54 protein-coding genes, 2 tRNA genes and 3 pseudogenes (2 of these 59 running past the window's edge) are annotated in these 57,671 nt (G+C 70.7%); 38 read left to right on the forward strand and 21 right to left on the reverse strand.

Features of this window, described 5'->3' with window-relative positions:
* Nucleotides 1-869: the 3' portion of a citrate synthase gene (locus KY462_02620; protein MBW3576634.1), read on the forward strand. 268 nt of this gene lie to the left of the window's left edge; the window shows 869 of its 1,137 coding nt (coding positions 269-1,137); its start codon lies off the left edge, out of view; it ends in the stop codon at nt 867-869.
* 24 nt (nt 870-893) lie between these two features.
* A complete protein-coding gene (locus KY462_02625) occupies nt 894-1,751 on the forward strand; it encodes an MBL fold metallo-hydrolase (GenBank protein ID MBW3576635.1) in 858 nt (285 codons plus the stop codon).
* Between the two features lie 33 nt (nt 1,752-1,784).
* Here the strand turns inward: KY462_02625 and KY462_02630 are convergent.
* The 3 genes from KY462_02630 to KY462_02640 form a co-directional block, all read right to left on the reverse strand.
* Nucleotides 1,785-1,856, reverse strand: a tRNA-Cys gene (locus KY462_02630).
* A 69-nt stretch (nt 1,857-1,925) separates the two neighbouring features.
* Nucleotides 1,926-2,144, reverse strand: a complete 219-nt coding sequence (locus tag KY462_02635; protein MBW3576636.1) for a hypothetical protein — start codon at nt 2,142-2,144, stop codon at nt 1,926-1,928.
* Entirely contained in the window at nt 2,141-3,130 is a 990-nt protein-coding gene (locus KY462_02640; protein MBW3576637.1) for a pirin family protein, read from the reverse strand. The genes KY462_02635 and KY462_02640 overlap by 4 nt, the downstream gene beginning before the upstream one ends.
* A gap of 178 nt (nt 3,131-3,308) precedes the next feature.
* On the opposite strand from KY462_02640, the gene KY462_02645 reads away from it, so the two are divergent.
* Nucleotides 3,309-3,863 (forward strand): thioredoxin family protein, encoded by a 555-nt coding sequence (locus KY462_02645; GenBank protein ID MBW3576638.1) that lies wholly within the window; start codon nt 3,309-3,311, stop codon nt 3,861-3,863.
* A 76-nt stretch (nt 3,864-3,939) separates the two neighbouring features.
* On the opposite strand, the gene rsgA is transcribed toward KY462_02645, so the two are convergent.
* On the reverse strand, nt 3,940-4,929 hold the full coding sequence (rsgA, locus tag KY462_02650) for a ribosome small subunit-dependent GTPase A (protein MBW3576639.1): 990 nt from the start codon (nt 4,927-4,929) through the stop codon (nt 3,940-3,942).
* A gap of 6 nt (nt 4,930-4,935) precedes the next feature.
* Here rsgA and KY462_02655 point away from each other — a divergent pair, with 6 nt between their 5' ends.
* Entirely contained in the window at nt 4,936-6,486 is a 1,551-nt protein-coding gene (locus KY462_02655; GenBank protein MBW3576640.1) for a TldD/PmbA family protein, read from the forward strand.
* The gene (locus tag KY462_02660; protein MBW3576641.1) at nt 6,483-7,868 is read left to right on the forward strand and encodes a TldD/PmbA family protein; all 1,386 of its coding nucleotides are present in this window, start codon (nt 6,483-6,485) and stop codon (nt 7,866-7,868) included. The genes KY462_02655 and KY462_02660 overlap by 4 nt, the downstream gene beginning before the upstream one ends.
* A 25-nt stretch (nt 7,869-7,893) precedes the next feature.
* Here KY462_02660 and KY462_02665 read toward each other — a convergent pair whose 3' ends face one another.
* Entirely contained in the window at nt 7,894-8,067 is a 174-nt protein-coding gene (locus KY462_02665; GenBank protein MBW3576642.1) for a hypothetical protein, read from the reverse strand.
* A 54-nt stretch (nt 8,068-8,121) separates the two neighbouring features.
* Here KY462_02665 and hutH point away from each other — a divergent pair, with 54 nt between their 5' ends.
* The 4 genes from hutH to KY462_02685 all read left to right on the forward strand — a co-directional run bounded on the left by hutH (nt 8,122) and on the right by KY462_02685 (nt 12,589).
* Nucleotides 8,122-9,657: a histidine ammonia-lyase gene (hutH, locus tag KY462_02670; protein MBW3576643.1), complete on the forward strand. Its 1,536-nt coding sequence runs from the start codon at nt 8,122-8,124 to the stop codon at nt 9,655-9,657.
* A gap of 143 nt (nt 9,658-9,800) precedes the next feature.
* Nucleotides 9,801-11,762 (forward strand): acetate--CoA ligase, encoded by a 1,962-nt coding sequence (acs, locus tag KY462_02675; GenBank protein MBW3576644.1) that lies wholly within the window; start codon nt 9,801-9,803, stop codon nt 11,760-11,762.
* Complete coding sequence (locus KY462_02680; protein MBW3576645.1) at nt 11,759-12,334, forward strand: hypothetical protein; 576 nt, start codon at nt 11,759-11,761, stop codon at nt 12,332-12,334. Before acs ends, KY462_02680 begins: the two co-directional genes overlap by 4 nt.
* A 78-nt stretch (nt 12,335-12,412) precedes the next feature.
* Nucleotides 12,413-12,589, forward strand: coding sequence for a hypothetical protein (locus tag KY462_02685; GenBank protein MBW3576646.1), 177 nt, complete (start codon nt 12,413-12,415; stop codon nt 12,587-12,589).
* A gap of 7 nt (nt 12,590-12,596) precedes the next feature.
* On the opposite strand, the gene KY462_02690 is transcribed toward KY462_02685, so the two are convergent.
* Nucleotides 12,597-13,160, reverse strand: a complete 564-nt coding sequence (locus KY462_02690; GenBank protein MBW3576647.1) for a dTDP-4-dehydrorhamnose 3,5-epimerase family protein — start codon at nt 13,158-13,160, stop codon at nt 12,597-12,599.
* A gap of 78 nt (nt 13,161-13,238) precedes the next feature.
* Nucleotides 13,239-14,147: a mechanosensitive ion channel family protein gene (locus KY462_02695; GenBank protein ID MBW3576648.1), complete on the reverse strand. Its 909-nt coding sequence runs from the start codon at nt 14,145-14,147 to the stop codon at nt 13,239-13,241.
* Between KY462_02695 and KY462_02700 the strand changes: the two genes are divergently transcribed.
* The 5 genes from KY462_02700 (at nt 14,104) to KY462_02720 (ending at nt 20,735) form a co-directional block, all read left to right on the forward strand.
* Entirely contained in the window at nt 14,104-16,278 is a 2,175-nt protein-coding gene (locus tag KY462_02700; protein MBW3576649.1) for a DNA gyrase subunit B, read from the forward strand. The two genes, KY462_02695 and KY462_02700, sit on opposite strands and share 44 nt — an antisense overlap.
* Before the next feature lie 24 nt (nt 16,279-16,302).
* Entirely contained in the window at nt 16,303-18,732 is a 2,430-nt protein-coding gene (locus KY462_02705) for a DNA topoisomerase 4 subunit A (GenBank protein ID MBW3576650.1), read from the forward strand.
* A gap of 410 nt (nt 18,733-19,142) precedes the next feature.
* Nucleotides 19,143-19,571, forward strand: a complete 429-nt coding sequence (locus tag KY462_02710) for a hypothetical protein (protein ID MBW3576651.1) — start codon at nt 19,143-19,145, stop codon at nt 19,569-19,571.
* Nucleotides 19,572-19,791: 220 nt separating this feature from the next.
* Complete coding sequence (locus KY462_02715) at nt 19,792-20,085, forward strand: hypothetical protein (GenBank protein ID MBW3576652.1); 294 nt, start codon at nt 19,792-19,794, stop codon at nt 20,083-20,085.
* Complete coding sequence (locus KY462_02720; protein ID MBW3576653.1) at nt 20,082-20,735, forward strand: hypothetical protein; 654 nt, start codon at nt 20,082-20,084, stop codon at nt 20,733-20,735. Before KY462_02715 ends, KY462_02720 begins: the two co-directional genes overlap by 4 nt.
* A gap of 70 nt (nt 20,736-20,805) precedes the next feature.
* Here the strand turns inward: KY462_02720 and KY462_02725 are convergent, their stop codons facing one another.
* Nucleotides 20,806-22,143, reverse strand: coding sequence for a PQQ-dependent sugar dehydrogenase (locus KY462_02725; protein ID MBW3576654.1), 1,338 nt, complete (start codon nt 22,141-22,143; stop codon nt 20,806-20,808).
* 39 nt (nt 22,144-22,182) lie between these two features.
* Between KY462_02725 and KY462_02730 the strand changes: the two genes are divergently transcribed.
* From KY462_02730 to KY462_02740, 3 genes are all read left to right on the forward strand, one after another.
* Nucleotides 22,183-22,764, forward strand: a complete 582-nt coding sequence (locus KY462_02730; protein ID MBW3576655.1) for a sigma-70 family RNA polymerase sigma factor — start codon at nt 22,183-22,185, stop codon at nt 22,762-22,764.
* Nucleotides 22,761-23,612, forward strand: a complete 852-nt coding sequence (locus KY462_02735; protein ID MBW3576656.1) for a hypothetical protein — start codon at nt 22,761-22,763, stop codon at nt 23,610-23,612. The genes KY462_02730 and KY462_02735 overlap by 4 nt, the downstream gene beginning before the upstream one ends.
* A gap of 236 nt (nt 23,613-23,848) precedes the next feature.
* Nucleotides 23,849-24,235: a VOC family protein gene (locus KY462_02740; protein MBW3576657.1), complete on the forward strand. Its 387-nt coding sequence runs from the start codon at nt 23,849-23,851 to the stop codon at nt 24,233-24,235.
* Between the two features lie 6 nt (nt 24,236-24,241).
* Here the strand turns inward: KY462_02740 and KY462_02745 are convergent, their stop codons facing one another.
* From KY462_02745 to KY462_02765, 5 genes and pseudogenes are all read right to left on the reverse strand, one after another.
* Nucleotides 24,242-25,090: a sulfurtransferase gene (locus KY462_02745; protein ID MBW3576658.1), complete on the reverse strand. Its 849-nt coding sequence runs from the start codon at nt 25,088-25,090 to the stop codon at nt 24,242-24,244.
* 136 nt (nt 25,091-25,226) lie between these two features.
* A pseudogene (locus KY462_02750) lies at nt 25,227-25,346 on the reverse strand (Rho termination factor N-terminal domain-containing protein).
* Between the two features lie 530 nt (nt 25,347-25,876).
* Nucleotides 25,877-26,818 carry a non-homologous end-joining DNA ligase gene (gene ligD, locus KY462_02755; protein ID MBW3576659.1) on the reverse strand — a complete coding sequence of 314 codons (942 nt, stop codon included), beginning with the start codon at nt 26,816-26,818 and terminating at the stop codon, nt 25,877-25,879.
* Complete coding sequence (locus tag KY462_02760) at nt 26,818-27,615, reverse strand: Ku protein (GenBank protein MBW3576660.1); 798 nt, start codon at nt 27,613-27,615, stop codon at nt 26,818-26,820. The genes ligD and KY462_02760 overlap by 1 nt, the downstream gene beginning before the upstream one ends.
* 106 nt (nt 27,616-27,721) lie before the next feature.
* Nucleotides 27,722-28,973 (reverse strand): annotated as a pseudogene (locus tag KY462_02765) (Hsp20 family protein).
* Nucleotides 28,974-29,202: 229 nt separating this feature from the next.
* Between KY462_02765 and KY462_02770 the strand changes: the two are divergent.
* Nucleotides 29,203-30,486, forward strand: a complete 1,284-nt coding sequence (locus KY462_02770; GenBank protein MBW3576661.1) for an ABC transporter substrate-binding protein — start codon at nt 29,203-29,205, stop codon at nt 30,484-30,486.
* A gap of 319 nt (nt 30,487-30,805) precedes the next feature.
* The gene (locus tag KY462_02775; GenBank protein ID MBW3576662.1) at nt 30,806-31,282 is read left to right on the forward strand and encodes a hypothetical protein; all 477 of its coding nucleotides are present in this window, start codon (nt 30,806-30,808) and stop codon (nt 31,280-31,282) included.
* 32 nt (nt 31,283-31,314) lie between these two features.
* Here KY462_02775 and KY462_02780 read toward each other — a convergent pair whose 3' ends face one another.
* From KY462_02780 to KY462_02790, 3 genes are all read right to left on the reverse strand, one after another.
* On the reverse strand, nt 31,315-31,740 hold the full coding sequence (locus KY462_02780; GenBank protein MBW3576663.1) for a DUF3237 domain-containing protein: 426 nt from the start codon (nt 31,738-31,740) through the stop codon (nt 31,315-31,317).
* Nucleotides 31,741-31,775: 35 nt separating this feature from the next.
* Nucleotides 31,776-32,186, reverse strand: coding sequence for a nuclear transport factor 2 family protein (locus KY462_02785; GenBank protein ID MBW3576664.1), 411 nt, complete (start codon nt 32,184-32,186; stop codon nt 31,776-31,778).
* A gap of 78 nt (nt 32,187-32,264) precedes the next feature.
* Nucleotides 32,265-32,633 carry a hypothetical protein gene (locus KY462_02790; GenBank protein MBW3576665.1) on the reverse strand — a complete coding sequence of 123 codons (369 nt, stop codon included), beginning with the start codon at nt 32,631-32,633 and terminating at the stop codon, nt 32,265-32,267.
* A 305-nt stretch (nt 32,634-32,938) separates the two neighbouring features.
* Between KY462_02790 and KY462_02795 the strand changes: the two genes are divergently transcribed.
* The 7 genes from KY462_02795 to KY462_02825 all read left to right on the forward strand — a co-directional run bounded on the left by KY462_02795 (nt 32,939) and on the right by KY462_02825 (nt 39,169).
* Nucleotides 32,939-33,304, forward strand: a complete 366-nt coding sequence (locus KY462_02795; GenBank protein ID MBW3576666.1) for a hypothetical protein — start codon at nt 32,939-32,941, stop codon at nt 33,302-33,304.
* Nucleotides 33,301-33,726: a histidinol dehydrogenase gene (locus KY462_02800; protein MBW3576667.1), complete on the forward strand. Its 426-nt coding sequence runs from the start codon at nt 33,301-33,303 to the stop codon at nt 33,724-33,726. Before KY462_02795 ends, KY462_02800 begins: the two co-directional genes overlap by 4 nt.
* Nucleotides 33,704-34,402 carry a histidinol dehydrogenase gene (locus KY462_02805; protein MBW3576668.1) on the forward strand — a complete coding sequence of 233 codons (699 nt, stop codon included), beginning with the start codon at nt 33,704-33,706 and terminating at the stop codon, nt 34,400-34,402. The genes KY462_02800 and KY462_02805 overlap by 23 nt, the downstream gene beginning before the upstream one ends.
* Nucleotides 34,339-34,533 (forward strand): histidinol dehydrogenase, encoded by a 195-nt coding sequence (locus KY462_02810; protein MBW3576669.1) that lies wholly within the window; start codon nt 34,339-34,341, stop codon nt 34,531-34,533. Before KY462_02805 ends, KY462_02810 begins: the two co-directional genes overlap by 64 nt.
* A gap of 888 nt (nt 34,534-35,421) precedes the next feature.
* A complete protein-coding gene (locus KY462_02815; protein ID MBW3576670.1) occupies nt 35,422-37,881 on the forward strand; it encodes a VWA domain-containing protein in 2,460 nt (819 codons plus the stop codon).
* A complete protein-coding gene (locus KY462_02820; GenBank protein MBW3576671.1) occupies nt 37,878-38,303 on the forward strand; it encodes a hypothetical protein in 426 nt (141 codons plus the stop codon). Before KY462_02815 ends, KY462_02820 begins: the two co-directional genes overlap by 4 nt.
* A 167-nt stretch (nt 38,304-38,470) precedes the next feature.
* On the forward strand, nt 38,471-39,169 hold the full coding sequence (locus KY462_02825; GenBank protein MBW3576672.1) for a YdcF family protein: 699 nt from the start codon (nt 38,471-38,473) through the stop codon (nt 39,167-39,169).
* A 312-nt stretch (nt 39,170-39,481) separates the two neighbouring features.
* On the opposite strand, the gene KY462_02830 is transcribed toward KY462_02825, so the two are convergent.
* Nucleotides 39,482-39,554 (reverse strand) — tRNA-Gly (locus KY462_02830).
* A gap of 245 nt (nt 39,555-39,799) precedes the next feature.
* On the opposite strand from KY462_02830, the pseudogene KY462_02835 reads away from it, so the two are divergent.
* Nucleotides 39,800-41,193: pseudogene (locus tag KY462_02835) on the forward strand (NAD(P)/FAD-dependent oxidoreductase).
* Between the two features lie 90 nt (nt 41,194-41,283).
* On the forward strand, nt 41,284-42,105 hold the full coding sequence (locus KY462_02840) for a DUF427 domain-containing protein (protein ID MBW3576673.1): 822 nt from the start codon (nt 41,284-41,286) through the stop codon (nt 42,103-42,105).
* Here the strand turns inward: KY462_02840 and dut are convergent.
* The gene (gene dut, locus KY462_02845) at nt 42,100-42,645 is read right to left on the reverse strand and encodes a dUTP diphosphatase (GenBank protein MBW3576674.1); all 546 of its coding nucleotides are present in this window, start codon (nt 42,643-42,645) and stop codon (nt 42,100-42,102) included. The genes KY462_02840 and dut overlap by 6 nt on opposite strands.
* 187 nt (nt 42,646-42,832) lie before the next feature.
* Here dut and KY462_02850 point away from each other — a divergent pair, with 187 nt between their 5' ends.
* Nucleotides 42,833-43,759, forward strand: coding sequence for a hypothetical protein (locus KY462_02850; GenBank protein MBW3576675.1), 927 nt, complete (start codon nt 42,833-42,835; stop codon nt 43,757-43,759).
* A gap of 55 nt (nt 43,760-43,814) precedes the next feature.
* Here the strand turns inward: KY462_02850 and KY462_02855 are convergent, their stop codons facing one another.
* Nucleotides 43,815-45,257: a wax ester/triacylglycerol synthase family O-acyltransferase gene (locus tag KY462_02855; GenBank protein ID MBW3576676.1), complete on the reverse strand. Its 1,443-nt coding sequence runs from the start codon at nt 45,255-45,257 to the stop codon at nt 43,815-43,817.
* Between the two features lie 192 nt (nt 45,258-45,449).
* Between KY462_02855 and KY462_02860 the strand changes: the two genes are divergently transcribed.
* The 9 genes from KY462_02860 to KY462_02900 all read left to right on the forward strand — a co-directional run bounded on the left by KY462_02860 (nt 45,450) and on the right by KY462_02900 (nt 56,722).
* Entirely contained in the window at nt 45,450-45,812 is a 363-nt protein-coding gene (locus KY462_02860) for a response regulator (protein ID MBW3576677.1), read from the forward strand.
* Nucleotides 45,805-46,905, forward strand: a complete 1,101-nt coding sequence (locus KY462_02865) for an HD domain-containing protein (protein ID MBW3576678.1) — start codon at nt 45,805-45,807, stop codon at nt 46,903-46,905. The genes KY462_02860 and KY462_02865 overlap by 8 nt, the downstream gene beginning before the upstream one ends.
* A gap of 50 nt (nt 46,906-46,955) precedes the next feature.
* Nucleotides 46,956-51,452 carry a DEAD/DEAH box helicase gene (locus tag KY462_02870; protein ID MBW3576679.1) on the forward strand — a complete coding sequence of 1,499 codons (4,497 nt, stop codon included), beginning with the start codon at nt 46,956-46,958 and terminating at the stop codon, nt 51,450-51,452.
* 78 nt (nt 51,453-51,530) lie between these two features.
* Nucleotides 51,531-51,770, forward strand: a complete 240-nt coding sequence (locus KY462_02875) for a PadR family transcriptional regulator (protein ID MBW3576680.1) — start codon at nt 51,531-51,533, stop codon at nt 51,768-51,770.
* A gap of 5 nt (nt 51,771-51,775) precedes the next feature.
* A complete protein-coding gene (locus KY462_02880; GenBank protein ID MBW3576681.1) occupies nt 51,776-52,270 on the forward strand; it encodes an SRPBCC family protein in 495 nt (164 codons plus the stop codon).
* Between the two features lie 84 nt (nt 52,271-52,354).
* Nucleotides 52,355-53,383 carry a hypothetical protein gene (locus KY462_02885; protein ID MBW3576682.1) on the forward strand — a complete coding sequence of 343 codons (1,029 nt, stop codon included), beginning with the start codon at nt 52,355-52,357 and terminating at the stop codon, nt 53,381-53,383.
* Between the two features lie 94 nt (nt 53,384-53,477).
* Nucleotides 53,478-53,993 carry an inorganic diphosphatase gene (locus KY462_02890; GenBank protein ID MBW3576683.1) on the forward strand — a complete coding sequence of 172 codons (516 nt, stop codon included), beginning with the start codon at nt 53,478-53,480 and terminating at the stop codon, nt 53,991-53,993.
* Between the two features lie 1,026 nt (nt 53,994-55,019).
* The gene (locus KY462_02895) at nt 55,020-55,616 is read left to right on the forward strand and encodes a sensor histidine kinase (protein ID MBW3576684.1); all 597 of its coding nucleotides are present in this window, start codon (nt 55,020-55,022) and stop codon (nt 55,614-55,616) included.
* Nucleotides 55,617-55,729: 113 nt separating this feature from the next.
* Nucleotides 55,730-56,722 carry a cation:proton antiporter gene (locus KY462_02900; protein ID MBW3576685.1) on the forward strand — a complete coding sequence of 331 codons (993 nt, stop codon included), beginning with the start codon at nt 55,730-55,732 and terminating at the stop codon, nt 56,720-56,722.
* A gap of 58 nt (nt 56,723-56,780) precedes the next feature.
* On the opposite strand, the gene KY462_02905 is transcribed toward KY462_02900, so the two are convergent.
* Together KY462_02905 and KY462_02910 are read right to left on the reverse strand one after the other, a co-directional pair.
* Nucleotides 56,781-57,314, reverse strand: coding sequence for a hypothetical protein (locus tag KY462_02905; protein MBW3576686.1), 534 nt, complete (start codon nt 57,312-57,314; stop codon nt 56,781-56,783).
* On the reverse strand, nt 57,311-57,671 hold the end of the coding sequence (locus KY462_02910; protein ID MBW3576687.1) for an NAD(P)-dependent oxidoreductase. The gene runs 524 nt beyond the window's last position; 361 of the gene's 885 nt are visible here — the last part of the coding sequence; the start codon falls outside the window, past its right edge; the stop codon is at nt 57,311-57,313. The genes KY462_02905 and KY462_02910 overlap by 4 nt, the downstream gene beginning before the upstream one ends.

Raw genomic sequence — 57,671 nt, forward strand, 5'->3', positions numbered from 1 at the left:
TGCCGGCCGAGACCACCCCGATGGAAGCGCTCCGCAGCGGCGTGTCGCTGCTCGGGACGGGCCTGCCGACGTTCGAACGGGTCGACATCGGGGCGGTCAGGGACGAGGCCTACGCGATCGTGGCCCGCATCCCCACCGTGATCGGCGCGTTCGAGCGGATCCGCAACGGCCTGGAGCCGCTCGACCCCGATCCTGATCGGTCGGCGGCCCACAACTTCATGGTGGGCATCACGGGGAAGGAACCGGATGACGAGATCGAGCGGGCCATGGACGTGGCCCTCGTGATCCACGCCGAGCACACGCTCAACGCATCGACGTTCGCTGCGCGGCTCAGCGCCTCCACCCTGTCCGACATCTACTCGGCGGTGACCGCGGCGATCGGGGCGCTGCGGGGTCCCCTGCACGGGGGCGCCAACGAACAGGTCGCCCGCATGCTGGACGAGATCGATTCGGTCGCAGCCGTGGCCCCGCACATCGACGCCAAGCTGGCCCGCAAGGAACGCATCATGGGGTTCGGTCACCGCATCTACAAGACCGAGGATCCCCGCGCCCCGCACCTGCGCGACTGGGCCCAGCGCATCGCCGAGAACACCGGCCTGGCCGACACCGTGGCGAAGGCCCTGAAGGTGCAGGAGGTCGTCTTCGACCGCAAGGGCCTGTACGTCAACGTCGATTTTTTCTCCGCGCCGCTGTACACGGCGATGGGGATCCCGCGGGATCTGTTCACCCCGATCTTCGCGGCGTCGCGGTCGGTCGGGTGGACGGCACACGTCCTCGAGCAGCAGTCCGACAACCGGCTGATCCGCCCGTCGTCGGAGTACGTCGGCGACCGCCGCAACGACTGGGTCCCGATCGACCAGCGCGACTGACGGAACACGACCAGAGTGGCGCGCATCGAGGATCGCCATCCCGGGAACGTCGCCGGTCCCTGGTACGTCGACCGGCGCTGCATCGACTGCGACGTGTCCCGCCAGATCGCGCCCGGGCTGTTCGGCCGGGTCGACGGGCAGACCGTCGTGGTCCGTCAACCGCAGGGCGACGAGGAGGTCCAGGCGGCGTGGCGTGCTGCCGTCGCGTGCCCGACCCGCTCGATCGGTGTGGATCCTCCCGACCCGGTCCCGTCAGGCCTGTTCCCACAGCTGATCGTCGACGACGTGTACTACTGCGGGTACGCCTCGGCGAAGTCGTTCGGGGCCAACGCCTTCTTCGCTCGCCGCGCCGCCGGGAACGTCCTGGTGGACTCTCCGCGGTTCGCTCGCGCGATCGTGGAGGGGTTGCAGGAACTGGGCGGGATCGACCACATCCTGCTGACCCACCAGGATGACGTGGCCGATGCCGACCGGTTCGCCGAGCACTTCGCCGCGCGGGTGTGGATCCACGAGGTGGAGCGTCACGCCGCACCGTTCGCGACCGACCTCCTGCGCGGTGTCGACCCCACCGAGATCCAACCCGAGCTGGTCGCGATACCGGTTCCGGGGCACACCCGCGGCAGCGTCGTCTACCTGCTGGAGGAACGGTTCCTGTTCACCGGCGACTCGCTGTTCTGGCACCGACGCCGCGAGGACCTGGCGGCCCACAGGGCGTTCACCTGGTACTCGTGGACGGAGCAGGCCGAGTCGCTGGATCGCCTCGCGCGCGATCATCGGTTCGAGTGGGTGCTGGCCGGCCACGGTGGTCGGGGCCATGCCCCGGCCGACGAGATGCACGACCGGCTGCTGCGCCTCGTGGAGCGGATGCGCACCGGTCGCTGACCGGCTGGGTCGAAGGCCTGGAGACGTCGCGAGAGGCGGGGGCGGGAATCGAACCCGCGTGTGAGCGCTTTGCAGGCGCTTGCCTTACCACTTGGCTACCCCGCCCGGATGGGGCGGTGCCGCGAACCAGCGCAGGGTACCGGACACGGCGAGACGGCGACCACCGTGACGGCGTCACTCGACGTGCGACGCCCGCCAGGCGCGGTACAGCGAGCCGCCGGTCAGGACCGCCCAGAAGGCGAACCCGGCCCACTTCCCGCACCTGGGGAGCGGACGGGCGCGCGCCGGGTCGATCGCGGCGAAGACGCCCCTGCGCGTGATCCGCTCGGCCAGTGGCCTCTCCGGACCCCACCGCGGCGCCTGGACGGGTGCGCCTCCCCGTCCTGCGCTCAAGAGCCGTCCAGGTCGCCGACGTTGCCCCCGGCATGGTGCGCCGGGATCCGGCCGAGCTTGCCCGCCTGGAAGTCGTCGAACGCCTGCTGCAGCTCGGCGCGCGTGTTCATCACGAACGGCCCGTACCAGGCGACCGGCTCGCGGATGGGGCGCCCGCCGAGGACGAGGACGTCCAACGTGGGCGCGCGGCTCTCCTGCGACCGTGTCGCGGCGAACGTGACCACGTCTCCCCGACCGAAGACGGCCAGCTGTCCGGCGCGGATCGGCCGCTGCTCCGCGCCGACCGTTCCCTGCCCGGCCAGGACGTACGCGACAGCGTTGAAGTCGGCCCGCCACGGCAGCCGCACGCGGGCGTCGGGTTCGACGGTCGCATGGATCATCGTGATGGGGGTCCGCGTCGAACCGGGGCCCTGCTGGCCGGCGAGATCACCGGCGATCAGGCGCAGCAGCGCGCCGCCGTCCGGTGAGGTCAGCAGCGTCACGTCACCGCCACGCAGATCCTGGTAGCGGGGCGGACTCCACTTCTGGGCCGCCGGGAGGTTGACCCACAGCTGGAAGCCGTGGAAAAGCCCGCCCCGGACCACGACCTCCTCCGGGGGCGCCTCGATGTGCAGGATCCCGGCCCCGGCGGTCATCCACTGGGTGTCACCATCGCTGATCAGCCCCCCACCGCCGTTGGAGTCCTGGTGCTGGATGATGCCGTCGATCATGTAGGTGACGGTCTCGAACCCGCGGTGAGGGTGCCATGGGGTCCCCTTGGGTTCGCCGGGCGCGTACTCGACCTCTCCCATCTGGTCGAGATGGACGAAGGGGTCGAGATCGGCGAGGTCCACCCCGGCGAATGCCCGCCGGACCGGGAAGCCCTCGCCCTCGAAGCCGCGTGGGGCGGTCGTCACCGACCGCACCGGCCGGTCGGTCGCCGTGGCGACGTCGGGGGCGCTGACCCGCGGGAGGGTCAGCCGGTCGGCAACGGTCACGGCAGGCATGTGGGTGCTTCCTGGTCGCGGTCGGACAGCACGGTGTGTAACGCTGGACGGCGGGAGCGTCTTCCGCGCGGCGCTTCCGCCCCCAGGATGCTGCCCGGCCCGCCCGCCACGTGCCGGCGACGATGACCAGCTGCCCGAGCTCGAACCGGAGGATCCAACCGTGCCAGTCACTTCCAAGATGCTCCCGCTTGGCACCCCCGCGCCGGCGTTCACGCTGCCGGCGATCGACGGGACGACCGTGTCGATCGACGACTTCGACGGCGCTGCTGTCCTGGTGGTCGCGTTCCTGTGCAACCACTGTCCGTACGTGCGCCACGTCGAAGACGCGTTGGCCGCGCTGGCGCGTGAGTACACCGACCAGGGTGTGGCTTTCGTCGGGATCTGCAGCAACGACGCCGAGGCCTATCCCGACGACGCTCCCGCCGGGTTGGCACAGCAGGCTCGCCGCGCCGGGTTCACGTTCCCCTACCTCATCGACGAGTCCCAGGACGTGGCGCACGCCTACCGGGCAGCGTGCACGCCCGACTTCTTCGTCTTCGGGACCGACCGGACGCTTGCCTACCGCGGCGCGATGGACGGCGCACGACCGGGCAACGACGTCCCTGTCACCGGCGAGGAGTTGCGCGGCGCGCTCGACGCGCTCCTGGCGGGCGAGTCACCTCCGGCCGACCAGCGCCCGAGCATGGGCTGTTCGATCAAATGGAAGCCCGGCAACCAGCCCGAGCCGACATAGCCCCGCAGCCGACGTCGCCGCGGCGGCGTCGCGACGCTGCCCAGGAGGTCATGAGCGTCCGCGGCCGAGGCCCCGGCTACCAGCCGCCGTGGTCGCCACGGAGCGCGGCGAGGAAGCGCTGGTAGCTCCCGTAGCGTGCGCGGGACACCGTCCCTGCGAGCAGCGCCGGTACCGCGCATCCCGGCTCGCCATCGTGGAGGCACCCGGGCAGGTCGCACGGCAAGCCACGCAGCTCCGGGAAGGCGAACGCCAGGTCGTCGGGAGCCAGGTGCGCGATCCCGAACGACCGGACACCGGGTGTGTCCACCAGCCAGGCGTTGTCGACTCCGGGCACGCGTAGCGCCCGAGGACTGACCGTCACGTGTCGTCCACCGAAGCGTCCGAGCTCCCCGACCTCACGCTGACTTCCGGGGGCCAGCAGGTTCGACAGAGAGGTCTTCCCGACGCCGGAGTGGCCGGCGAGGACCGACCAGCGGTCGGTCAGCAGCGTGCGTAGGTCCTCCAGGCCCTCCCCGGTGTGGGCGCTGGTCGCCACGACCGGATAGCCCAGCGGGTCGTAGCGGTCCCGGATCCAGCCGACGTCGTCGTTCACGTCGATCTTGTTGACGCAGATGGCACCGTCGAGGCCGCCTGCCTCGGCCGCGACCAGGATGCGGTCGGCGAACCGCGCGCCGATCTCGCCCTCGTCCGCAACGATCACCACGATCGCCAGGTCGACGTTCGCCGCGAGCGGCCTCTCCTCCGCCAGGGTGTCGTCGGCAGTGCGCATCAACACGCTGCCGCGCTCGAGCCGGGTGGTCACACGGGCTGTGTCGGTGTCGTGCCGTGTCAGGCGGACCCGGACGCGGTCTCCCACGACGACGTGTTCCCCGCGCATCGCCCCGCCGTACACGGCCGAGATCTCGTCGCTGTCGACGATGACGTCGACCCAGCCCTTGTGCAACCCGATGACACGCCCGACCGGATGCTCGGTGTGACGGGGACGCGGAGACGGTGGGCGCGTTCGGCGCGGTTCGTCCGCGTCCTCCCACTCGTGGGCGACTGCGTCGAGGTCGATGCGTGACATAGGGGCATGGTGCCCGACGCGACGCCCGACCGCCGCGCTCAACAGACGGTCACCGGTCGCCGACAGGTGCGACAAGGCACCCCGGTAGGGTGCGCCACGACCACCAGGAGGGGCAGATTGTTCGACTACGCCGAGGCGGCCGTGCAGGGCGCCTTGGACGCCGGTGCCACCTACGCCGACGCTCGCGCGCTGCTCAGCCGCGAAGAGGCGGTCTTCGCACGCGACGGGCTGATCGAGTCCTTGCGCACCGACGAACACGCCGGGGTGGGCGTGCGGGCCTTGATGGGCGGGGCGTGGGGCTTTTTCGCGACCAACGACCTGACCGAGGCGTCCGCGCGCAGCGCCGGCCAACAGGCCGCAACGATCGCACGGGCCTCGGCGATGGTGCCCTTCCCGGACGTGTCCCTGACCGACGTGCCGGTGGTGCAGGACAGCTACGAGACCCCCCACGACGAGGACCCGTTCGCCGTCGCGATCTCCGAGAAGGCCGACCTGCTGGTCGGTGTGACCACCGCGATGCGTGAGGTCGACGGGATCGCGGTGGCCCGCGCGACACAGCGGTCGTGGTCGACGGAGAAGTGGTTCGTCTCCAGCCAGGGTCACCGCATCTCGCAGCGCCTCGTCGAGTGCGGCGGGGGGATGGACGCCACTGCGGTCGGCGACAACGAGACCCAGCGCCGTTCGTACCCGCAGGCGTTCGGCCAGTACGCGACCGGCGGGTACGAGATCATCCGCGACTTCGATCTGCCTGCCCACGCCCCGCGCATCGCCGAGGAGGCGGTGGCGCTGCTGTCCGCCGAGGAATGCCCCACCGCGGAGAGCGACCTCGTGCTCGAGTCCAGTCAGCTGGCCCTCCAGATCCACGAGTCGGTGGGACACGCAATCGAGCTCGACCGGATCCTGGGTTGGGAGGCCGCTTTCGCCGGCACGTCGTTCCTGGACCTGGCCAAGCTGGGGTCGCTGCGGTACGGCTCGGAGCTGATGAACATCACCGCGGACGCCACCCTGCCCAGGGCGCTGGGCACGTTCGGTTACGACGACGAGGGCACGCCCGCCCAGCAGGTCGACATCGTGCGTGACGGCACGTGGGTGGGTGTCCTGTCCGGACGCGACTCGGCCCACATCGCGGGGCTGCCCCCCGGTGGGATGGTCCGCGCAGACGGCTACAACCGCTTGCCGATGGTGCGCATGACCAACGTGGGGATCATGCCCGGGGACTCCTCCCTGGACGAGATCATCAGCGAGACCCGCGACGGGGTCTACATGTCCACCAACCGGTCGTGGTCGATCGACGACAAACGCCTCAACTTCCAGTTCGGCTGCGAGATCGCCTGGGAGGTCAAGAACGGACGGCGCGGCCGGATGCTGCGCAACCCGACCTACACCGGCATCACGCCGGTGTTCTGGTCGAAGCTGGACATGCTGGCCGGACCCGACGAGTGGGTGGCGTGGGGCACGCCCAACTGCGGGAAGGGCCAACCGATGCAGGTGGCCCACACCGGCCACCCGGCCACACCAGCCCGCTTCCGCAACGTCCGTGTCGGGGTGAGAGGATGAGCGCGACGGACGGAGCCGGACCGGCAGCGGCCGCTGCCGAGGTCGTCCGACTCGAGCGCCTGTGCGACCAGGTCCTGGCGGGGCTGGGAGCGGGAGCCGGGATCGAAGCGCAGGTGATCGCCACGGCCAGCAGGTGGGGACTGACGCGCTTCGCGAACTCCGGCATCCACCAGCACGTCGGCGAGCACACGGTCACCGTGTCGCTGCAGGCGGCGTTCGATGGGCGCGTCGCCGCGGCGTCGACCAGCCGGACCGACGACGCTGGCCTCTACGAGCTGGTGCAGCGCGTGGAGGGCGCCGCAGCCGTCCGCCCCGTCGACCCCGAATGGCCGGGGGTCACGCCGCCGACCGACGTCGCCGACGTCGACCACGCCGACCCGGCCACGCACGAACCCGCCCCCGCCGCCCGCGCGGCACACGTCGAGGCGTTCGTCGCGGCCGGCGAGAGCACTCGCGCTGCCGGGTACGTCGACGCCGCCGGGACCCGGACGGTGTTCGCCAACTCCGCCGGACACCACGCGACGGGGTCGTGGACCCGAGCCACCATCGACGGCATCCACCAGACGACCACGTCGGCCGGGAAAGGCCACCAGACATCGCGCCGACTGGGCGCGCTCGACGGTGGCGCCACCGGCCGGCGCGCGGCCCGGTTGGCGGCCGACAGCGCCGACGCAGGCGATCTCGAGCCGGGGCGGTACGCGGTCGTGCTGTCGCCCGAGTGCGTCGCGACGATCGCCCAGTTCCTGGCCTTCTACGGCTTCAACGCCAAGGCCCACCTGGAGGGTCAGTCGTTCGTCGAGCTCGGCGAGCAGCAGTTCGACGAGGCGTTCCAGCTGTGGGACGCCGCGCTCGACGATCGGGCGTTGGGGCTGGGGTTCGACGCTGAGGGGTCACCCAAGCGCCGGCTGCAGCTGGTCACCGACGGTGTCACCGGCAACCTGGCACACGACCGGCGAACCGCTGGACGTGCCGGCACCCAGACGACCGGTCACGCGATCGCGGGTGGCGAGGTGTACGGCCCGGTGCCCACCAATCTGTTCGTCGGCGCAGGCGACGCACCCGACGTCGGCGCGCTGGTGGCGCAGGTCGACCGCGGGCTGCTGGTGACGGAGTTGAACTACTGCCGGGTGCTCGATCCCCGCACGCAGGTCGTGACCGGGCTGACCCGCAACGGGACGTTCCTGATCGAGCGGGGCGAGGTGACCAGGCCGGTCACCAACCTGCGGTTCACCCAGTCGTTCGTGGAGGGTCTGGGGCCGGGCCGACTGCTCGCCGCCACCGCCGACACCCGCTTCGCCGACGGCGAGTTCGGACCCGGCATGGTGCACTGCCCCGCGGTGCGGCTGGCCAGCTGGAACATCACCGGAGGCGCTCGCGGATGAGCGGCCGGGGCCGCCAGCCGCCCAGCTACCGCTCGTCGTCGTGGCCCTCGTCACCGTCCTCGGACGCCTCTGGCTCCGCGACCTGCTCACGCTCCTCGATCGAGCCGGCGGCGGGTGCGTCGCCACCCGTGCCGCGCGATCCGCGTGCCACGTCGTCCTGGTCCTCGGGTGGACCGTTGATCTGCTCCGGCTGTGACACGTGAGTTCCTGACTGCGGCGCGTGGACCATGATGCCGGACGCGGGGGTCTCGTGATGCGTACCGTCGAGGTCGACGGTGGTCCCCTCGAACCGGCCGACGTCGTGGCTGTCGCCGACCGCCGCGCGCGCGTCGTGCTCGGTGCCGGCGTGGCCGATCGGATGGCACCGGCGCGGCGGGTGGTCGAAGAGGCGGTCAGCGGCGGCCGCGTCGTCTACGGGGTCACCACGGGGTTCGGGGCGTTGGCGGACACCCACATCTCCCGGGCGCGTCTGCAGAAGCTGCAGTTGGCGATCCTGCGCAGCCACGCCGCAGGGGTGGGTCCTCCCCTGCCCAGACGCATGGTTCGCGCGATGCTGCTGCTGCGCGCCCGGACGCTCGCTCAGGGTCACTCGGGGGTTCGCCCCGCGTTGGTCGAACGACTCGTGGAGTTCCTCGACCGTGATCTGCTCCCGGTCGTGCCCGCACAGGGTTCTGTGGGGGCCTCGGGGGATCTCGCCCCGTTCGCCCACCTGGCGTTGCCGCTCGTCGGCGAAGGACAGCTCGACGACGGGGAGCGCGCCGGTCCGGCCGCCGACCTGCTGCGCGCGCACGGACTCGAACCTTTGACGTTGGGAGCCAAGGAGGGACTGAGCCTGGTCAACGGCACCGAGGGGATGACCGCCTTCGCCGTCCTCAGCCTCGACCTCGCCGATCGCCTCGCGACCGTGGCGGATATCGCGTGCGCCGCGTCGATCGAGGCGTTGCTGGGCAGCGCCCGGCCGTTCCACCCGGCGATCCACCGGCTACGTCCGCACCCGGGTCAGCTGACGTGCGCGCGGAACCTGGCCACGTTGCTGAACGGCTCCGAGATCGTCGCGTCTCACCGCGACAGCACGCACGCGGTTCAAGACGCCTACAGCCTGCGTTGCGCCCCACAGGTGCACGGCGCCTGCCGGGACGTGTTCGCGTTCGCGCGGGCGACGGTCGAACGTGAGCTCGGGGCGGTGGTGGACAACCCGATCGTGCTGCCCGACACCGGCGAGGTCGTCTCGGGCGGGAACTTCCACGGGCAACCGTTGGCGTTCGCCCTGGACTTCGTCACCGCAGCGGTCACCGAGCTCGGCTCGATCTCCGAGCGCCGCACCGACCGCATCCTCGACCCCCAACGATCCGCGGGACTGCCCCCGTTCCTCGCACGCGACTCCGGTGTCAACAGCGGCTACATGCTGGCCCAGTACACCGCCGCGGCGCTCGTGGCCGAGAACCGGGTGCTCAGCCACCCGGCCAGCGTCGAGAGCATCCCCACGTCCGGAAGCCAGGAGGACCACGTCGCCATGGGCTGGGGCGCGGGGCGGAAGCTGCAGGAGGTCCTGACCAACACGCGGCGGGTTCTGGCGGTCGAACTGCTGTGCGCGGTGGAGGGGATCGGCCACCGCGCGCCTCTACGGCCGGCCGCGGCAGTCGCCGCCGTCGTGAACGCCGTACGAGCGCTGGTGCCGCCGTTGGGCGACGACCGCATCGTCGCCACCGACCTGGACCTGGTCTGCCGAGCGATCGAGGACGGCACGGTCACCGCGGTCGTCGCGGCAGCGGTGGGCGAGCTCGGCTAGAGCTCGGCTAGAGCACTGACGGCCCGACCTCGTCGAGCCTCCCGCAACCGTGGCCAGACACATTCCGCAGTGACCGTTCGCACGGCCGTCACCACCGACGCGCCCGTCACTATGGTCGTCTGAAGGGACAAGAAGGAAGAGGCATGGGACAGACGATCGAGGACCTGCTGCGTGAGGAGCGCAGCTTCCCGCCGCCGGAGGACTTCCGGCGTGACGCGCTCGTCTCCGACGCCGAGCTGTACCGTGAGGCTGAGGCGGACCGGCTGGGCTTCTGGGCTGATCAGGCGCGCCAGCTGGACTGGTTCCAGGAGTGGGACAACGTCGTGGACTGGGACCTGCCATACGCCCAGTGGTTCGTTGGCGGGAAGCTGAACGCGTCGTACAACTGCCTCGACCGCCATGTCGAGGCGGGTCGGGGTGACAAGGTCGCGTTGCACTGGGAGGGCGAGCCGGGCGATCGCCGAACCATCACCTACTCCGAGTTGCTCGACGAGGTCCGACGGCTCGCGAACGTCCTGAAGTCGTTGGGGGTCGCCAAGGGCGACCGGGTCGCGATCTACATGCCGATGATCCCCGAACTGCCGGCGGCGCTGCTGGCGTGTGCGCGGATCGGCGCGCCGCACTCGGTCGTCTTCGGCGGGTTCTCCGCACAGTCACTGCGCGAGCGGATCCAGGACGCGGAAGCGAAGGTGCTGATCACGGCCGACGGTGGGTGGCGCCGCGGCGAGGTGGTGGATCTCAAGGCGGCCGCGGACGAGGCGCTCCAGGATGCACCCAGCATCGAGCACGTCGTGGTGGTGCGCCGGACCGAGCACGACGTGCAGATGCGCGACGGCCGCGACCACTGGTACCACGAGCTGATGGCCGAGGCCGACGCCGACTGCCCGCCGGAGCAGGTCGACAGCGAGGGCCTGCTGTACCTGCTGTACACCAGCGGTACCACCGGAAAGCCGAAAGGGATCATGCACACGACCGGCGGGTACCTCACCCACTGCGCCTACACCCACCGCTACGTCTTCGACCTGGACCGCGAGCGTGACGTGTACTGGTGCACCGCCGACATCGGTTGGGTGACCGGGCACAGCTACATCGTCTACGGACCGTTGGCCAACGGCTGCACGTCGGTGATGTACGAGGGCGCCCCCAACCATCCCGACGCCGAACGACTGTGGGAGCTGGTGGAGCGGTACGGGGTCACGATCTTCTACACCGCGCCGACCGCGATCCGTGCGTTCATGAAGTGGGGCGACGAGCACCCACAACGTCACGATCTGTCCTCGCTACGAGTGCTCGGCACGGTCGGGGAACCGATCAACCCGGAAGCGTGGGTGTGGTACTGGAAGGTGATCGGCGGCGAACGCTGCCCGGTCGTGGACACCTGGTGGCAGACCGAGACCGGCGGGATCATGATCAGCCCGCTACCGGGCGTGACCACCCTCAAACCCGGTTCCGCCACCTTCCCCGTCCCGGGGATCACCGCCGAGGTCGTCGACGATGACGGTCAGCCGGTGCAGGCGCCCGGCGGGGGCTACCTGACGCTCACCCAACCGTGGCCGGGGATGCTGCGGGGCATCTGGGGCGACCCCGAGCGCTACAAGGAGACCTACTGGGACCGCTTCGAGGGCCACTACTTCGCCGGTGACGGCGCCAAGGTCGACGAAGACGGCTACATCTGGGTGCTCGGACGCGTGGACGACGTCATGAACGTGTCGGGCCACCGCATCTCCACGGCGGAGGTCGAGTCGGCGCTGGTCAGCCACGACGCCGTGGCCGAGGCGGCGGTGATCGGCCGTGACGACCCGGAGACCGGCCAGGCGATCGTTGCGTTCGTGAGCTTGCGCTCCGGTTACGACGGCGATCAACAGCTGGTGGAGGATCTGCGCGAGCACGTCGCCGATCAGATCGGGAAGATCGCCCGGCCCCGCACCATCCTGATCACCCAGGATCTGCCCAAGACGCGGTCGGGGAAGATCATGCGGCGGCTGCTGAAGGACATCGCCGAGGACGAGGAACTCGGCGACACCACGACCCTGGCCGACGAGAGCGTGGTCGACGAGATCAAGGAGCGCTACCTGGAGAAGTCCTCGGCAGGCGAGGGGCGGTGAAGGAACGCCAGGACAGCACTGGCCGACCCGGCTTGATCCGGGCGCTGCTGCTGTCTCTCTTCCTGTCCTTCGCGGTGGCGCTGGTCAACGAGGTGCTGCGCCGGCGGCGATGGCAGCCCGTCGAGGAAGGGACCGTTGACGGCCCGCAGCGTCAGGCGGCTCTGGCGGCACGGACCACGACCGTGGCCGTGGAGCAGCGGGAGCGCCCACGACCCCGCGACACGGGTGCCGTCGAGGCGCCGCAAGTAGAGGCGCCGCCAGTAGAGGCGCCGCCAGCCGAGGCCGGCCCCAGCGATGCGCCCACAGAGACGGCTGCCGCGCGCGAGGATGCCCCTGGCGCGGCGCCCACACTCCAGGCTGCTGCCGACGCCCGCCACCGTCCCTCGGCGCCCGGGGTGGCCATCGCACCACCCGCCGACGACCGGCCGAGCAGGCGGCTGCGCGAGCCGCTGCCGCCGTCGCCACCCCCGCCGGAACGGGCAAGAACCACCCCGCCGTTGGTGATCGCGCTGCTCGTCGTCGCGGGTGCCTTGTTGGCCGCCGCCGCCGCCGTACTGATCGTCCGGCTGTAACGGCTGACGACGTGGGGTCGGTCGTCGGTGGAGACGTGAAGGACGAACCGACGGTCGGGATCGACGGGAGCAGTGAAGGTGGACCTGAGAGACGTCATCGTCAGCGCGCCGCTGCTGTGGCGGGCGTGGAAGTGGCTACCGGGACCGCTGAAGGTGATCGTGGTTGCGGCGTCGGCGATCGTGTGGCTCAAGCGGCGCTCTGCCGATCGTGAGCGGCCCGCCGGTGCCGGGGCGAGAACCGCGGAGGGTCGGTGACCCCCATTCACCCGGTCAAGCGGGGATGGTCGGGGAACAACCGACGCAGGGTGGGGTTGGTGCGGTCGGCGTCGGACACGATCGGGTGGTCCACCGGCCAGTCCACGCCCAGATCCGAGTCGTCCCACGCCACCGAGCGTTTGTCCAGGTCGTCGCGCCAGTAATCGGAGACGTCGTAGATGTAGTCGACCGGCGACGTGCCGTACGCGCAGAACGAGTTCGCCAAACCTTCGCTGATGAACAGCCGGATGCGCTGGCCCTGCGGCGGGTCACCGAGGTGGAACGTCGCCACCTCGCCGAACGTGGCGCTGTCGGGTCGGATGTCGACGATGGCCGCCATGGCGGTGCCGCGCGCCACGTACACGAGCTTGTCCCACGGCTCGGCGTGGAAGCCGCGCAGCACCCCGGGCTCGCTCCGCGAGTGGTTGCCCTGCACCAGGGTCGGCGTGCGCCCCAACGGACCCTCGAGTTCGCGGATCTGGTACGTCTGGCGGAAGAAGCCACGCTCGTCTTCGAACGTCTCCCAGCGCACGACCAGCAGACCGTCGATCTCCGTGGCTTCGACCGGCACGGCGCTCCTTGTGTCGCCACCGCCGGGAGGCTAACGGTGCCGCCACCCCGGCGCGGTCGGAGGTCGAGCGCGCGGCGCTCACGGTGTCGCAGGCGGCCGCGCCCGCTGCGAGCCGCCCGGGCCCCCGTCGCCGTGGTGCAGCTCCATCGGCGTGTCGAACATCAGCGTCCGGATCGGCCACGGGATGGTCAAACCGGCCTCTTCCAGGGCGGACTTCGCGTCGGACAGCACACGATCCTGCACCCGGCGGACCGTACGGATGTCGGGCAGCGTCCAGTAGCGCAGTTCGAAATCCACGCTGAAGTCGCCGAGTTCCGTCAGCAGCACCTCCGGCATCGGCTCCGCCAACACACCCGGGACCCGCGTCACCGCCTCTGTCAGGACCTGCCGCGCACGGTCGTGGTCGTCGCGGTAGTCCACCCCCACCGTCAGGGTCGTGCGCCGCAAGCCGCGACGGGTCAGGTTGCTCAACGGGTTGCGGAAGACGTCACTGTTGGGGATCAGCACCGTGACCCCGTCGTAGGCCACCAGGCGCGTGACGCGCAGGTCGATCTCCTCGACGGTGCCCTCGAAATCGCCTGTCTCGATCTGGTCACCGGCACGGAACGGTTTGCGGACCAGCAGGATGATGCCCGACACGAAGTTCTCGAGGATGTTCTGCAGCGCGAACGCCAGCGCGAGGCCAGCGATCCCCAACGTTGCCAGCATCGCGCCCACCCGCACGCCGGCGACGGACAGCGCCATCAGAGCCGCGACCACGACCACCAGGAACCGGACGATGCGGCCCGACAGCCCCACCACGACCCGGTCGGCCCGGGTCCGATCGAGGAGCTGCTCGGTCCACCGACCGACCCAGCGGGCCGCCAGCAGACCGGCGACGAACAGGACCAGCCCGACACCGATCAGCGGCAACCGGGTGAAGAACGCCGCCACCATCCCCTCGATGGTGTCGCGGACCACGTCCAGGGCGTCGCGGAGGCTGTCCACGTCCCGTTCGACGATCAGAGGGACCGTCTCGGAAGGGGTCGGCAGCGGCTGCTCGAACGGCTGGGCGTACACCCTGCCGAGGCTAGTCCCAGCCGCCGTGTCGGTCGCGGGTTCCTCGGCTGCCGCTTTGCCATCGCGTACCGTGAATGACCCTGCGACCACCACCACGACCACCAACGAGGCGAACGTGGCGAAGACCTCCCGGCGGGCCCGGGCGAAGACCGACGAGTACTCCGCCGAGCACATCTCCGTGCTGGAAGGTCTCGAAGCGGTCCGTCGCCGCCCCGGCATGTACATCGGGTCCACCGACGCCCGCGGGCTGCATCATCTGCTGTGGGAGGTCGTGGACAACGCCGTCGACGAGCACCTCGCCGGGCACGCCGAGCACATCACGGTGCGGTTGCTGGCCGACGGCGGCTGCGAGGTCACCGATGACGGGCGTGGCATCCCGGTCGACCGCCACGAGAAGGAGGGCCGTCCCGCCGTCGAGGTCGCGCTGACCAAGCTGCACGCCGGCGGGAAGTTCGACCGCCAGGCGTACGCCGTCTCGGGCGGGTTGCACGGCGTGGGCGTGTCGGTGGTCAACGCGCTGTCGTCACGGACCGAGGTGGAGGTCGTCCGCGACGGCTATCGGCACGCCATCGCCTTCGAACGCGGCCCGGTGGCCGAGCCGCTCAGCCGGCGCGGCGAAGCGCGCGGTACCGCCACCACGGTGCGGTTCTGGCCCGACCCGGAGATCTTCGAGACGAACGAGTTCGACCACGCAACCGTGGCCCAGCGGCTGCGCGAGACCGCACTGCTCAACCCCGGCCTGGAGCTGCTCCTGGCCGACGACCGCACCGGCCGGTCGGAGACGTTCCGGTTCCGGGCGGGCTTGGCGGACTTCGTCGCGGAGCTGCTGCACGGCCGCGACCCCATCGATGAGCCGATCGTGATCCACCGCGAGGGTGAGGTCGGCGGCCACCCGATGGCGGTGGACGTGGCCCTGACCTGGAGCGAAGGTTTCCACGACGAGCGGGTCCGCTCGTACGTCAACGTGGTCCGCACGGTCGACGGGGGGACCCACGAGGAAGGGTTCCGCACCGCACTGACCCGGACCCTGAAGAAGTTCGGTCGCGACTCGAACGCGCTCACCAAGAAGGACCCCGACCTGACCGGCGACGACGTCCGCGAGGGTCTGGTGGCGGTGATCTCGCTGAAGATGCCCGACCCGCAGTTCGAAGGCCAGACCAAGGGACGACTGGGATCCAGCATCGCTCGCGGCTACGTCGAGTCGGTCGTGTCCGAGGCGCTGGACGACTGGCTCGCCAAGCATCGCAGCGCCGGGCGGCGGATCGTCAAGCGTTGTGCCATGGCCGCGCGCGCCCGGAAGGCCGCGAAGGCCGCCCGGGAGCTCACCCGCCGCAAGGGCCTGCTCGACACGCAGTCCGCGGGGCTGCCGGGCAAGCTGGCCGACTGCACCAGCCGCGACCCGGCCGAGACGGAGCTGTACATCGTCGAGGGGGACTCGGCGGGCGGGTCGAGCAAGCTGGCGCGCGACCGCCATACCCAGGCGATCCTGCCGCTGCGCGGCAAGGTTCTCAACGTCGAGAAGGCGCAGCTGCGCCGCGTGCTGGAGAACTCCGAGATCCAGGCGCTGATCAAGGCCATCGGGACCGGGATCGAGCCGGATTTCGACTACGACGCGCTGCGCTACGACAAGGTCGTGCTGATGGCCGACGCCGACGTCGACGGCGGGCACATCACCACGCTGCTGCTCACCTTCTTCTACCGGCTGATGCCGGCGCTGATCGGCAAGGGGCACCTGTACCTGGCGCAGCCTCCGCTGTACCAGCTGCGGCGCGGGACGAAGGTGGCGTACGCGATGAGCGACGAGGAACGCGACCGGTTGGTGCGGACGGAGTTCAAGGGGCAGGGCAAGGTCGAGACGCAACGTTTCAAGGGCCTCGGCGAGATGGACCCCGAGCAGCTATGGGCCACCACGATGGATCCGGCGCGGCGGACGCTGCTGCGCGTGACGGTCGAGCACGGCATGGAGGCCGATGAGCTGTTCACCATGCTGATGGGCGACCAGGCGGAACCGCGCCGCGACTGGATCGAGCGCAACGCCAGGTTCGCGCAGCTGGACTGACCGGCGAAGACGAGGGAACGAGCGATGCCCAAGCAGATGGACCTGCTCGGCGGCCATGTCGTCGACGTCCCGATCGAGGACCGCATGCAGCAGGCGTTCCTCGACTACGCCATGTCGGTGATCGTCGACCGCGCCCTGCCCGACGTCCGCGACGGCTTGAAGCCGGTGCAGCGGCGCATCCTGTACTCGATGTGGGAGTCGCGCCTGGTCCCCGACCGCCCCTACCGCAAGTGCGCGTCCACCGTCGGGGAGGTGATGAAGAAGTACCACCCGCACGGTGACGCAGCGATCTACGACGCGTTGGTGCGCATGGCGCAGGACTTCTCCAGCCGTGATCCGCTGATCGACGGGCACGGCAACTTCGGGTCGGTCGACGGCGACCCGCCTGCGGCGATGCGCTACACCGAGGCGCGGCTGTCGGCCCTGGCGATGCAGCTGCTCGCGGGCATCGACGAGGACACGGCCGACTTCCGCCCCAACTACGACGGCTACGAGCAGGAGCCGGAGGTCCTACCGGCACGGTTTCCCAACCTGCTGGTCAACGGCGCCACCGGGATCGCCGTGGGGATGGCGACCAACATCGCACCCCACAACCTCGGCGAGGCGATCGACGCCACCCTGCATCTCCTCGCCCACCCGGACGCGACGCTGGACGACCTCCTCGAGCTCCTCCCGGCTCCCGACTTCCCCACCGGCGCCCGGATCGTGCACACCGACGGGATCCGCGGGGCGTACGCGACCGGCCGCGGCGCCGTGACGATGGAAGCAGTGGCCACGACCGAGGTCCGGACCGGGAACCTGCCGCGCATCGTGGTCACCGAGATCCCGTACCAGGTGAACAAGGCCACGCTGCTGGGGAAGATCGCCGGGCTGGTGCAGGACCGCCGCATCGACGAGATCCGCGACCTGCGCGACGAGTCGTCACGCGACGGCATGCGCATCGTGATCGAGCTGAAGCGCGGGGAGGACCCCGCCCCGGTCCTCGAGAAGCTGTACCGCTCCACCGACCTGCGGTCCAACTTCAACATCAACTGCGTCGCGCTGGTCGACGGCGCGCCCCGCACGCTCGGCTTGAAGGACTGCCTGTCGGAGTACATCTCCCACCAGCGGCAGGTGCTCACCCGCCGCACCACCCACCGCCGCGACCAGGCCGCAGCCCGCGCCCACGTGCTGGAGGGACTGCTCACCGCGCTCGACCACCTCGACGAGGTGGTGGCCCTGATCCGCGCGGCCGACTCGGCCGACGCCGCCCGCACCGGGCTGGTGGCCCGGTACGAGCTGTCCGAGACGCAGGCGAACGCGATCCTGGATATGCAGTTGCGACGGCTCGCCCGGCTGGAGCGCCGCAAGCTCGAGGACGAGTACCGCGAGCTGCTGGCGATGATCGAGCAGCTGGAGGCGGTCCTGGCCGACCCCGGACGCTTGGACGCGCTCCTCGCCAACGAGCTGCGCGACCTCAAACGGGTCCACGCCACCCCGCGTCGCAGCGCCATCGTGGCCGAGGGGATCGCAGCCGAGGACGTGCTGGCCGGGGGGTCGCGGGCCGGATTCGAAGCGCAGGACGTCACGGTGTACGTCACCCGTGGTGGGTCCCTCAAGCCGATCCCCCAGCGCAGGACGAGTCCCGCCCACAAGCACCCCAGCGACCCGGTCGTGGCGGTGCTGCGCTGCACGACCGACCACACCGTGCTGCTGATCGACGAGGAAGGCACCGGGTACCGCGTCGACCTGCCCGACGTCCCGGTCGTGCGGCCGCGGGACCGGGGCACCCACGCCGCCCAGACCCTGGGCGAACCCCCCGCCGCCGCGATCGCCGGCGCGGTGGTGCTGCCGGACCCGGCCGCGGGGGCCGGGACGGGCGAGGGGTCCCCTGACGCTGTGACCGTGGTCACCGCGTCCGCGCAGGGTCAGGTGAAGCGCACGGCGGTTGGCGAGTACGAGACGAGAGCCCGAACGCTGCAGGCTGCGGGCGTCAAGCACGGCGACCGGATCGTGGCGGTGGCGCTGTGCGACGATGACGACGACCTGGTCGTGGCCCACAGCGGCGGGCTGGTGACCCGTTTCCGCGCCCAGGACGTCCGCCCGATGGGGCGGACAGCCACCGGCGTGATCGGCATGGACGTCCCCGACGGCCAGACCGTCGTCAACGTCAGCGTGGTCGAGGGCGGCCGTGATGACGGCGACATGGTCACGATCTCGGCGGACGGAGCCGCCAAGCGCACACCCCTGGAGGAGTACGGCGTGAAGGGTCGGGGCGGCAAAGGCGTCCAGAGCGGTGCGGAGGCGCTGCTGTTCTGTGGCTCCGCAGCGGACCTGCACATCGCCGGAGAACAGCCGGCGGTGATCCGCCCCGTTGAGCTCCCCGACGCGCGGCGCACGGCCCGTGGCACCGACCTGGGCGTGCCCGTCGGGGCGCCGGTCGTCGCCGAGGCATCCCCGGTCGGGGCGCGCTAGGACGATCCAGAGCCTGGTGAGCGACCCATCGATCCGGTGGGAGAGCCCACGACGTCCGTGGGTGTCACAAGCCGTCGTTGCGGGTACCGTCGCGCGCCGCTGAAGCGGCGCCGACTTCACGGCGACGGCCCAACGGAGAGTTCCGCGTGCTCGATGATGCATCGCGGGGGGCGTCAACGACCCGGCGCCCCAGCTCGATAGGTGAGGATCACCGTGGGACCCGACGTCATCGTCGGCACGTTGGTCTTGCCTTCGTGGCCGTCTCCCTCGTCATGACGGCGTGCGCGGCCGCCAAGGCATCGGGTGGCCGTTGAGCGGCGAGCGCCGCAGATCAGCCGTCCGCCATCGGGTTCGTCGCCGACCGCGATGTCATCGGCACCAGAGCGCCGGGGACCCTGGCGACTCACCCGGTGGGTGGGCTGTCGGGTTCGTTGTCCCCGGCGGTGCTCGCCGAGCCCGGTGGCGACCGCATCGTCTACCGGGCGTGGGACGACGCCCGTGTCCTGGATCCGGGCCGGTCCTTGGCCGAGCAGGGCATCCACCGGGACGACCCGCTGGGTACCCCGGTGCTGCGCCTGTTCGACCCGTCGACCGGGTCGGACCGTGTGCTGGTGGAGGGGGTTGACTCTGCGGCCTGGAGGGCCGACGGGGCTCTGGCGTACGCCCAGGGCGTCGACCCGGTCTTCCGTGCCGGCAGGGCGTGGAACGCGGTGGTGACGGTCCGCCCCGATCTCGACGGCGACGCGGTGGTGTGGAGCTCCCAGCCGGGCAGCGTCGTGTTGGCTGGGCCGGGAAGAGCCTCCTGTTCTACGCCGTGGAGGACGGAGTGCCGGTCGTGAAAGTCGCGGACGGCCCTGCGGCGGTGCGCACGCTGGGTCCTGGACACGTGGTGGCGGTCGGCCCCGACGGGACGCGAGCGGTGCTGGCTGACCCGCCTGGGTCGTCGACCCTGCGCCTGATCGAGGTCTCGTCGGGGACGGTGGTGTCACGGTTGGTTCTGGCCGAGTCCGGGCTGGCGGCCGACTACTCGGTGACGCCGGTGACTGGCAGGGAACCTCGGTGGTCGTCGAAGCTGGCTGGGGGCAGCACTCGACGTTGGTGCTGCTCCGCGTGGACGATGACCAGCTACGGCTGGAGTCCACCCTGGCGGTGAGCCTTTCGCGCTACCCGCGCGGGGTCGGCCAGCCTCGGCTGGTTGCGCCCGATCAGGTGGTGGCACAGACGGCCGTGGGCGACGGCCCGGTCGTGTCCTTGACCGTGGTGTGCGACCTGGCCGCGAGGTCCTGCGACACCGATCGCAGCTTCGACACCCCGTATCTGTTTCCCATCCGTGACCCCGGAATCCTGCGATGATCGGCGTCGACGGGCAGCGACCGACGCGCGCGCCGGTCGGATGGGTTCGCCTCGTGGCGGTTGCCGTGTGGGTCGCGGCGTGGGTGGTGGCGGTGCCGGCCACGCCGGTAGCTGGGTGTGAAGCGGACGGTTACTTCGTCTTCGAGAAGATCACGAACGTCGCATCCGAGCTGTCATGGTGGGACCGGGACAGCTGTGCGTCGGCGGCGGCGACGCGGACCTGGCGGGCTGGTTCAGGGCGTTCGACCGACGAGTGCAAGAAGGGGTCGGGGTGGCTGCCCGACGGGGTGTACGACACCCGGGGCCAGTGGCAGGACTTCAACGGCAAGGTGATCGACGGCCGTGTCATCCGTCTGCAGGATCAGCAGTGCTACAACAGGACGTGGCGGACCGGGCTGTTCATCCACAGCGAAGAAGCCAACGCCACCAGTGACGACTGTGAGGGGACCGGCGCCGACCGGCCGTACTGCTGGGACGGCGATGTCGACTACCTCTCCCAAGGCTGCATCAAGCTCGCCAACGACCACGGCGCCGTCCCCGCCGCCGACGACATCGGCGAGGCCGACTTGTACTGGCGCGACCGCGGCGGATCCCCCGTGGAAGGGCCGCAGACCCTGCCCGGCAAGCTGCACGTGCGAACCCGGCGTTGACCGCCGCCGGGGACGGCACTCGTACTCGCCGCCGTTGTCGGCCACAACCCCAAGGACACGTTCGGCGACGTCAGCCGGCGGCGACGATCCGTGACACTGTGCCGCCAGCTTCGGCGATGTAGACCTCACCGGCTGCGTCGCGGCCGAACGACAGCGGGTACCCCAACCGGCCGACCTGATCGGTGAAGTCCACGACGTCCGCGGGTTGACCGGGTGGAGGCAGACGGAACCCGCGGAGGAACCCGCCGCAGTAGTCGCTGAACAGGTACGTCCCGCGTAGATCGACGATGGCGTCACCGCGGTAGACCTCGCCCCCGACGATGGCGCACGCGTCGCCCGCCCGGTGGGCGTACTCGGCGACCGGCAGGACGTAGCGGTCGACGTCGCAGGCGTCGCGTCGGCAGCGGCTGCCCTCCATGGCGGGCCAGCCGAAGTCGAGCCGGGCGACGTCGGCCGCGACGACGTTGATCTCCTCGCGTCCCTTGGCGCCGACGTCGGCGACGATCAGCTGGCAGCGGGGACCGTCGAACGTGAACCGCCACGGGTTGCGCAGCCCGGTTGCCCAGACCTCCGGCGCCCCGCTCACCCCGTCGGCGTGCGGGTTGTCCACCGGTATCGCGTAAGCCTTCCCCGCCGCGGGGGGACCGTCGACGTCGATCCGCAGCAGCGAGCCCAGCAGGTCGTGGGCATCGGCTGCCGGAGCGCCACCGTCCGACTTGTCACCACCATCACCCAGTCCGAGGTAGAGCATCCCGTCGAGGCCGAACGTCAGCGTCCCGCCCTGCTGGATCACCGCGGGCTGGTCCACGGTGAGAAGCGTCCGGCCACTGTCGGGGTCGGCGCGGTTGGGGTCGTCGCCCGACACGCGGTACTCGGCGACCACCGTGTCGGCCTCGACGTCGTCGTAGTGAACGAAGAACCGGCCGTTGTGGGCGTAGCGCGGGTGGAACGCGAGGCCGATCAGACCGCCGTCACCGATCGCCTTCGCGCGGTCGGTGAGATCCAGGAACGGCCGGTCGAGGAGACGTGCGTCGGCGACCACCCGGATGCGTCCGTCCAGCTCCAGGACGAACAGGCGCGGGTCTCCGGGCGGTGCGGTGATCAGCGACGGGTGCACCAACCCGGTCACGATCGGCTCGAGCGCCAGGCGTGGTGTCGTGGTGTCGCCCGCTGGCTGATCCGGCGGAGCGTCGGGACACGACAACCGCTCGGGCGTTGGGGCGCCGGCCGGCGCGGCCGTGGTCGCCGCCGTCGGTCCCGCGGCGGTGGGAGCAACGTCCGCTGGTCCCGGTCGTGTGCACGCGACCACAGTGGCGGCCACGGCCACCAGGCCGGCGATGGCGCGTCGCAGATCAGCGTGCCGGCGTGGGGCTGTGTCGCCGTCCGTATCCTGGCTGGGTTGGGGCACGCTCACCTCCGGGCGGCCCGCGGACCAATGGGAGGGTTCGTGCCGCTCGGCGACCGGTTCGACACGGTCCTCGCCGCGGCACGGGCGGGGGCCGACTGGGCGTGGACGGAGTTGTACCACGACCTGGCGCCGGTGATCCTCGGCTACCTCCGTAGCCGCGGCGCGCACAGCCCCGAGGACGTCGCCAGCGAGGTCTTCCTGCAGGTGGTCCGCGACCTGCACCGCTTCGACGGGGACGAGAGCCGGTTCCGGTCCTGGGTGTTCACGATCGCTCACCACCGCCTGATCGATGCTGGACGCCACCGGCGTCGACGGCCGTCCGACCCGGTCACCGACGAGGCGCTCGAGCGGGCGCTGCCCCCCAGCGAGGGGCAAGAGGGCCTGGAACGCGTTGCCGAAGGCGAGTTGCTGGAGGTCCTCAACGACCTGACCGAGGATCAGCGGGCCGTCCTGCTGCTTCGGCTCTTCGCCGACCTGAGCATCGACGACGTGGCCGAGGTGCTGGGGAAACGTCCCGGCGCGGTGAAGGCGCTGCAACACCGCGCGATCGGGACGCTGCGCCGCCGGCTGCAGCATCACCCGTATCCTGCCGGGCCGCTGGAACGCTCACCGGAACGATGAGCACACGCCGCGACGACATCGACCGTCTCCTGGCCGGCGCAGACCCCGGCCAGGACGACGCGTTGGCGTACCTGGCCACGCTGCGGCGTGCGCTGGTCACATCCCCCCCTGAGGACGTCGCCGAGCGCCACTTGGCCGCGATCACCGCCGCGGCGCAGCAGGCTGCCCACCGTCCGCCTGCGGCTCCCGCCCCGAAACGGCAGGCGCTGCGCGGCTGGACACGGCGTGTGGCCGCAGCTGGGGGCCTCAAGCTCGCCGCCAGCGCCACCGCGGTCCTGGCCGCCACCGGCGGCGGGCTGGCCGCCACGGGCAACCTGCCCGATCCCGCCCAGCGGGCCGTGGCCGAGGTTCTCGACGAGGTCGGCCTCACCGTCCCCAAGCCCCCGGCCGATCGCGTGCCTCAGACCACCGGGACGGAGGAGCCCACAGGCGCGTCCGACCGCGGGCCGTCAGCGCCGCCATCGACGCCTGCGCCGCAGGCGCCGGGACGGCGTGGAGAGGTCCCGCGCTCGGACCCGCAGCGACCGTCGACCGTCACGCAGCGACCCTCGACCGCCACGCAGCCCCCTACGACCGACCCCACCCGCCCGAGCGTGAACCGAGGGACCGACCAGCGGTCCGGCGGGCCCCAGGCCGGTCCGACAGCCGAGGCCACGTCCACCCCGGGCCCCCCCGAGGATGTCGCACCCGACCAGCCGCCTGCCGACGGTTCGTCGAACCGGCCGCAGGCGCCGGCCGGGGCGGGCGGGGTCCAGGACGGCGCGCCGCATCCGACGGGCCATGACAGCGCTCGGTCGGACCTCTCCTCCCCCGGCGGGCCCCGTCCGGAGGGTCCTGGCACCGGCTAGCGACAACGTCCGAGCGGCTCCACTCCCACCAGCCGACGTCGCCGCCAACGGGGCCAGCGACCCGCATCGACCGCACGATCCGCCGGGAGACGTGCCCGCTGGCGACATGGCGGTCGTCGCCGGCGGGCCTGACCCGTCGCCCGAAGAGGGAGGGCACCGCGCGGTCGCGGGGCCGCCTGTTGCGGCGCTCAGCGGAGCGCAGGCACGCTGGCGGTGATCGGTCGGGAGGGGTGACGGTGCAGGTGCTCCAGTCACGCGTGTTGTTGCGTCCGTCCGATCTGGACCGCTCGATCGAGTTCTACGAACACCAGCTCGGTCTGGTGCGTTACCGCGACTGGGGACAGCCACCCAACCGCGGCGTGGTGTACTTCCTCGGCGGTGGCTACCTCGAGCTGACCGAAGGAGGCGGCGGTCCCCCCCCGGGGCCGTGCGTGCGGTTGTGGCTGCAGGTGGCCGACGCCCGGTCGGCGTGCGACCAGCTGGCGGCCCGTGGCGTGACGATCGACGCCGAACCCGAGCCCAAGCCATGGGGCCTGATCGAGAGCCTCGTGCACGACCCCGACGGGCTCCCGATCGTGGTGGTCGAGACTCCCGTCACCCACCCACTGCGGCGACGCCAGTGACGGGGTTCAGCCGCGCTCGACCGGCACGTCCACCAGGGACCCGTACTCGGTCCATGAACCATCGTAGTTGCGCACGTCGTCGTACCCGAGCAGTTCGTGCAAGACGAACCAGCTGTGAGCGCTCCGTTCACCGATCCGGCAGTACGCCACGACCTGCTTGTCGGAGGTGATCCCCTGGGCCTCGTACAGCTCCCGCAGCTGGTCGTCGCCCAGGAACTCCCCGGTCTCCTGGTCGACGGCCTTGCTCCAGGAGATGTTCGTGGCGCCGGGGATGTGGCCGGCGACCTGTGGCCACTCCTGCGGGAGGTTGTCGGGCGCGAGCTTCTCGCCGCGGAACTCCTCCGGCGAGCGCACGTCCACCAGGCCCTTCCCGGCGGGGGCTCCGACGAACTCGTCCAGGACCTGGTCGCGCAACACCCGGATCGAGAAGTCGGGCTCTTTGGCCTCGTACTGGGTCTTCTGGCGGCTGGTCTCGTCCTGGGTCAGGGAGCGATCCTCCTGCTCCCACTTCTTGCGGCCGCCGTCGAGCAGGCTCAGATTCTCCTGACCGTAGAGCTTGAAGTACCAGTAGGCGTACGCCGCGAACCAGTTGTTGTTCCCGCCGTACAGCACGACGTGGTCGTCGTTGCTGATGCCCTTCTCCGACAGCAGCTTCGAGAAGCCCTCCCGGTCCAGGAACCCGCGCCGCACCGGGTGTTGGAAGTCGTCCTTCCAGTGGAAGGCGATCGCCCCGGGGATGTGGCCCGTGGCGTAGAGGGTCGTGTCCTCGTCCACCTCGGCGAAGACCACGCCGGGATCATCGAGATGCTCCACGGCCCACTCGGTGGTGACGAGCGCATCGGGGTTGGCTGGCACGGGCGGCTCCTTGACGCTGTCCGGTCGTCTTGAGCGAAGGGTGGGTGACGTGCCGGGTCAGCGCCAACCCGACGGGGTGCAAAGGGTGCGAACGCGCCGAGCTCAACATCACGGCCGCTGACCGCCGACCGATCTCTCACGAGGCGTCGTACAGCGCCTGGACAAGCTCGTCCTTGTTCATCTGCGAGCGACCCTCGATGTCGAGATCCTGGGCCCGCTCGTACAGCTCCGCCTTGGTCCATTCCTCGTAGGCGGGTGCGACCGCGCGGCTGGCGTCGTCGGCGGTGCGCCGCGCCTCGGTTGTGGCGGTCTCGGCGGTCTCCCGGGTCGTGTCGCGGGCCGTGACGGCCGCTTCGCGGGCTGCGCCCCGCGCGGTCGTGGCGGTCCGCTGCGTCGCCTCACGGGCAGTGGTCACGGTGCGCTGCGTCCCCTCCCGCACGGTCCCGGCGGTCCGTGTCGCCGCATCCCGGGCCGCGCCGGCGGTCCGGCTGGCCGCATCCCGGGCGGTGCCGGCCGTTCGCGTCGCAGCCTCGCGGGCACTGCGGGCCGCTTGCGATGGCGACCTGGCTGGAGCAGGGATCTTGCTGCGGACGCGCTCGACGGTCTCCTCGTCGGGGGTGACCAGGTCCACCACGCGTCTGGCGGTGCCGACCGCAGTGTCGATGAGACGTTCGATCGTCTGTTGTGGCTTCCCGGCCATGACGGTGGTCCTGTCGGTTGCTGATGGGTGGGCAGTTCTCATACCACACATACGGCAGGATCGGAGAACTCGCCACGAACGGACGTTCATGGGCCCAGCGACGGCAGCTCTTGGTGGCGCTCCTCGGCTGCGGCGAAGAGCTCGCCGTGGCGCTCGACACGCTCCACCACGTCACCGAGCTCGAACACCAGCCGGGCAGGCTCGTCAGCGTCGACGGCCTCGGCGATCTCGTCCCAGCGCAGCGGCGTCGAGACGGTGGGACGCTCCCGGGCCCGCAGCGAGTACGCCCCGACCGTGGTCTTGTGCGTACTGTTCTGGCTCCAGTCGACGAAGACCTTCCCGCCACGCACGGCCTTGTTCATGTTGGACGTGACCCGGTCGGGGGTCTGGCGCTCGAGCAGCTGCGCCACCGCCTTCGCGAACGGCGTGGTCCGGTCGTAGGTCACCGGGGTGTTCAGCGGGACGTAGACCTGCAGTCCCTTCCCGCCGGAGGTCTTCGCCACGCACTCCAACCCCAGGCCGGCGAACAGCTCGCGGAGGCGGAGCGCCACTCGGCCGCAGTCGACGATCCCGGCGGGAGCGCCCGGGTCGAGGTCGAACACCACCAGGGTGGGACGGTCGACCGCGTCGGCCCGGTGCAGGTAGGGGTGCAGCTCCAAGGCCGCCAGGTTGGCCACCCACACCAGCGCGGGCAGGTCCTGGATCAGGCAGAACTCGATCGTGGTCGCCCCCGACGACGAACGACCCCAGCGCCCCGAACCGGTGGTCGTGACCGTCACCGTGGGGACCCAGGGGGGCCGGTGCTCCGGGCAGTTCTTCTCGTAGAAGAACCCGCCCGCCACCCCGTCAGGGAACCGTTTCAGGGTGATCGGCCGCCCCGCGAGGTGGCGGAGCATCGCCGGTCCCACCCGGACGTAGTAGTCGATCACGGCGGCCTTGGTCGTCCCCGACGACGGGTACAGCACCTTGTCGAGGTTCGACAGCGACAGCTGCCGGCCACCGACCGAGACGACGGTGCGCTGGGCCACTAGCCAGCCTGCTGGCGTTGCCTGGCAGCCTCCAGGCTGTCCTCCAGGGCGGACATCAGGTCGACCACCTGCGACGGCTCGGCCACCGCCGACGGCACGACGACGTCCTCACCGGCGGCCTTGCGCTCGATCAGCTCCAGCACCCGCATGCGGTACTCGTCCTGGTACTTGTCCGGGTCGAAGACGGTGCTCAGCGACTCCACCAGCTGCGTGGCCATGGCCAGCTCACGTTCGCGGACCTCGACGTCGGTCGCCGGCACGCCGTCGATCTGCTCCACCGGCACGATCTCGTCGGCGTAGTGCATCGTCGACAGCAGCAACACCCCGTCCTTGGCCCGCAGCGCCGCCAGGTACTGCTTGGTGCGCATGACGAACGTCGCGATCGCGACTTTGTTGGTCGCGCCCATCGCCTCGACCAGGAGCCGGTAGGGCTTGGCCGCGCCCTGCCCCGACGGGGCGAGGTAGTAGGGACGGTCGAAGTAGATCGGGTCGATGCGGTCGAGGTCGACGAAGTCCTCGATGTCGATGGTTCGGCTCGCCTCGGGGTCGAGCCCCTCGAGCTCCTCGGGCGTGACCACGACGTACTGGCCGGGTGCAAGCTCGTAGCCCTTGACGATGTTCTCGTAGGCGACCTCGTCCCCGGTGGTGCTCGACACCCGCTTCTGGCGGATGCGGGCGCGGTCCTGGCGGCTGAGCTGGTGAAAGCTCACCGCCTTCGACGACACCGCCGAGAACAGCTTCACGGGAACGTTGACCAGCCCGAAGCTGACCGACCCGCTCCAGATGGCTCTAGCCATGGGGGCTCTCCTGTCGACCCGTCGAAGTCTTGCGTCTGCCGGGTTCTTCGGCGAGCCCGCCAACCATCGACACGTCTGACGCGGCGTCCCAACGCCGGTCGCGGCGTCAGCGTGGCATGCGGGTGGTGCGCGACGGGTCCTGGTCGTCATCGGACAGGTCGATCCGGCGCGTCTCACCGCCGCGGCCGTCACCGCGGCGACCGCGGTCGGCGTCGTCCGCTGCGCGCGTGCGGTCACGACGTTCGCCGACCCCCTCGCGGTCACGCGTGTCGTAATCGCGGACGAACGAGGTGATCGACCGACGCGTCACCACGGGGCTGACCAGGCCCACCAGCGCCGCGATCCCGCCGGTGACCACGTAGAACCAGCCGTGAGCCCGGCCCGCCGCGATCGAGTCCTGGAAGGCGGTCGGCTCGATGACCAGCAGCAGGCCGAACGCGATGGCGGCCACGCCCAGGAAGACCACACCCTGCACCGACCGTGGAGACGCCCCGGTCCCGAGCAGCAGCAATCCGAAGATCACCTCGACGACCCCGAGCAGCGGCGTGTAGGTGAGCCCGGCGACCTGGGCCTGGGGCGCGAAGATGCTGTCGGCCGCTCCCGTCCGCAGCAGCGCCACTCCCCCGAGGACGAGGTAGGTGACCCCCAGGATGATCGCGAAGATCTGGGCCGGCGTCCACGTGGAGATCTCCGGCGTCACGTGGATCATGTGGCGGTCCCGCTGGTCGGCCATCGAACGACCTCCTGGGCGTGGCACGGCGAGCGCGCTTGTCGCAACCAGGGTAAGAAGAGCGCACCCTCCGCGACCGTCCGTTCGGACCCTCGACACGCAGCGTGATGGTGCGTGGCTGGAGGACGGCCCCCACCGCGCGCGACCACGCGACGCCCCGGCGACGTCGCCGGGGGCGCCTGTCGTGGGACAGGTCACGTCGCCGGTGGTCTCGATCTCCTTTTGGCTGTCCGCGCCGGCAGCGATCGGGATCCGACGCGGCTTGGCGGATTCGAGCACGGGAACCGACCGTCAGCACGCCGCTGTCGTAGGTGGCCTTGAGCTTGTCGACGTCGAGGCCGTCGCCGAGGAAAAGCTGACGTGCGAACACTCCCTGTGGCCGCTCGGAGACGACCAGCTGGTCGGATTCCGTGCGGTCGAAGGTCCGCCGTGCGGTCACGGTCAGGACGTTGGACTCGACGGTGAGTCCGATCGAGTCGGACTCGACGCCGGGCAGGTCATAGTGGATCAGCAACGCGTCACCGCGCCGGTACGCGTCGATCGGCATGGTCCGAGGTCCACGAACGTCGCCGAAGGCCTCAGAGGCCAGTCGATCGATCTCGCGCCACGGGTCCCACCGGAGCATTATCCGACAACACTCCCTTCTCCTGCCCGCATCCCGGGCTGGTTGGTTTTGGGCCGGAGCTCGCTGTCTCGCTCCGCTGCAAAGCGCTTCTGGAAGCTTCCTTGTTCCCGGAAGCACCGCTTACTGTGGTTGGTGGACAAGTAGTTGTGGTCCCCGCTCGCCACCGCCGCCCTGGTGAGGCGGACGCGTACCGTCACGGACGTCGGTCACGTACACGACGACAGGAGGGGCCGTGGAGGCACGGCACAGCCCGCCAAGCCGGACGTGGTTCTGCCTCGCGGTGGCGCTGGCGATGCTCGCGACGGCGTGTGGCCCGCGTGGGGTCGATGGTGGTCCATCGCCCGCCACGGACGCGACGGGACAGGTCGATCGACCGCAGCGGGACCCGATCAAGCTGGGCATGGCCACGACCCTGTCCGGCGCGACGGCGCTGTTCAGCGACGCCAACCGGAAGGGCGCCCAGCTCGCCGTTGACGAGCTCAACCGCGCCGGTGGCGTCCTAGGTCGTGCGGTCCAGCTGATCATCGAAGACGACGAGGGTCAGCCGGACGTCGCCGCCGACGTCGCCCGTGAGCTGATCGACGCGCAGGGGGTCAGTGCGCTATTGGGGCCGGTCTCGTCGGCGGTGGCCATGGCGGTCACGGACGTCGCCGAGGAGGAGCAGGTGCCGCTCATCCTCCACACCTCCAACAACGAGGCGCTGACGGTCGAAGCGTTCCACAGGTACGTCGTCTCGGTGGCGCCCAGCACCGGGATGGAGGCGCGCGCCCAGGCCATCAACCTGTCCGGGGAGGACATCACCCGGTGGGCGACCATCGCCCCGAACTACGAGTTCGGCCAACGACAGACGGACACGTTCGTGGAGACGCTGCGCGATGAAGCTGCGCAGGTCCAGATCGTCGCGCAGCAGTGGCCGCCAGTGGACGAGCCACGGTTCGAGCCCTTCATCACCGCGTTGCTGTCAGCCAACCCTGAGGCGGTGTACTCGTCGCTGTTCGGCAGCGACCTGGTGACGTTCACCGGCCAGGCGGCGAGCATGCGGTTGTTCGAGCAGGTGTTGTTCACCGCCCTGTACGACACCAGCGTCCTGCGGGAACTCGGCGACCGCTACGACCTGTCGGCGATCCGGGCCTACTCGCGCTGCCCGTTCAGGATCGAGACCGCGCAGATGCAGGACTTCGTCACGACGTTCGAGCAACGCTACGGGGAGGTGCCCTCCGACTGGGCATGCACCGCCTACGACGCCGTCACGCTGTGGGCGGACGTGGTCGAAGAGGTCGGCGACCTCGACGCCGACGCGTTCGCCGAGACCGTCGCGGGTTTCAGTTTCGCGTCCTTGAGGGGGCAGGTGGAGGTCCGTGTGATCGACCACCAGGCTGCGGTGCCGTCATACGCGGCCGACCTGGAACTCGACGAGCAGCGCGGCTTCTACGTCCACACGAACATCACGGAGATCCCCGCCGAGGACATCTGGCTCCCCGAGGCCGAGGTCACGCAGAAGCGCGAGGCCGGTTGACAGCGCCAGGCTCCCCGACGCCAAGATCGACGCTGACCGTGGCTTGCTCATATCAGGCGCCGACCGCCGCGTCCATGACTTGTCCTGAGTTCCTTCGCTGCGGGTTGTCCACATCCGTTTGGAGGTCATCTGGTGTGCGCGTGTCATCATGTGCACGGACGAGGACACTGGCGCAGCTCGAACAGGATCCAGTCAGTGACGATCGGGTCCTGATCCAGCGGATGTTGGAGCTGACGCCCGAGCAGCGCCTGCTCGGCTTGGTCCGCGCCGCTGCCCTCTTCGCGGCTGCCGTCGTGTCTGACTCGACGCAGGTGCGTTCATGCCTGATGCCGACCAGATCGCGACCCGGGCGACGGTCAGCGCGTCCGTGTCCCGGGAAGGGCAGCCGGACGCTTTGGCTCGCGCGGGTTTCGCGCTGGCCGTGGCTGCGCTGGCCGTCGTCTTCTGGTTCTTCGCCGCCGTTGTGCTGCTCAAGGGGCTGACCGATCGGGTGCCGGAGTGGGTGGCGGCGTCGGGGACGTTCATCGCTTCCGTGGCCACGCTGATCGCGTTATCTCTCGGGCTCGTCTTGGTGGCTGTCGCGAGCCTGAGGGAGGCAAGACTGCCCGTCTGGGCGCGCCCTCTGCCCCTGGTCGCCACCGCGCTGTTGGTGGCGGTACCGGTCTTCACCGCGCTGGTTCCCGAGGGGGGAGCGGAGGGGCAAGTGGCTGCCGTCCTGTCGGCCGCTTCCGGCGTCGCCTGGGCCGCCTACGTCATGGGGATGGGCTCAGCCCTCGAGACCGGATCCGAGCTGTGATCGATCCCATGGCGGTGCTGGATGCGCCATGCTCAAGTCAGCGTCGGTCTGCATCCGTAGAGGCGCCCGTGCGCACGCCCGCCGACGCCGACCGTGTCGAGCACGCCTTCGAGCACCCCGAAGGTCGCGTTCAGCCACGTGTACCGCTCGTCGCCGGTCCGGAACCGGAACGTGGTCACGAACACCCGGGCCTGATCCTCAGCACGCAACGTGGCGACCCCGTCCAGCTCGACCCACACCCGCGCCCCATCGGCGGTGTCCAGCACCCCCCGCAACGTCGGCAGGTTGACGTTGTCGGTGCGACGAGCCGCCAGGTTGGTGAGCCGTAGGGACCCGCTGAGCCGTTCCCCCGTGAGCGAGCCTTCCATGGTCCCGTACAGCTGACCCCCGGCGTCATAGTCCAACGACTCCAGGGTCACGTACGTCAGGTCGACGTCGGACAGTTCCACGAGCTCCATCTGCTTCTCCTCCCCGGCGGGTGCGGTCGAGCCGTTCAGCGGCCCTCCGACGAGCGGCCCGCCATCTTCCTCACGGCCGCATCGATGCTCTCATCGACCACCTCGACCGGCTCGATGTACAGCCGGCCCCAGATCATGCGGCCGTCCCGCACCCCGGCGACGATCACGCCAGCCATGTCCAACGCTTCGCCGTCCGCACGGGTCCCCGTCCATCGCCACTCGGACCACTCCTGCCCGTCTTCCTCGCAGGAGCTCCGCAGCTCCGCCGCGAAGTCGGGCACGCCGGCGAAGATGGTCGACCAGTTCGCCCGGACCTGTTCACGACCACCGAACCCGCGACCGGGATGCACCGGCTGTTCGCTCTGGTAGTCCTCGTGGAAACAGGCCAAGAACGCTTCCAGATCGTGTGCGTTCATCGCATCGCGCAACCGAACCGCCACCGACATCGAGCCCCCTCCCTCCCAACGAAGCCGGGATTGTCGCACGACCTCAACGACACCCGCCGGCAAGACGCCGGAACACGATCAGCCTGTCTGTGACGTCCACCGCTTCCACCCCCAAGCGAACACGAGCGAAAGCGGCAGGTAGCCCACGGCAGCGTGGTATAGGGCATGCCAAGCGTCGGGGACGTCTGCTCCCTCCGACGATCGGGCGCAGAAGCCGGGAGGCTCGGCGCCCGCAAGGTCCGGAAGCGCGCACGGGTTCAGTACGTGGGGGACGATCCCACCGCCGATGAGGACCACCACCGGCCCGGCCGCCGCGAGAACAGCTGGGAACACCATCGTGCGCCCGCGACCTCGCACGGCAGTGGCCAAAGCGAACAGCAGGGATAGCCCAGCCAGCAGCAGGGCGACGCCCAACAGCACGACATGCGCGATGAGGGGCAGGATCAACCACGGCGATGCGCCGCCCAGATCCAAACCGAAACATGGCGGATCCGTACAAGCATCCGCCGGGGCATCTGGAAGGTCCGGTGACCACCTGAGAGCCACGAGACCGCTCGCGACGGCCGCCACGCCAGCCGCCACAACCAAGAGGACGGCCCAACGAGCGAGACGTCCAGCCCACGTTGCCATGCGCCAGTGTACGCCGCACCCGACCCGGAGCGTCATGGGCGCTCTAACTGAACGTCGCCCCCCGCGCAGAACCACGGCGAAGCTGACTGGTGCTGCTTGTCCTGCCAGGGTGAGCGGCCGAGATGTCCGCCATCGGTCTGGGCATCCCTCCGATCGGGAGCGTCCAATGTCTGCCGTCCTACCGTTGCGGTCCGGGTTGCAATCCTCATCAGGGCCCGGCACGTGCCGCGGTCGCTGCCGAACATTTCCCGATCACCGTCGTCAACGGCGAACCCGGCTTCATCAACCTGCTCGACGCCCTGACGTCGTGGCAACTGGCCCGGGAGATCACGGCAGCCACGACGATGGTGGCGTCGACGTCGTTCAAGCACGTCAACCCGGCCGGCGCGGCAATCGTGTCACTCCTCGATGCGACCGACCGGGCAGCGGCGGTTGCCCGGGGCGTCTTTGGTCTCGGGGTCGGGGCTCTACCAAGGAGCCTGCCATGAACACGATCCCGCCGGTTGTCGCTGCCGCTGAACTGCTACGCCGCAGAGACCAGCCGCCACTGTGGGTTGATCCGGCTGTGGCCAGCACGTCGCCGTACGGCGATGAGTTGACCTACTCGCAGATCGCGGACCGGATCGTGCACGACGTCGGGCGAGGTGGCGACAAGGCGATTCGGCGGCTTGCCGCGGCCGCTGGCCAGACGCTTCCGGCCGCGCTGGAAGTGGATGCGGCGACCCTCGCGGCTAGCGCGCGGCTGTGCCCCTCTGAGGTCGTGGAGGCGATCGGGTCAGCCGTCGTACGCATCCGCGAGTTCTACGAGGCGGAGCCGGGCGGGTCATGGCAGTACGAGTGCGACGGTGTAACTCTCGGGCAGCTGGCACGCCCCGTCGAGCGAGTCGGTGTCTATGTCCCCAGGCGGTGAGGCACCGCTCGTGTCGTCGTTGCTGATGGCCGCTGTTCCAGCTCGCGTGGCTGGCGTCGAGCAGCTCGTGGTGTGCACGCCCCCCGCTGCAGCCGGCCCGTTGGCGCCAGTGCTGGCTGCAGGGATCCAGGCGTGTGGTGTCGACCGGGTCTTCACCGTGGCGGCGATGGCGCGCGTAACGGGCTTGGTCGGTGTTGCCAGCCTGCCAGGGCCCACTGAGACGTTGCTGATCGCCGACGAGTCCGCCGACCCAGAGGTGGTGGCTGCCGATCTGCTGGCCCAGGCAGAGCACGCTGCTGACGCATGGCCGATCTTGCTGACCCCCAGCCCCACGCTCGCCGGCCAGGTTCAACGGGCGGTCGGCGAGCAGCTACCCGACTTGGCCCGGCGCCACATCGCTGCAACGTCGCTTGGGGAGCGGGGGGCGATCGTGCTCACGAGCGACGTTGACCAAGCCATCGAACCCGCCAACAGGTTCGCGCCCGAGCACCTGTGCCTGCTGCTGAAAGATCCGTGGCTCTACGTTGAGCGGATCCGTAACGCCGGCGGGATCTTCGTAGGGGAAGCTGCATGTGAAGCGCTCGGCGACTACATCGCCGGGCCGAGCACATCATGCCCACCGGCGGTTCGGCCAGGTGGTCGTCACCGCTCGCGGTACGCGACTTCCTGCGGATGACCACAGTCATCGCCGCTACCCCTGACGCTGCAGCGCGCTTGGCGACAGCTGGCATCTCGCTCGCCGAGGCCGAGGGATTGACCGCCCACGCCGCGTCACTGCGGCGACGGACCGCACACCCGCCAGGGTGACGATGCGGTCGAGTCACCACTCACAGCCGGCGCTACGTCCTGGTTCACGACTACGGCACATACCGCGTTCAAGGCGCCGCGAAGTTCAACTGTTGCGCCAGAGGGCCGTTACGTCGGAACGTCGATGGCCGCGGTCGCAGACCGCTGGGGTCGCGGTCGAGACGATCTACCGCGGGTTTGGGAGCAATGCGGCGCTGTTCGACGCGGTCGTCGAGTCCGACGTGGCTGGAGGTGTGGCACGCGCGGCCCGGCCCGTCGAGGACGCCCCGCGATCCGCGCGGTCATCGAGGAGACTGACCTGCGCCGTCAGATCGAGCGGTACGTCGCTACCCAACCGGAATCCACGCGCGGATGGGGTCTTTGGTGCAGGTACTCAAAGCGGCCGCCGACGCAGAGGACTCGCTCGCCGACGCGTGGGAACGACTCCAAGGCCAGCGCCTGGACGGCCTGGCCCGCTTCGCCCAACTGCTCTCCGACCGAGGAACCCTCAAGCCGGGTCTGTCGACCGGGGAAGCACGCGATGTGCTGTGGACCCTCAACTCGCACGCGGGGTACGAGAAGCTCGTCGAACAGCGCGGATGGACACCCAGCGATACGAGACATGGCTCACCGAGATACGCACGGCCAGCGTCCTGGGTTCGGACTGATCCGAACGTCGGACCCGCTATCGACTCGAAGGAGGCTCGGCCGGCGGTGGGCCGAACGCGCCGGGGTCCGTCTCAACCCCCGCGTCCTGATCACGCGAGCACGCTGACCAGTGCGGGCTGCCGGACGTGGCGCGTCGTTGCGAGGGTTGACCGGGACCATCCTGCGCCCGTAGGGTCCCGCGCCCTTGAGGGTTGGTGGTGAGGGGCGACAGGCATGATTCGTGGTGTACACGTTCGCTGGTTGGCGTTGGCGGTCGTCAGCGGTCTGCTGTTGGCCGGCTTCGGCGTGACGGCGGCACCGGCCCAGACGGTCGGCGGGCCGCTCAAGGTCGTGCTGATCGGCGACTCGTACTCGGCGGGGAACGGGGCAGGCAACTACTACGGGCCCAAGAAGTGCTACCGCAGTTCCACCAACTGGGCGGAGCGCTACGTCTACGTGCTGAAGGCCTCTGGCTACAGCGTGACGTTCGTCAACCGTGCTTGCAGCGGGGCAGTGTCGGACAACGTGCTCAACGACCGCAGCATGGGCACAGAGACGAAGTTGGTGACCCTGTCTGGCGACCGCCCCGCTGATGACCGCGAATTCCGCGCGGAGCTGGGCCGGCGCGGAGATTGCGTCTCGAAGTATCCCGATGAGGAACGCTACGACATACGCATCGAAGACCACTACTACGACTCGCTGACCCACCAGACGACGGTCGCGTTCGCGTGCGAGCGTATCCTGGACGCGCAGATCGATGCGATCGGTCGCGACACCGATCTCGTGCTGTTCACGATGGGCGGCAACGACGTCAACTTCGCCGAGATCGTCGAGCAGTGCTTCGCGGTTGGCCTCCGTGACCCTGGCGACTGCCGCGACAACGTCACCGCGGCGCGCGCGGGCCTTCCGGGCGTCGAGTCCGCGGTCTCCGACATCCTGAGGCGTATCCGGTCGAAGGTCCGCGACGACGCACGCGTGGTGCTGCTGTCCTACCCGTACCTGGAGAAGGATCCCAGCTACACCTTGGTGTCGCTGCTAGGCAGCGACCGGTACCGGGCTGGTGAGGAGGTGCGCGACCTCGGTGACCTTGGCGATATCCATCAGTCCTCGGGTGTCGCCGACGCCAACGCGTCGGCGGGCGAGGACTTCACGTTCTTCCTCGACGAGGTCAAGAGTCACTTCGCCGGGCATGAGCCGGACGGCAGCGCCAGCCGCCGCAACCCGGACCGGTGGCTGCACGAGTTCGATTCGCGCATCGCGGCCGAGTGGTATCACTTCAATCACCAGGGCCACCAGGAGGTCGCGAACCTGCTAGCACCTCACGGGGTCTTCGGTGCGGGCGGGACCGGCGAGATCGGCGGCGACCTCGATCTGGTGTTCGTGATCGATACGACCGGTTCGATGGGTGAGGACATCGCCGCGGTGAAGCAGTTCTCGACCGAGCTCGTCGACCTGCTGTCGGAGCGAACCGCGAGCTTTCGGGTCGGCCTCGTCACCTACAAGGACCACCCCGTCTCTCCGTACGGTGGGTCGAGCGACTACCCTCGCCGCACCGAGCTCGGCTTCACCGATGACACCTCGGCCATCAAGGACGCGATCAACGCGCTGACGGTGAGCGGTGGAGGGAACTTCCCCGAGTCGGTGTGGTCTGGCCTGATTGAGGGCATCGAGCTCCCCTGGCGGCCGGGCGTCAAGAAGGTGATCATCCAGCTGGGCGACGCGCCGCCACACGGGAGCGCGCCCTCGTACACCGAGCCCGTCAGCGGCCTCACCATCGACGACGTCGTGGACGCGTCCATCGCGGTCGACCCCGCTGAGGTATACGTCGTCGACGTTTCGTCGGGCGGTTCCTCGTTCGCCCCACTGCGTGAGGTGGCTGACCGCACCGGCGGTGGGATCTACAGCGCCCCGACGCCCTCCCAGGTCTCCCAGGCTCTCGCCGACGCGCTCGAGGAGGCGCTCACCAAGCCCTTCGCGTGGGCCGGCGGACCCTACGTGACGACGCTGGGTAGCCCCATCGTGCTCGACGCGTCCGGGTCGTTCGACGTCGATGGGGCCATCGTAGGCTACGAGTGGGATCTCAACGGCGACGGCACCTACGACACGCCGCCGAGCGAGCAGCCGACCTATACCCACACGTTCACCGTGCCCTTCGACGGTTCAGTGGCGGTGCGTGTGACCGACGACGACGGCAAGTTCAGCGTCGGAACCGTGCGCGCCCACGCGTCCTCGGACGGTGACGAGGTCCCACCCGACGAGGACAACTGCCCCGACGACCCCAACCACGGGCAGCTCGACTACGACGAGGACGGCATCGGCGACGTGTGTGACGAGGACCCCGGCTACCCCACCGAGGACAAGGAGGGGGTGAGCGAACTCGTGGACCGTGATGGCAACAGCCACCCGTCCACGGTGGAGGAGTTTCGCCAGCCCCATTGGAACCAGGACAGTGACATCATCGACCACGAGGATGTCGATTGGTGGGGGGTGGACACCGACGGCCGCCGCCTGAAGCTCCAGCTGATCGGGATGTCGTCGAACTACGACCTGTACATCCACGACCTCGACGGCAACGAGTTGGGCTCCTCGACGCAACCGGGGTCCCGCAGCGAAGCGATCGACCTTAGGCTCGCGGCGGGGCGGTACCTGGTCCGCATCCAGCCCGCAGCTGGGGCGGTCGGTGGCGAATACCGGCTCAACGTAACGGCCGTGGGTCGGTGACGGGTCGGTGGCTGCTCGCGGTGGCGGTGCTGGGGCTGGCCTTGGTGGGTGCCGCGTGCGGGGAGCCGGCGGACGCCCCTGAGTTGGACGCGCTGCGGGCGGACCCGATGGCCTCCTACCAGGGCCAGGATCTGACGTTGGTCGACCGGAGCCTCTCGGCGGGGGGCCGGACGCTCGGCAAGCCTGTTCGGGCGAGTGTGGTGCAACGTTACGCCATCGCCGACAGCGCCGACCCGGAGGCGGTGCGCGCCGCTGCGATCGCCGCCGCTGAGGCCGCCGGCTGGACGTTCTTCGCGGAAGGTCCCATCGCCAGCGCCAACAAACGCATCGCAGGGTCGCAGGCCACGCTCAGCATCGAGGTTCGTGAGGAGCAGGGCCAGGCCTTCCTCACGGTGGTGCTGCTCGAGGAGGCCGGGGAGTGAGCCCGCGGTGAGCTCGACCGCTTTTCGCCCGCCGGAGGACCGAATTCACTGTGGCGGCGATATGCGGGGTCACATCGGCGCCTTGGTCGCTCTGGTTGCCATACTTCGGCTCCGACGACCGGTCATGGTCGCCGCGTTTACGGTCTCCGGTAACCGGGAGGCGTACCGTGTCGATCGACCCGACCAGCACGACCTGGCAGTGGCACGTGCCGATGCCCGGGCAGGCGATGATCGAGGCGTTGCTGGAAGATCCGGGCCAGGAAGCGGTGACCGCCGCCGTGGACGCCGACAGCCGCGGTGTGGCACCGGCCGACGTTGTGTTCGTGTTCGGCACCCGCCTGCGCGACCCGGTCGGGCCCACGGCAGAGCTGATGGCGTCCGGCCTCGCATCGGCGGTCGTCGTGACCGGCGGGGAGAACCGGGGACGGCCCGGCCACATCGAGGCGGAGCAGCACGCGCGGCTCCTGGGCGAGCACGGCGTCCCGCCCCAGGCGATCCTGGTCGAGAACACCTCGCGCACCACCCTCGAGAACGTGCTCCACGCGCGGCCACTGATCGAGACCCGTCTGGGGCGTCCCGAGTCGGTCATCGCGGTGGTGAAGTGGTTCCACCGGCGCGCGGTCCTGACGCTGCTCAACCACCTGCCGTCCGTGAGACTCGTGCACGCGGTGACCTACGACCCGCACGTGACCGAGGACGGCTCGCCCGTGACACGGACCAACTGGCCGACCGGCCCGCACGCCAGCCGGGTGGCCAAGGAGTACGAGTGCCTACGCCGTCTCGCCAGCACACCGGAGATCGTTCCGATCGAGCGTCGGGACCGTGCGTGGGTCCGCGCCGGCCGAATCGGTGCAGCCGCCGACTGACGCCGACCGACCCCCAACCCGTCCGGGTCTCATCAGCGACGGCTACGACAGCGTGCGCCAGCGCTTCCTGCGGGCCGGACCCGATCGCTCAGTTCCTCAGGAGCCTTCGTCGCCGACCTCAGCTCGCGGCTCCGGCCGACGCGAGGGTCCGGGGAGCACCCCGGCACAACGCTCACCGACCTTGGGCCACGAGTTCAACCTTGCGGCACGGGCCGAGCCCGTAGTCCCACACGTCGCCGGCCACGGTCCCACCCGGGCGGGTCACCGGGCACATCTCGGCGAGGGCTGGCGTGGCGGGGGGGAGGAGACGAGAGCGGACGACGGGATTCGAACCCGCGACCTTCGCGTTGGCAACGCGACGCTCTACCAACTGAGCTACGTCCGCACGGGAAGTCGACACGGGGAGTCGACGGGTGTCCCAGCCAGCTGATGCTGCCCCGACGTCACCGCGTCCGCGCGAACCAGGAGGCTACCGGAGGCCCGAAGGGGCGACAACCATCGGCCGTCCGCACTGCCCGGTGCGGTGACGAGTCGATCCGGTGGGTCATCGGGACGGGCGGCCGACGGACGTTATCGCCACCGCGCCGGGTTCCTTTGCACAGCAGACGCCCGCAGGGAGGCAGTGACGCCATGGTGGAGCAGTACGACGTGATCGTGATCAGCGGTGGGGCCGCCGGTGAGAACGCAGCCTGATACGCGCGTGAGCATGGCCTGTCCGTGGCGCTGGTCGAGCGCGAACTGGTCGGTGGCGAGTGTTCGTACTGGGCCTGCATCCCCAGCAAGGCGCTGCTGCGTCCCGGCGAAGCGCTTGGCGCAGCACGCCGTGTCCCGGCGGTCGCGTCGGCGATCACCGGAGACATCGGCGTCGATGCGGCCCTACGCAGCCGGGACGTGTTCGTCCACGGCTTCGACGATGAAGGACAGGCCGACTGGCTGCAGGGGATCGGGGTCGACCTGATCCGCGGCCATGCCCGGCTCGCCGGCGAGCGGACCGTCGAGGTGGACCGCGACGGCGGGGACACCGTGACCGTCGAAGCGCGGAACGCGGTCGTGTTGGCAACGGGGACGCGCGCGTCGATCCCCCCGATCGAAGGTGTCGGCGACATCGAGATCTGGGACAGCCGTGACGTCACCACCGCCAACAGATCCCGCGTCGCCTGCTGATCCTGGGCGGCGGCGTGGTCGGAGTGGAGATGGCCCAGGTGTACCGGCGCCTCGGCGCGGAGGAGGTCACGGTCGTCGAGATGCAGCAGCCTGCCCACGAGGAGCCGTTCGTGGGCGAGGAGCTGGCGACCGCCTTCGCGGACGAAGCGATCCGGGTCCGCACCGGGGCCGCGGCGAGGAACGCGACCCGCGACCAGCCGGGTGGTCCCGTGACGCTGACGCTCGACGATGGCACCGAGCTCGTCGGCGACGAGCTGCTGGTCGCCGTGGGCCGAACCCCCCGCACCGACGACCTCGGCCTGGACACGGTCGGGGTGGGCAGCGGCGGGTACCTCGACGTGGACGATCAGCTGCGCGTCGCCGGGGTCGACGGCGGCTGGTTGTACGCGGTCGGGACGTCAACGGCCGCGCGTTGTTCACCCACCAGGGCCAAGTACCAGGCACGCGTTGTCGGTGACGTGATCGGCGACGTCGACGCCGCCGCGTGGGCGGACCACCAAGCGGTGCCGCGTGTCGTGTTCACCGACCCGCGGGTGGCTGCCGTCGGTCGGACCGAACAGCAGGCCCGCGACGCCGCGGTGGACGCCAAGGTCGTCCGCGTCCCGTTGAGCAGCGTCGCCGGGACGTCGCTGCTGGGCAAAGGTGTCTCGGGCACCGCTCAGGTGGTCATCGACCGCAGCCGGCGCACGGTGGTGGGGGCGACGTTCACCGGTCCGGAGGTCGGCGAGCTGCTGCACGCCGCCACGATCGCGATCATCGCACAGGTGCCGATCGACGTGCTGTGGCACGCGGTTCCGGCCTTCCCCACCGTCAGCGAGGTGTGGTTGCGGCTGCTGGAGGCCGACCGCGCGGTGTCGTGACGGCTCCGCTGATCGCTTCCGGACCGAGCACGACCGAACCGCCGCAAGCCGCCGTAGCCTGCTCGTACTGCGACTGCGACCGGAGACACCATGACTCTCACGATCGGGACCGGTCCGTTCGGCGACCGGCCGGCGGGCAGGTTCAACTTCGACCCAGGCGCCCCGCGACGGGTGCTGTACCTCGAGGATCGTCCCGAGCGGATCCGTGTCGAGTTCGCCGGCGAGACGGTCGCGGACACCACCCGCGCCAAGATGCTGCACGAGTCCGGTCTGACGCCGGTCTACTACTTCCCGCAAGCCGACGTCCGTACCGACCTGCTACGTGTCAGCGACCGCACCACCCACTGCCCGGCCAAGGGCGACGCGCGCTACTGGGACATCCGGGTGGGTGATCGGGTCGCTGAGGACGCGGTGTGGAGCTACCCCGACCCGATCGATCCGGCCGTGTGGCTCGCTGGCCACCTCGCCTTCGTCTGGGACGCCGTGGACGCCTGGTACCACGAGGACGAACGCATCCACGTCCACCCCATCGACCCGTACCACCGGGTGGACGTGCGCCGCAGCTCCCGCCGGGTCGTGGTCAGGGTCGGTGCCGTGGTCGTCGCCGAGTCGCGCCGGCCGCTGCTGCTGTTCGAGACGGGACTGCCGATCCGCTACTACCTCCCACCCGAAGACGTCCGCCGCGACGTGCTCGTGCCCAGCGCCACCATCACGCGCTGCCCCTACAAGGGCGAGGCGAGCTACCACCACGTCGACGTCGGCGGCGAGCGGCACGAGGACGTGGTGTGGTCCTACCGCGCCCCGCTGCACGATGCCGCCCCGGTGGCCGGTCACCTGTCGTTCTTCAACGAGCGGGTCGACCTCGAGGTCGACGGCGAGCCCCAGGAGCGGCCACGCACCCGCTGGTCATGAGTCGTCCGCTGGCGGCCCGGTCCCCGACGAGCCGAAACCCCCGCTCCCCCTGGACGTGGCCTCCAGGGCGTCGCTCTCGACGATCACCGCACGGCCCACGGGCTGCAGCAGCAGCTGCGCGACGCGGTCGCCGCGCGCGATCTCGGCCGGGGCGTCGGCGAGGTTGACCAGCAGGACCTTCACCTCGCCGCGGTACCCCGCGTCGATCGTGCCGGGCGCGTTCACGACCGTCACACCGTGGTGCAGTGCCATCCCCGAGCGCGGATGGACGAGCCCGACCCACCCACGAGGGATCGCCAGCGCCAAGCCGGTGGGGACGGCGACGCGCTGACCGGGGAGCAGCGTCACGTCGGTTGCGGCGGCGAGGTCCAGGCCGGCGTCGTCCGGGTGGGCGTAGGACGGAAGGACGACGCCGGCCCGCAGCCTGACGACACGCAGCGTCACCTCTTCGGGCCCGGCCACCGCATCCACGGCCCCTCCCTTTGGTGCCGGCGGCCGCACCGCGGGACGGTAGCCTCGGGCCGGTCCCGGTGCGAGCATCCGGTGTACCGTCTGGCGCCGCCCGGGGGTTCGGCGACCCCGGCCGCGAGCGCTCGCTGGTGAACGACGCTGAGTGCGCCGAGTCGAGGCCGCGCCGGGCCGGTCGCGTCGCGATCTGGGAGGCACCGTGCTACGCGCCCCGCCGCAGGCGCCGTCCAGGCGCCCGCCGTCGCCCAGCGCAGGCCCCTTGGCTGTCACGGCCGCGCTCGTCTCCGCCGTGGTGGTGCTGGCCGCCGCTGTCTTCGCATTGTGGTGGTTGGGCCCCGGTGCGGAGCACCGGGCCGAGATGGCCGCGGCGACCGCTGAGGCGCGTGAGGACCTCGCAGTCAGCTACGACGGGATCGCGACGGCGGTCGCAGCCACCGCGGACACCGCCGCTGACCTGCGCCTGACGCTGCAGCAGTACCTCACCGAATCGCAACGGAGCGACGAGGAGATCACCACCGACCGACTCAACCAGCAGGCCGCCCTGGACGACCTGGGCCGCAGGCTGCAGGAGCACGCCGACGCCCCGCCACCCGACCTGCCCGACCGCGCCCGGCGCCGGGCGTTGGCCGCCGAGCTCGAACGGCTCGCGGCCTTCCGGTCGAGCGCCGGCGACCTCGGCGAGCGGGCGGTGACGCTGGCTACCCGCGCCGAGCAGTGGGCGGCGGCGCTGCTGAACCTGCGCGCGGAGCGCGATCGCTACATCGCCTTCGTGGAGGGCCATCCCGACACGCAGAATCCGGCGGAGCTCCGCCAGCAGTGGGAGTCGGAGCGTCCGGTCCTGGCCGACTACCGCTCCGCCGCCGAGGCGGCGATCGACGTCGACGGTCTCGACACCCTGGCCGACGCCTACCTCACCTACGTCGAGCACAACATCGCGTTCGGGGAGGAGGCCATCGCCCTGCTGACCCTGGGCGATCTCGACGAGTACAACACCCGCGTGCGCGAGGTGTTCGGCGCGGAGGATCCTTTCGGGTTCCAAGCCGCCGCCGGGACGGCGCTGCGGCAGTCGCTCGACGCCGGAGTGATCGGCGAGCTCGGCGATCTCAGCGTCGAGGCGGAGAACCTGCGCAGCGACGCACAGCAGGCGGCCAGGCAGGTGGCGTCCGCGTCGGCGTCGCCGGGCTGACGGTCGCCGGGATGGCGGTGGTTGCAGGCTGGCGGTCGTTCGAGGCTGACCGTCGTTACGGGCGACTTCGGCGCGCCAGCTCCGTCCGGGCTCCCGCCGCCTCGGCGTGTTCCAACAGCTCGCCCAGGGACTCGACCAGGCACGCGGTCACGTTCTCCAGGTCAGGCAGCGCGTCCCAGTCCCCGACGAAGCCGAAGTTCAGCCACCCGTCGAGCGACGTCACACCGGCCGCGAACGAGTGGTTCTGCGCGAGCGGCACCGCCGGGAAGGCGCCCAGGAGCCGCATGCCCAGTGAGTACATCGGCGCCTGCGGACCCGGGACGTTCGTCACGACGAAGTTGTACATCCGGGTGCGTGCCGCCAGACGCGCCGCCAGCGCGTGGAGGGTCGGCGGGGCGTAGGCTGTGAGGCCGACCAGGAAGTCGGCCCCCACGACCTGTTGATGATCCTTGATCTCTCGCATCCCGTCGTGGATCTGCTGCAACCGCTCGACGGGATCCATCTCGTCCACAGGCAGACGGACGAACACCGACGAGACCCGGTTGCCGAACAGGTGACGGCCGTCGTCAGCGCGGACGCTCACAGGGACCATCACCTTGAGTGTCAGGCCCCTGGTGTCCTCGTCACGGGCCCGCAGGAAGCGGCCGACCGCGTCGCCGACCATGGCCAGGACCACATCGTTGACCGTGGTGTTGAACGTGTTCTTCACGCGCCGGACGTCGCCGAACGGCACGCGCTGGATCGCGAAGCGACGCGAGATCCCGTTGGGTCGGTTCAGCGGGCTGGGCGGGCCGGGCCGCACCCCCGACCGGGCCATGGATGCCACGCCCTGCGCGATCCTCACCGTCGACGCCATGGCACTCTGCGGCGCCGTGGCGAGCCGCTGCATCCCGGCCACAACCGACCGCGGACCGGTGACCACGTCGCGGACGGCGCCGGCGGCCAGCCTCACGGTGTTCGGGCGGGGCGCCGGATGCCAGACCCGGGGTTGGGCGAGGTCGCCTGGGTCCTGGTCGAAGTCGAGGAGGAGCGTGGCGATGTCGATCCCCGTCACCCCATCGACCATGGCGTGGTGGGTCTTGCCGAGGTAGGCGACGCGGCCGTCCTCGAGGCCCTCCATCACATACAGCTCCCACAGCGGCCGCTTGCGGTCCAGCGGACGGCTGATCAGGCGCCCGACGTACTCCATCAGCTGGTCCATGCGACCCGGGCGTGGCAGGGCCGCGTGACGGACGTGGTAGGACAGGTCGAACTGCTCATCGTCGATCCAGATCGGCGACGTCAGCGGCAGTGGACGGTCGACGACCTTCTGACGGAATCGCGGGACCAGATGCAGGCGCGAACGGATCAGACGGACGAAGCGCGAGAACTCGAACTCACTGTTGTCGGGCGGGTCGAAGATGAACAACCCGGCCGTGTGCATGTGCTCGGTGGGCGTCTCGAGTTCGAGGAAGGTGGCGTCGAGGGTCGACAGCCGATCCCCGTGGCCGATGCCCATGCAGCTCCTTCAGCGCGGTGACCTGGCCGGCCTGACCGCTGACGTCGGGGTCAGCGCCGCCATGGTACGAGACCTCGGTCGGCGCTGGGTTCGACGTGACGGTGCGTGACTTGGGAGTTCACGAGCGTAACCGGACGTTGGTTCGTCCGTTTCGGCGGATGAGACCTAGCATGGGTGCTGGAGGGGCGGCGGGTGAGGGTGCTGATCGCAGAGGACGACGGGGCGCTGCGGTCGTTGATCGCCGCGACCGTGCCGGCGCACTGGGAGGTCCATGAGGCGACCGACGGGGTGGAGACGGTCGCGGCCGCTCGACGGCTCCAGCCTGACGCGATCATCCTCGACCACCAGATGCCGGTCATCACCGGGGTCGAGGTCTGCCGGCTGCTGGCCGCCGAACCCTGGCGTGGCTCGTGCCGGGTGGTGGCTCTCACCGGCGTCCGCGATGCGGAGATCCGGCGTCAGATGGCGGCGGCCGGTGCCGATGCCTTCCTGGAGAAACCGTTCAGCCCGATCGAGCTGATCGAGCTGGTGTCGGTCTGGGAGCGCCGTGCCTGAGCAACGTGTCGACACCGACCTGTTGAGCGTCCTCCACGAACAGCTGCTGCACTACGCGCGGGATCTGCGGGGCGCGCTGGACCGCACGCAGGCGACGGTCGCGGAGCTGTCCCGCACCCACCTCGAGACGGTGGCGGCGCTGGCCGCAGCGATCGACGTCCGAGACGCCGTCACCGGCGGACACGTGTACCGCGTCGCCCACTACGGGATCGTCCTCGCGCGCCATCTCGCCCCGCAGCACGCCGCCGAGCCGCAACTGGTGTACGGCTTCCTCCTGCACGACATCGGCAAGCTCGGGGTCCCTGACGGGATCCTGATGAAGCCCGGTCCGCTGACCGAGGCGGAGGAGACGCTGATGCGCCGCCACGTCACCTACGGGGTCCGGTTCGTCGAGCAGGTCAGCTTCCTGCAGCCGGCCCTGCAGGTGGTGGCCACCCACCACGAGGCCTTCGACGGCAGCGGCTACCCACGCGGGCTGAGCGGGAACGAGATCTCACTGGTCACGCGGATGTTCGGCGTCTGCGACGCCTTCGATGCGATGGTGCACGACCGTCCCTACCGGCCGGCGATGTCAGTCGAGGAGGCAGTCGCGGAGCTGCGGGCCGGGGCGGGCGCCCAGTTCGACCCTGAAGTCGTCGCCGGCTTCCTCGAGATCCTCGATCGCATCGTGGCCGTCGAGGATCGCCCCGACGTGCCCAACGTCAACGTCGAGCCGTTTCCGGCGCGGCGGCGGCCGCTGTGGGCGCAGGCCAACCTGGTCTTCGATGCGCTCGACGACGGGATGCTGCTCGTGTCTCCCGACGGGGTGATCAAAGACGCCAACCGCGCCTGCGTGGAGCTGTTCGGCCTCGCCGCACCACCGGTGGGACTCACCGTCGACGAGCTGATCGACCGCTCGGAGACACCGTTGACGGACGCATCCCTGGCGCGGCTGCGGGCCGCCGCCGCACCCGGGGCCCTCCTCGACGGGCGGTCAGAGCACCGCCTGAACCTGGAGGCCCCCGACCAGGGCCGCGTGCGGCAGACCGCCCACACCTTGCGTGACGAGGACGGGACCGTCACCGGCCGCCTGCTGGTGTTCCGCCGGGTGTGACGGCGGCGCGCGGCCACGCAGCCCCGCCCGCGGGTAGCGTCGCGCCTGCGATGCCCCTGGAGCACTTCTCCCCCGCCGTCCGCACGTGGTTCGCGACGACGTTCCCCGAGCCGACCGCCGCACAGACGGCCGGCTGGCCACCGATCGCGGCCGGGCAGCACACCCTGCTGCTCGCTCCCACCGGCTCCGGGAAGACCCTGGCCGCGTTCCTGACCGCCATCGACCGGCTGGTGACCGCCCCGGTCCCGCCCCGTGACGAACGCACCCGGGTGGTGTACGTCTCCCCGCTGCGGGCCCTGGCCGTCGACGTGGAGAAGAACCTGCGTGCACCGCTGCGCGGCATCGTCCTGGCCGGCGAGCGGATGGGTCTGGAGTTGACGGCACCCACCGTCGCGATCCGTACGGGTGACACGCCCGGCCGTGAGCGTCAGACGATGGTGCGCACCCCGCCCGACATCCTGATCACCACACCGGAGTCGCTGTACCTGCTGCTGACGTCCAAGGCCCGCCAAACGCTGCGCCACGTCCAGCAGGTGATCGTTGACGAGATCCACGCCGTCGCGGGGAACAAGCGCGGGGCGCACCTGGGGTTGTCGCTGGAGCGCCTGGCGGCGTTGACCACCCGCCCACCACAGCGCATCGGGTTGTCGGCCACGCAGCGCCCGCTGGACGAGGTCGCGCGGTTCCTGGGTGGCTTCGACGCCGGCCACCCCCGCCCGGTCACGATCATCGACGCCGGGGCGACCAAGGACCTGCGCGTCGACGTGGTCGTCCCGGTCGAGGACATGGGGCAGCTCGGCTCGGTGGTCGACGACCCGTTCGACGACCCCGCCGCCAGCGGTTCGAGCCGGCGCAGCATCTGGCCGGCGATCCAACCGCGCCTGCTGGACCTCATCCACGCCCACCGCTCGACCCTCATCTTCTGCAACGCGCGCCGGCTCGCCGAGCGGCTCGCGGCCCGCCTCAACGAACTCGAGCGTGACCGCCGCGCCGCCGCCGGGGACCTGGCCGCCGACGCCGAGCCGCCGGTCCTGGTCAAAGCCCACCACGGGTCGTTGTCGCGCGAGCAGCGGACCACGATCGAAGACGAACTCAAGCGTGGGGCGCTCCGCGCGTTGGTCGCCACGTCATCGCTCGAGCTCGGCATCGACATGGGTGCGATCGACCTGGTGGTGCAGGTCGAGTCCCCCGGATCGGTCGCACGTGGGCTGCAACGGATCGGACGGGCCGGCCATCGGGTGGGCGAGCCGTCCCGTGGGACGCTGTTCCCCAAGTACCGCGGTGATCTGCTCGAGGCCGCGGTCGTTGTCCGCCGGATGCGCCAGGCCCTGATCGAGGAGACGCGGTACCCGCGCAACCCCGTCGACGTCCTGTCGCAGCAGATCGTCGCGATGGCCGCGATGGACGACTGGTCGGTCGACGAGCTCGCGGCGCTGGTGCGGCGCGCGGCGAACTTCGCCGGGCTGTCCGACGCGGCCCTGCACGCGGTGCTGGACCTGCTCGCCGGCCGTTACCCGTCGGAGGAGTTCGCCGAGCTGACTCCGCGGATCGTGTGGGACCGGGTCGCCGGCGTCATCCGCGGCCGGGACAGCGCCCAGCGGCTGGCCGTCACCAATCCCGGCACCATCCCCGACCGTGGCCTGTTCGGGGTGTTCCTCCCCGACGGCAGCCGGGTCGGCGAGCTCGACGAGGAGATGGTCTACGAGTGCCGCGCCGGGGAGACGTTCACGCTCGGGGCTTCGACGTGGCGGATCGAGGACATCACGTTCGACCGGGTGATCGTCACGCCCGCTCCGGGCGCCCCGGGGAAGTTGCCGTTCTGGCATGGCGAGGGTCCGGGGCGCCCGGTCGAGGTCGGCCGTGCCGTCGGGGCGTTCGTGCGGGAGCTGCAGACCCGCGGGGACCGCGCCGTCGACGAGCTCGTGGCCGAGGACGGGCTCGACACGCTCGCCGCCCGCAACCTCGTCGACTACCTCGACGAGCAGGTCGCCGCCACCGGGGTGGTCCCCGACGACCGCACCATCGTGGTGGAGCGGTTCCGCGACGAGATCGGCGACTGGCGGATCTGCGTCCTGTCGCCGTTCGGCGGCCGTGTGCATGCCCCGTGGGCGCTGGCCATCCGCCGCCGGCTCCGCGAGCGTGGCGACATCGACGTGGAGGCCATCTGGTCCGACGACGGGATCGTGCTGCGCCTGCCGGAGGCGGTGGATCGCATCCCGGTTGACGACCTGGCCATCGACCCCGACGAGGTCGAGGAGCTGGTGGTCGCCGAGCTGCCCGACAGCGCCCTGTTCGCCAGCCACTTCCGGGAGGCGGCCGGCCGTGCGCTGCTGCTGCCACGGCGCCGTCCCGGCCGGCGCACGCCGCTGTGGCAGCAACGCCAGCGCGCCAGCGACCTGCTGACGGTCGCTGCCCGCTACCCGTCGTTCCCGATCCTGCTGGAGACCACCCGCGAGTGCCTGCGCGACGTGTTCGACGTCCCAGCGCTCAAGGCGGTCCTCGGGGAGGTGCGCTCGCGCCGGATCCGCGTGGTCGCGGTCGACACGCCCCACGCTTCACCGTTCGCGCAGTCGCTGCTGTTCCACTGGATCGCCACCTACATGTACGAGGGCGACTCGCCCGTGGCGGAGCGGCGTGCGGCAGCACTGGCCCTGGATCGAGACCTGCTCCGCGACCTGCTCGGGGCCGAGGAGCTGCGCGACCTGCTCGACGCGGAGGTGCTGTCGGATCTGGAAGACGAACTGCAGCACCTGACCGCCGACCGCCGGGCGCGCTCAGCCGATCAGGTGCACGACCTGCTGCGCCGCGTCGGGGAGCTCACCTTCGGCGAGTTGGAGCGGCGCTGCGCCGGGGACCCGGCGTCCTGGGTGGGTCAGCTCGTCGACGAGCGACGTGCCATCCGGATCCGCGTGGCAGGCGAGGAACGCGTCGCTGCCGCCGAGGACGCGGCGCTGCTGCGCGACGCGCTCGGGGTCGCGCTCCCCGCCGGCCTGCCCACGGCGTTCACCGAACCGCAGCCAGACCCGTTGGTCCGGCTGGTGGGCCGCTACGCCCGGACCCACGGACCCTTCGTCGCTGGGGAGGTCGCCACGCGCCTCGGCGTCCCGACGGACCGCATCCACGCCGCCCTGACTCGTCTCGAGGGCGACGGCCGCGTCGTCCGGGGCGAGTTCCGGCCAACATCGGTGCCCGGTGGTGGCCGACGCGTCCCCGCCGGGCACGCCGGCGAGCGCGAGTGGTGCGACGTTGACGTGCTGCGGCGGCTGCGTCAGCGCACGCTGGCGGCGCTGCGCCGCGAGATCGAGCCCGTCGATGCCGGCGCTCTTGGCCGGTTCGTGCCGCGCTGGCACGGCATCGGCTCCGACCGGCGCGGCGTCGATGCGCTGGTCGACGCGCTGACGCAGCTGCAAGGCGCCCCGATCCCCGCCTCGGTGCTGGAGACCGACGTCCTACCCGCTCGGGTGGACGGCTACCGGACAGCGGACCTCGACGCGCTCCTGGCCGCAGGTGAGGTCGTCTGGGTCGGGGCGGAGGCGATCGGCCCGGCCGACGGCCGGGTGGTCGTGACCTTCCGCGACGACGCACCCTGGCTGGTGCCCGCCGCGCATGACCCGCGACCCGACGGAGCGGTGCACCAGGCGTTGCGCCGCCACCTGGCGGAGCGCGGCGCGTCGTTCTGGCCCGAGCTGGTCGGTGCGGCGGCCGTCGCCGTCGACGATCACCGGCGGCCGACCCACCTCGCGGACCCGGCCGTGGTTCTGGCGGCCCTGTGGGACCTGGTGTGGGCCGGGGAGGTCACCAACGACACGTTCGCGCCGGTCCGGGCGTTCGTGCGTGGCCGGCCGCGCCGCGCTCGTGGTCGGCCACGGCCGGGCCGGCGGTCGCGACTCGGTCCCCCGGCGGGGGCGGGGCGGTGGTCGCTCGTGGATCGACCGCCGGTGGATGCGACCGAGGTGGCCCACGCCCGCGCCGGGCAGTTGCTGGAACGCCACGGGATTGTCACCCGCGAGGCGGTGCTGGCGCAGCGGGTACCGGGTGGGTTCGCCGGCGTGTACGAGGTCTTCAAGGCCATGGAGGCCGCCGGCCAGGTGCGTCGCGGGTACTTCGTCGCAGGGCTGGGGGCGGCACAGTTCGCGCTGCCGGGGGCGGTGGACCGTCTCCGCGACGCCCGGCCGCCAGCCCGGGCCGACGCCCCGCCCGAGGTGGTGGTGCTGGCCGCGACCGACCCGGCGCAGCCGTACGGCGCGGCGCTGGCGTGGCCACCCACCGCTGGCCGTCCCCAGCGCCAGGCCGGCGCGTACGTCGTCCTGGTCGACGGCCACGCCGCCGTCTACCTCGAGCGTGGGGCCCGCAGCCTCGCCACCTTCCCCGCCGCCGCAGGAGCCGCCTGGGTGGACGGCCTCGTCCAGCTGGTCAAGGACGGTCGCGTGCGCCGCATCGAGCTGCAGCGGGTGGACGGCGCCCCGCCAGCAGGATCCGAGTGGCGCGCCGCGCTCCTTGCAGCCGGGTTCGTCGACACCCACCGGGGACTGGCCTTGCATCCTTGAGGCTGCGACGTCGCCCGGTTGGACGCCGCGGGTCCGTCAGCGTTGCTCTACGGTCGGCAACGGCCGACCGGAGTTGACATGGAGATCACCCGCCACGAGCTCGATGTCCTGGAGACGCTACGGGACACCGAGGGCCGTGACGACTCCCGAGCCGATCAGGTACGCCATGTCTCGCAGACCCTGGACCTCGACGAGAGCAACGCCCGCCAGACCGTCGAAGGGTTGGTCGACTCCGGTCACGTCCGAGCGCCCGACGGCCGACCGTACGCCCTCACCGACGCCGGGCAGGAGGCGCTGGCCGCGGGTCCGGAGTCCTAGACCCGGTGGGACGCTTCGAGGTCGAGGGAGCCTGGCGCGTCACCGCGTCTCCGCAGGACGTGTGGGACGTCGTCAGCGACCTCGAACGCTGGCGCGAGTGGTGGCCGGCGATCCGCGAGACCGAGGAGATCGAGTCGGGCGGCGTCGACGGGACGGGGCGCCGGGTCCGCCTGGGGTTCAACAGCCCGATCCCCGGCAGAGGGCTGCACCTCGATGCGGAGGTGACCGACGCTGAACCGCCCCGCCGGTTGGCGATCGCGTCCGCCCGCGGCGGGTTGGAGGGGAGCGGCGAGCTGGTCATCACCGTGGAAGGGGACGGGACCACCCGCGTCGACTACCGCTGGGACGTCCGCACCCGCGCGTGGCTGTGGGCCCTCGACCCGGTGCTGCGCGACGCGACGAGCGCTGCGGGGCACGACACGATGCGCGACGCCGGCGACCGGCTCGCAGAGCTGGCCGGCGGGGAACCGCTCCGCCACGATGTCGCCCCGAGCAGCTGAAGGCCACGTGACGTCGCGAACGTTCGGCGACGTGCGTCGGCCACCGACGCAGGCATCCGACGGCGGGCCAACCACGTGACTGCGGTGCTGGGTGTGCTGGGTGGGGCACTGCTGCTGCTGGCCTTCGGCGACGCCATCGCGACGGCGGTGCGTGTGGGTCGCCGCGGCGGGCCGGTCACACGGCTCGTCGCGGGCCTGCTCTGGCGTGTGCTGAGCCGGGTTCGTCGTCCATCGGTGGGACACGTGCCCTTGTACGTACCGGGCCTGGTCGTGACGCTGGGCATCCTCGTCTTCTGGTTGACGGCGGTCGTGATCGGGTGGTTCCTGATCTTCTCGTCCAGCGCCGGTGCCCTGCACGTGGAGGAAACCGGGCAACCTGCCGGCGGCTGGGACCGCCTGAACTTCGCCGCCGCATCGGTGTTCGGCAGAGCCATGGACCTGCGACCGTCGAACGCTGCCTGGGACGCGTGCGCGTGGGCGGCGTCGGCGTCGGGCCTGATCCTGCTGTCGCTGGCGATCGCGTACCTGATCCCGATCACGGCGGCGGTCTCGGAGAAGCGCCAGCTCGCCCGGGTGATCTCCGCGCTGGGCCGCACTCCGGCCGAGATTGTGGCCAAGGGTTGGCGTGATGGGGACTTCCGGCAGCTGGAGAACTGGCTGATGTCGCTGACCCCCATGATCGCTCGCCTGGCCGAGCACCACCTCGCGTACCCGATGCTGCACTTCTTCCACACCGCTGACCGTGACGCTGCCCTCGGGCCGTCAGTGGCGGTCCTCAACGACGCACTGCTGCTGCTCGACGTCGGGACCGACGACCGGGCCCGTCCGTCACGCCTGGCGATCGACGCACCACGCGCGGCCATCGACGCTCTGCTGTCCACGATGCCGCAGGCGTACGTCACCACCGCTGTCGAGGCGCCCACGGAGCCTGACCTCGACGACCTCGATGTTCACGACATCCCCCACGAGCCCCGTTCGGTGATCCAGGCGGGCTTCGCGTCCGCCGCGGATCAGCGTCGCCGTATCCTGTCGCTCGTCCACCACGAAGGATGGGCGTGGGCGGCCACCACCACGGGGAGCCCCGATCGGGAGGGCGACACGGAGGCGCGGTAGCCGCATCGGTCCCGTCCCCGCCGGGCGGCGACTCCCGGCCGTTCGGGTCCCTCGCCGCCCCCGCGATCCCCAGTCGACACGTACGTTGCTGGGGATGCCGGTCGACCTCGAGAGCCTGCCCATCGGAGCCAACGCTCCGGAGGTCGTCAACGTGGTCGTGGAGGTCCCCGTCGGGAGCCGGAACAAGTACGAGTACCGTTCTGACCTGCAGGTGATCATGCGCGACCGGGTGCTCCCCGGCGCTGTGCGCTATCCGGCCGACTACGGGTTCGTCCCGTCCACCGTCGCGACGGATGGCGAGCCGGTCGACATCATCCTCGCCGCGTACGATCCGGCGTTCCCCGGCTGCGTGCTCCAGGCATATCCCATCGGGGCGCTGCACATGCGCGACGCGTCCGGCGACGATCGCAACGTTCTCGCCGTCCCGGCGGACGACCCTCGCTTCGCTGACATCCGCCGCCACACCGATCTTCCGCGGCAGAACCTGCAGGAGATCGAGGATTTCTTCGAGGTGTACAAGCGCCTGGAGGGCGATCTGGATGTGGAGATCCGTGGGTGGCTCGATGTCGAGGACGCCCACGACCTGATCCAGGCTGCAGCACGCGACTGAGGCCGATGGCCGGCGTTCGTCGTCGATGACCAGGTCCGCCACCCGTTGGGCTTCGCCGGGTGGCGCCGGGCAACCGCCGGTTGCTCGCCGTGGCCCAACTCGCGACGGTCACGATCGGCACCGTCTACACGGTGGTCGTCCTGCTCGAGCCACGTAGCCGCGTCCGGCTCCACGGCCCCGACCTGCGCACCCTCATCGAGGTGGGCGGCTTCTACCTGGTGCTGTTCGCGGCGCTGATGCTGGCGATCCCCGACGACGACGACATCGTGCCGGCCCGCAACGCGTTCATCTCGGCGCTCGCCGTCATCGGCGTCACCAACGCGGTCTTCGCTGTCAGCGCCTCGGTCGGGGCGCAGCGGCTGGTCCTCGACCAGGGGCTCGCCTTCTACCCGTGGGTCGCGGCGCGGTACGTCTCGGGGACGCTGTTCGTGCTCGCCGGACTCGGCCGCCCCCGTTCGTCGCTGCGGCGCTACCTGTGGGCGGCTTTGGGGTCGCTGATCGCGCTCGACGTCACGCTCGTCGCGGTCCAAGCCCGCTTGCCCGCGGTCGTGCAGCTGGTCGCAGCCGATGGACCGCCGGAGCTGGTGGTGCTCGATCCGCTCGCCCACGGGGTCATCCAACTGGTCCCCGCAGCGCTGTTCGCGTTCGGGGCGTGGCTGGCAGGGCTCACGTACGTCCGCAGCGGCGCGCCGGTGTTCTCGCTGCTGTCGCTGGCGTTGCTCGCCCAGAGCTTCACGCAGATCGACGAGGTCCTGCACCCGGCGTTCCTCGGCCCGATCCTGACCTCGGCGGACGTCTTCCGGGCTGCGGCTCTCGTCCTCCTCGCCGTCGGCGCGCTCCTCCAGCTGCGGCGACTCACGTTGGAACGATCGCGGACCGTCCGCGCCCAGCAGGCGGACCTGCGCGCCCAGGACGTGCTCGCCCCGGAGCTCAACGCCCTCCTCGAGCGGGAGCACGACTTCCGCGCGATCGTCTCGCACGAGCTGGCCACCCCCTATCGCGACGATCCGCGCGTTCATCCACGTCGTGGCCTCGGCGACGGACCCGACCGCCACCGACCGCGTCCGCCAGGCCGTCGCCGGGATCCGGTCGGAGACGCGCCGACTGTCCGAGCTCGTGTCCCGCATCGACGAGCTCCGCGACCTCGAGCTCAGCGAGTTCAGCTGCGACCTGCGCCCGGTGCGCGCCGTGGGGTTGCTGCAGGAGGCGACCGGGTTCGCGAAGGGGCTACCGGGCAGCCACCCAACGACCCTGCGGTGCGCGGACGTCCTGGTCGCAGCCGATCCCGTCCGGCTGGGCCAGGCGATCCGCAACGTCCTGGCCAACGCGGCAGGGTACGCGCCGCCGAACACGCCGATCCACATCGAGGGGCAGGTCGCCGACGGCGGGCGGTTCCGGATCGCGGTCACCGACGAAGGTCCGGGAGTGCCGGCCGAGCAGCGCGAGGCGGTCCTGCGGCGCTACGCGCGCGGCAACAGCGCTCGCGGCAGGTCCGGCGCCGGGCTCGGGTTGTACGTCGCGTCCCGCATCGTCGCGGCCCACGACGGCCACATCCGCCTCGAGGACGCCGTCAAGGCAGGGGGCGGCGGCACCCGGGTCGTGATCGAGGTGCCCCTGGCGTGAACCGTCTACCCGCTATCGGGTAGCCGGTCCTACGTGGACTGGTGTACGTCCCGCCCGCGACCTGCCCGCATCCTCGACACGTGACCATGCTCACGCCCCTGTAGGAGCACTCGATGCTCCTGTTCTGGCTCCAGCTGCTGGCGCTGTTCCTCGCCGCCCGGGGTCTGGGGTTGCTCGCGCAGCGGATCGGGCAGCCCGCCGTCGTCGGTGAGCTCACCGCCGGGCTCGTGCTGGGACCGTCGCTGTTCGGGCGGCTCTTCCCTGCCGGGGCGCTGTGGTTGTTCCCCGGCGACGACTTCCACAGCGGCGTCATCCTCTCGGTGGCGTGGCTGGGGGTGATCCTGCTGCTGATCGAGACCGGGATCGAGACCGACCTCGGCCTGCTGCGGCGGATCGGTCGGTCGACCGCGATGGTGCCGGTCGGCAGCCTGCTCCTGCCGCTCGCACTGGGGATCGGCATGGGCTTCGTGATGCCCGAGATGTTCCTGAGCCAGAGCGGGGGTCGGACGATCTTCGCGTTGTTCATGGGGGTGTGCCTGGCGGTCTCGTCGTTACCGGTCGTCGCCAAGATCCTGATCGAGATGAACCTGATGCGACGCAACGTCGGGCAGGTCATCCTGGTCGCGGCGATGTTCGATGACATCGTCGGGTGGGTGATGCTGAGCGCGCTGGCCGGCGCGGCGAAGGAAGGCCATCTCCAGCCGACCAAGCTCGTGCTGACGGTGGCCGCGATCGGCGCGTTCCTGGCGTTCGCCTTCACCGGCGGCCAGCGGGCGACGAACGCGCTGCTGCGGCGGGCACTGCGGCGTGGCGACGGACCCACCCTGCCGATCACCGCGCTGCTGGCCGTGGTGCTCTCCTTCGCGGCGCTCACGCAGGCGATCGGCATCGAGGCGGTTTTCGGCGCCTTCGTGGCCGGCATCGTGATCGGCCGGTCACGGTTCTTCCGCCAGGAATTCGAGAAGATCATCCACGTGGTGGGGTACGGCTTCCTCGCCCCGGTCTTCTTCGCGACCGCGGGCATGTACGTCGACGTCTGCTCGATGAGCTCGACGACGCACTCGGCCACGCAGACAAGGCGTTGGTGGTCGTCGGCGACCTCGTGATCGGCGTGGTGACGTCGGCGAGCACTCGAGGAGGGACCGACGCGAACGCCGAGCCCGGTCAGGCGTGGCGCCGCCAGAGGGCGTAGCCGCCGAACGCCAGGACCAGCGCCACTGCGACCACCGCGGTCCACGGCCGACGCACCGCCGTGGCGATGCGGTCGTCGGTGTCCGCCTGCCCAACCACGCGCGCATCCTCAGGTCGCGCGCGGGCCAACTCGTCCCTCCACGCCTGTGTCGGCGAGCAGCGGTCGTCCACCAACCCCCCTTCTGCTCGGCGGGGAGCCACCAAGTAGCGCTGGCCGATCTCCCAGGTGCGGTCCACCGAGGTTGCCGTGCCGGGATCACCAGGACCGCCGCGGACGACCGGTCGGTCGAGATCGGGGCCGCGCCAGATCTCCTCCACCCGGAACCAGGCGGCTCGACGCTCATCGGCGACGTCGGTGACGGTTCCCACGAAGACGATCTCGAACTCGGCCAGTCGTTCGGTCAGAGGCCGGTCGTCGCGGACGCAACTGACCGCAGCGGCTGCGGCTGGGATCAGCGTCGCGGCGAGCATGGCCGCGACGACGGCGTAACCGCGTGATCTCTTCATCCCCCGTTGGATGCGCCCCCGTCCCGGTCGGTTGCAACCACGCGGAAAACGGCTGCCATGTCCTCGTCGCCGTGGTCGGCCGCCACAGCCCGCGCGAGCTGACCGGCGACGACCCGGGCGACCGGGAGGTCTAAGCCGTGCTCCTCGCCTGCTTCCACCACCAGCCGGGCGTCCTTCCACGCCAGGCCCAGCGGGAAGCTCGCGGGGAAGTCGCGCTCCAGCATGGCGCGGCCCTTGAGGCCGGCGTACGCGGCGTCCACGGGTCCGCCCTCGATCGCGTCGAAGAAGCCCTGCGGGTCCACACCGAGTTGTTCGGCCAGCGCCAGGGACTCCGCCAGTGCCTCGACGAGGCCGAGA

The organism is Actinomycetota bacterium, from assembly GCA_019347675.1.
Taxonomy (GTDB): Bacteria; Actinomycetota; Nitriliruptoria; order Nitriliruptorales; family JAHWKO01; genus JAHWKW01.

Excerpts from the sequence above, each read along its gene's own strand:
- KY462_02640 (MBW3576637.1), bottom strand. The coding sequence starts at position 3,130 with ATGCCTGCCGTGACCGTTGCCGACCGGCTGACCCTCCCGCGGGTCAGC.
- KY462_02645 (MBW3576638.1), top strand. The coding sequence starts at position 3,309 with ATGCTCCCGCTTGGCACCCCCGCGCCGGCGTTCACGCTGCCGGCGATC.
- rsgA (MBW3576639.1), bottom strand. The coding sequence starts at position 4,929 with ATGTCACGCATCGACCTCGACGCAGTCGCCCACGAGTGGGAGGACGCG.
- KY462_02655 (MBW3576640.1), top strand. The coding sequence starts at position 4,936 with ATGGTGCCCGACGCGACGCCCGACCGCCGCGCTCAACAGACGGTCACC.
- KY462_02660 (MBW3576641.1), top strand. The coding sequence starts at position 6,483 with ATGAGCGCGACGGACGGAGCCGGACCGGCAGCGGCCGCTGCCGAGGTC.
- hutH (MBW3576643.1), top strand. The coding sequence starts at position 8,122 with ATGCGTACCGTCGAGGTCGACGGTGGTCCCCTCGAACCGGCCGACGTC.
- acs (MBW3576644.1), top strand. The coding sequence starts at position 9,801 with ATGGGACAGACGATCGAGGACCTGCTGCGTGAGGAGCGCAGCTTCCCG.
- KY462_02700 (MBW3576649.1), top strand. The coding sequence starts at position 14,104 with ATGGTGTCGCGGACCACGTCCAGGGCGTCGCGGAGGCTGTCCACGTCC.
- KY462_02705 (MBW3576650.1), top strand. The coding sequence starts at position 16,303 with ATGCCCAAGCAGATGGACCTGCTCGGCGGCCATGTCGTCGACGTCCCG.
- KY462_02720 (MBW3576653.1), top strand. The coding sequence starts at position 20,082 with ATGATCGGCGTCGACGGGCAGCGACCGACGCGCGCGCCGGTCGGATGG.
- KY462_02735 (MBW3576656.1), top strand. The coding sequence starts at position 22,761 with ATGAGCACACGCCGCGACGACATCGACCGTCTCCTGGCCGGCGCAGAC.
- KY462_02760 (MBW3576660.1), bottom strand. The coding sequence starts at position 27,615 with ATGGCTAGAGCCATCTGGAGCGGGTCGGTCAGCTTCGGGCTGGTCAAC.
- KY462_02775 (MBW3576662.1), top strand. The coding sequence starts at position 30,806 with ATGCCTGATGCCGACCAGATCGCGACCCGGGCGACGGTCAGCGCGTCC.
- KY462_02780 (MBW3576663.1), bottom strand. The coding sequence starts at position 31,740 with ATGGAGCTCGTGGAACTGTCCGACGTCGACCTGACGTACGTGACCCTG.
- KY462_02785 (MBW3576664.1), bottom strand. The coding sequence starts at position 32,186 with ATGTCGGTGGCGGTTCGGTTGCGCGATGCGATGAACGCACACGATCTG.
- KY462_02795 (MBW3576666.1), top strand. The coding sequence starts at position 32,939 with ATGTCCGCCATCGGTCTGGGCATCCCTCCGATCGGGAGCGTCCAATGT.
- KY462_02800 (MBW3576667.1), top strand. The coding sequence starts at position 33,301 with ATGAACACGATCCCGCCGGTTGTCGCTGCCGCTGAACTGCTACGCCGC.
- KY462_02810 (MBW3576669.1), top strand. The coding sequence starts at position 34,339 with ATGCCCACCGGCGGTTCGGCCAGGTGGTCGTCACCGCTCGCGGTACGC.
- KY462_02840 (MBW3576673.1), top strand. The coding sequence starts at position 41,284 with ATGACTCTCACGATCGGGACCGGTCCGTTCGGCGACCGGCCGGCGGGC.
- dut (MBW3576674.1), bottom strand. The coding sequence starts at position 42,645 with ATGCTCGCACCGGGACCGGCCCGAGGCTACCGTCCCGCGGTGCGGCCG.
- KY462_02855 (MBW3576676.1), bottom strand. The coding sequence starts at position 45,257 with ATGGGCATCGGCCACGGGGATCGGCTGTCGACCCTCGACGCCACCTTC.
- KY462_02870 (MBW3576679.1), top strand. The coding sequence starts at position 46,956 with ATGCCCCTGGAGCACTTCTCCCCCGCCGTCCGCACGTGGTTCGCGACG.
- KY462_02875 (MBW3576680.1), top strand. The coding sequence starts at position 51,531 with ATGGAGATCACCCGCCACGAGCTCGATGTCCTGGAGACGCTACGGGAC.
- KY462_02890 (MBW3576683.1), top strand. The coding sequence starts at position 53,478 with ATGCCGGTCGACCTCGAGAGCCTGCCCATCGGAGCCAACGCTCCGGAG.
- KY462_02900 (MBW3576685.1), top strand. The coding sequence starts at position 55,730 with ATGCTCCTGTTCTGGCTCCAGCTGCTGGCGCTGTTCCTCGCCGCCCGG.
- KY462_02905 (MBW3576686.1), bottom strand. The coding sequence starts at position 57,314 with ATGAAGAGATCACGCGGTTACGCCGTCGTCGCGGCCATGCTCGCCGCG.